Origin of the sequence: Acinetobacter bohemicus ANC 3994 (assembly GCF_000367925.1) — a bacterium.
In the GTDB taxonomy this organism is placed as follows: domain Bacteria; phylum Pseudomonadota; class Gammaproteobacteria; order Pseudomonadales; family Moraxellaceae; genus Acinetobacter; species Acinetobacter bohemicus.
Genome location: NZ_KB849166.1, coordinates 57,672 through 115,342, shown reverse-complemented (window position 1 = coordinate 115,342; position 57,671 = coordinate 57,672). Strand labels below are relative to the sequence as shown.

59 protein-coding genes and 1 riboswitch (2 of these 60 cut by a window edge) are annotated in these 57,671 nt (G+C 37.5%); of the genes, 31 read left to right on the top strand and 28 right to left on the bottom strand.

Features of this window, described 5'->3' with window-relative positions:
- The 3 genes from prmB to F994_RS06715 all read left to right on the top strand — a co-directional run.
- On the top strand, positions 1-188 hold the 3' end of the coding sequence (gene prmB, locus F994_RS06725; protein WP_004649483.1) for a 50S ribosomal protein L3 N(5)-glutamine methyltransferase. It extends 823 nt beyond the left edge of the window; the window shows 188 of its 1,011 coding nt (coding positions 824-1,011); its start codon lies beyond the left edge, outside the window; its stop codon occupies positions 186-188.
- A 12-nt stretch (positions 189-200) separates the two neighbouring features.
- Positions 201-1,295 carry a chorismate synthase gene (gene aroC / locus F994_RS06720; protein ID WP_004649482.1) on the top strand — a complete coding sequence of 365 codons (1,095 nt, stop codon included), beginning with the start codon at positions 201-203 and terminating at the stop codon, positions 1,293-1,295.
- A gap of 159 nt (positions 1,296-1,454) precedes the next feature.
- Positions 1,455-1,991: a GNAT family N-acetyltransferase gene (locus F994_RS06715; RefSeq protein ID WP_004649481.1), complete on the top strand. Its 537-nt coding sequence runs from the start codon at positions 1,455-1,457 to the stop codon at positions 1,989-1,991.
- A 110-nt stretch (positions 1,992-2,101) separates the two neighbouring features.
- On the opposite strand, the gene F994_RS06710 is transcribed toward F994_RS06715, so the two are convergent.
- Both F994_RS06710 and F994_RS17165 read right to left on the bottom strand, forming a co-directional pair.
- Positions 2,102-3,331: a GGDEF domain-containing protein gene (locus tag F994_RS06710; RefSeq protein ID WP_004649480.1), complete on the bottom strand. Its 1,230-nt coding sequence runs from the start codon at positions 3,329-3,331 to the stop codon at positions 2,102-2,104.
- Between the two features lie 102 nt (positions 3,332-3,433).
- A protein-coding gene (locus tag F994_RS17165) for an IS5 family transposase (RefSeq protein WP_407636529.1) occupies positions 3,434-4,185 on the bottom strand; the annotation gives its coding sequence in 2 pieces (ribosomal slippage) (positions 3,434-3,951 and positions 3,951-4,185; 753 coding nt in all).
- Positions 4,186-4,479: 294 nt separating this feature from the next.
- Here F994_RS17165 and F994_RS06700 point away from each other — a divergent pair.
- The 3 genes from F994_RS06700 to F994_RS06690 all read left to right on the top strand — a co-directional run bounded on the left by F994_RS06700 (position 4,480) and on the right by F994_RS06690 (position 7,673).
- Positions 4,480-5,217 (top strand): iron-containing redox enzyme family protein, encoded by a 738-nt coding sequence (locus F994_RS06700; RefSeq protein ID WP_004649478.1) that lies wholly within the window; start codon positions 4,480-4,482, stop codon positions 5,215-5,217.
- Positions 5,218-5,679: 462 nt separating this feature from the next.
- Positions 5,680-5,769, top strand: a riboswitch (glycine riboswitch).
- Between the two features lie 143 nt (positions 5,770-5,912).
- Positions 5,913-7,157 carry a D-amino acid dehydrogenase gene (locus F994_RS06695; RefSeq protein WP_004649477.1) on the top strand — a complete coding sequence of 415 codons (1,245 nt, stop codon included), beginning with the start codon at positions 5,913-5,915 and terminating at the stop codon, positions 7,155-7,157.
- Between the two features lie 99 nt (positions 7,158-7,256).
- Positions 7,257-7,673: an NUDIX domain-containing protein gene (locus F994_RS06690; RefSeq protein WP_004649476.1), complete on the top strand. Its 417-nt coding sequence runs from the start codon at positions 7,257-7,259 to the stop codon at positions 7,671-7,673.
- Positions 7,674-7,758: 85 nt separating this feature from the next.
- Here the strand turns inward: F994_RS06690 and F994_RS06685 are convergent, their stop codons facing one another.
- Positions 7,759-8,409, bottom strand: a complete 651-nt coding sequence (locus tag F994_RS06685; RefSeq protein ID WP_004649475.1) for an A1S_1983 family putative colistin resistance protein — start codon at positions 8,407-8,409, stop codon at positions 7,759-7,761.
- 99 nt (positions 8,410-8,508) lie between these two features.
- Here F994_RS06685 and ispF point away from each other — a divergent pair, with 99 nt between their 5' ends.
- Positions 8,509-9,000 carry a 2-C-methyl-D-erythritol 2,4-cyclodiphosphate synthase gene (ispF, locus tag F994_RS06680; RefSeq protein ID WP_004649474.1) on the top strand — a complete coding sequence of 164 codons (492 nt, stop codon included), beginning with the start codon at positions 8,509-8,511 and terminating at the stop codon, positions 8,998-9,000.
- Here the strand turns inward: ispF and F994_RS06675 are convergent.
- The 7 genes from F994_RS06675 to F994_RS06645 form a co-directional block, all read right to left on the bottom strand.
- A complete protein-coding gene (locus F994_RS06675; RefSeq protein WP_004649473.1) occupies positions 8,988-9,512 on the bottom strand; it encodes a protein tyrosine phosphatase family protein in 525 nt (174 codons plus the stop codon). The two genes, ispF and F994_RS06675, sit on opposite strands and share 13 nt — an antisense overlap.
- Before the next feature lie 64 nt (positions 9,513-9,576).
- Positions 9,577-10,668 (bottom strand): 3-deoxy-7-phosphoheptulonate synthase, encoded by a 1,092-nt coding sequence (locus F994_RS06670; protein ID WP_051061097.1) that lies wholly within the window; start codon positions 10,666-10,668, stop codon positions 9,577-9,579.
- Between the two features lie 126 nt (positions 10,669-10,794).
- Positions 10,795-11,685, bottom strand: coding sequence for a sulfite exporter TauE/SafE family protein (locus F994_RS06665; RefSeq protein WP_034696822.1), 891 nt, complete (start codon positions 11,683-11,685; stop codon positions 10,795-10,797).
- 164 nt (positions 11,686-11,849) lie between these two features.
- Complete coding sequence (locus F994_RS06660; protein ID WP_004649470.1) at positions 11,850-12,134, bottom strand: hypothetical protein; 285 nt, start codon at positions 12,132-12,134, stop codon at positions 11,850-11,852.
- Positions 12,131-13,711: a PepSY-associated TM helix domain-containing protein gene (locus tag F994_RS06655; RefSeq protein ID WP_004649469.1), complete on the bottom strand. Its 1,581-nt coding sequence runs from the start codon at positions 13,709-13,711 to the stop codon at positions 12,131-12,133. The genes F994_RS06660 and F994_RS06655 overlap by 4 nt, the downstream gene beginning before the upstream one ends.
- Positions 13,712-13,714: 3 nt before the next feature.
- A complete protein-coding gene (locus tag F994_RS17835; protein ID WP_034696818.1) occupies positions 13,715-14,008 on the bottom strand; it encodes a hypothetical protein in 294 nt (97 codons plus the stop codon).
- Positions 14,009-14,067: 59 nt separating this feature from the next.
- Positions 14,068-16,251, bottom strand: a complete 2,184-nt coding sequence (locus F994_RS06645; protein WP_004649466.1) for a TonB-dependent siderophore receptor — start codon at positions 16,249-16,251, stop codon at positions 14,068-14,070.
- Positions 16,252-16,473: 222 nt separating this feature from the next.
- Here F994_RS06645 and lpxB point away from each other — a divergent pair, with 222 nt between their 5' ends.
- Complete coding sequence (gene lpxB / locus F994_RS06640; protein ID WP_004649465.1) at positions 16,474-17,652, top strand: lipid-A-disaccharide synthase; 1,179 nt, start codon at positions 16,474-16,476, stop codon at positions 17,650-17,652.
- Between the two features lies 1 nt (position 17,653).
- Here lpxB and F994_RS06635 read toward each other — a convergent pair whose 3' ends face one another.
- Entirely contained in the window at positions 17,654-18,577 is a 924-nt protein-coding gene (locus F994_RS06635; RefSeq protein WP_004649464.1) for an AraC family transcriptional regulator, read from the bottom strand.
- A gap of 190 nt (positions 18,578-18,767) precedes the next feature.
- Between F994_RS06635 and F994_RS06630 the strand changes: the two genes are divergently transcribed.
- Complete coding sequence (locus F994_RS06630) at positions 18,768-19,991, top strand: alkane 1-monooxygenase (protein WP_004649463.1); 1,224 nt, start codon at positions 18,768-18,770, stop codon at positions 19,989-19,991.
- Between the two features lie 651 nt (positions 19,992-20,642).
- Here F994_RS06630 and F994_RS06625 read toward each other — a convergent pair.
- The gene (locus tag F994_RS06625) at positions 20,643-21,983 is read right to left on the bottom strand and encodes a dicarboxylate/amino acid:cation symporter (protein WP_004649462.1); all 1,341 of its coding nucleotides are present in this window, start codon (positions 21,981-21,983) and stop codon (positions 20,643-20,645) included.
- A 632-nt stretch (positions 21,984-22,615) separates the two neighbouring features.
- Between F994_RS06625 and ybaK the strand changes: the two genes are divergently transcribed.
- The 6 genes from ybaK (at position 22,616) to F994_RS06595 (ending at position 27,027) form a co-directional block, all read left to right on the top strand.
- A complete protein-coding gene (ybaK, locus tag F994_RS06620; RefSeq protein WP_004649460.1) occupies positions 22,616-23,086 on the top strand; it encodes a Cys-tRNA(Pro) deacylase in 471 nt (156 codons plus the stop codon).
- Positions 23,087-23,431: 345 nt separating this feature from the next.
- Positions 23,432-24,061: a 2'-5' RNA ligase family protein gene (locus tag F994_RS06615; RefSeq protein WP_004649459.1), complete on the top strand. Its 630-nt coding sequence runs from the start codon at positions 23,432-23,434 to the stop codon at positions 24,059-24,061.
- A complete protein-coding gene (cobU, locus tag F994_RS06610) occupies positions 24,058-24,579 on the top strand; it encodes a bifunctional adenosylcobinamide kinase/adenosylcobinamide-phosphate guanylyltransferase (protein ID WP_004649458.1) in 522 nt (173 codons plus the stop codon). The genes F994_RS06615 and cobU overlap by 4 nt, the downstream gene beginning before the upstream one ends.
- On the top strand, positions 24,576-25,628 hold the full coding sequence (gene cobT / locus F994_RS06605) for a nicotinate-nucleotide--dimethylbenzimidazole phosphoribosyltransferase (RefSeq protein ID WP_004649457.1): 1,053 nt from the start codon (positions 24,576-24,578) through the stop codon (positions 25,626-25,628). The genes cobU and cobT overlap by 4 nt, the downstream gene beginning before the upstream one ends.
- A gap of 29 nt (positions 25,629-25,657) precedes the next feature.
- Positions 25,658-26,269, top strand: coding sequence for a histidine phosphatase family protein (locus F994_RS06600; RefSeq protein ID WP_004649456.1), 612 nt, complete (start codon positions 25,658-25,660; stop codon positions 26,267-26,269).
- Between the two features lie 2 nt (positions 26,270-26,271).
- Entirely contained in the window at positions 26,272-27,027 is a 756-nt protein-coding gene (locus F994_RS06595) for an adenosylcobinamide-GDP ribazoletransferase (protein WP_004649455.1), read from the top strand.
- 62 nt (positions 27,028-27,089) lie between these two features.
- Here the strand turns inward: F994_RS06595 and F994_RS06590 are convergent, their stop codons facing one another.
- Together F994_RS06590 and F994_RS06585 are read right to left on the bottom strand one after the other, a co-directional pair.
- Positions 27,090-27,782 carry an LrgB family protein gene (locus F994_RS06590; protein ID WP_004649453.1) on the bottom strand — a complete coding sequence of 231 codons (693 nt, stop codon included), beginning with the start codon at positions 27,780-27,782 and terminating at the stop codon, positions 27,090-27,092.
- A 1-nt stretch (position 27,783) separates the two neighbouring features.
- The gene (locus F994_RS06585) at positions 27,784-28,218 is read right to left on the bottom strand and encodes a CidA/LrgA family protein (protein WP_004649452.1); all 435 of its coding nucleotides are present in this window, start codon (positions 28,216-28,218) and stop codon (positions 27,784-27,786) included.
- Between the two features lie 96 nt (positions 28,219-28,314).
- Between F994_RS06585 and F994_RS06580 the strand changes: the two genes are divergently transcribed.
- The gene (locus F994_RS06580) at positions 28,315-29,214 is read left to right on the top strand and encodes a LysR family transcriptional regulator (protein ID WP_034696846.1); all 900 of its coding nucleotides are present in this window, start codon (positions 28,315-28,317) and stop codon (positions 29,212-29,214) included.
- Between the two features lie 106 nt (positions 29,215-29,320).
- Here the strand turns inward: F994_RS06580 and F994_RS06575 are convergent, their stop codons facing one another.
- From F994_RS06575 to tusD, 4 genes are read right to left on the bottom strand one after another with little or no spacing between them, the layout of a single operon-like run.
- A complete protein-coding gene (locus tag F994_RS06575) occupies positions 29,321-29,632 on the bottom strand; it encodes a TusE/DsrC/DsvC family sulfur relay protein (protein WP_004649450.1) in 312 nt (103 codons plus the stop codon).
- Positions 29,633-29,645: 13 nt separating this feature from the next.
- Positions 29,646-29,930: a hypothetical protein gene (locus F994_RS06570; RefSeq protein ID WP_004649449.1), complete on the bottom strand. Its 285-nt coding sequence runs from the start codon at positions 29,928-29,930 to the stop codon at positions 29,646-29,648.
- Positions 29,931-29,945: 15 nt separating this feature from the next.
- Positions 29,946-30,296, bottom strand: a complete 351-nt coding sequence (locus tag F994_RS06565) for a hypothetical protein (RefSeq protein ID WP_004649448.1) — start codon at positions 30,294-30,296, stop codon at positions 29,946-29,948.
- A gap of 43 nt (positions 30,297-30,339) precedes the next feature.
- Complete coding sequence (gene tusD, locus F994_RS06560) at positions 30,340-30,708, bottom strand: sulfurtransferase complex subunit TusD (RefSeq protein ID WP_004649446.1); 369 nt, start codon at positions 30,706-30,708, stop codon at positions 30,340-30,342.
- 71 nt (positions 30,709-30,779) lie between these two features.
- On the opposite strand from tusD, the gene F994_RS06555 reads away from it, so the two are divergent.
- The 4 genes from F994_RS06555 (at position 30,780) to F994_RS06540 (ending at position 34,791) form a co-directional block, all read left to right on the top strand.
- On the top strand, positions 30,780-31,787 hold the full coding sequence (locus F994_RS06555; RefSeq protein ID WP_004649445.1) for an NAD-dependent epimerase/dehydratase family protein: 1,008 nt from the start codon (positions 30,780-30,782) through the stop codon (positions 31,785-31,787).
- 133 nt (positions 31,788-31,920) lie between these two features.
- Positions 31,921-33,315, top strand: a complete 1,395-nt coding sequence (fumC, locus tag F994_RS06550; RefSeq protein WP_004649444.1) for a class II fumarate hydratase — start codon at positions 31,921-31,923, stop codon at positions 33,313-33,315.
- 101 nt (positions 33,316-33,416) lie between these two features.
- Positions 33,417-33,908 carry a hypothetical protein gene (locus tag F994_RS06545; protein WP_004649443.1) on the top strand — a complete coding sequence of 164 codons (492 nt, stop codon included), beginning with the start codon at positions 33,417-33,419 and terminating at the stop codon, positions 33,906-33,908.
- A 280-nt stretch (positions 33,909-34,188) separates the two neighbouring features.
- The gene (locus tag F994_RS06540) at positions 34,189-34,791 is read left to right on the top strand and encodes a nitroreductase family protein (RefSeq protein ID WP_004649442.1); all 603 of its coding nucleotides are present in this window, start codon (positions 34,189-34,191) and stop codon (positions 34,789-34,791) included.
- Positions 34,792-34,993: 202 nt separating this feature from the next.
- Here F994_RS06540 and F994_RS06535 read toward each other — a convergent pair whose 3' ends face one another.
- Positions 34,994-35,548, bottom strand: a complete 555-nt coding sequence (locus F994_RS06535; RefSeq protein WP_004649440.1) for a thermonuclease family protein — start codon at positions 35,546-35,548, stop codon at positions 34,994-34,996.
- Between the two features lie 270 nt (positions 35,549-35,818).
- Positions 35,819-36,736, bottom strand: coding sequence for a LysR family transcriptional regulator (locus tag F994_RS06530; RefSeq protein WP_004649439.1), 918 nt, complete (start codon positions 36,734-36,736; stop codon positions 35,819-35,821).
- A gap of 94 nt (positions 36,737-36,830) precedes the next feature.
- Between F994_RS06530 and F994_RS06525 the strand changes: the two genes are divergently transcribed.
- From F994_RS06525 to F994_RS06500, 6 genes are all read left to right on the top strand, one after another.
- A complete protein-coding gene (locus tag F994_RS06525; RefSeq protein ID WP_004649438.1) occupies positions 36,831-38,075 on the top strand; it encodes an acyl-CoA dehydrogenase family protein in 1,245 nt (414 codons plus the stop codon).
- 128 nt (positions 38,076-38,203) lie between these two features.
- A complete protein-coding gene (locus F994_RS06520; protein ID WP_004649437.1) occupies positions 38,204-39,325 on the top strand; it encodes a phosphotransferase family protein in 1,122 nt (373 codons plus the stop codon).
- Positions 39,322-40,020: a histidine phosphatase family protein gene (locus F994_RS06515; RefSeq protein WP_004649436.1), complete on the top strand. Its 699-nt coding sequence runs from the start codon at positions 39,322-39,324 to the stop codon at positions 40,018-40,020. The genes F994_RS06520 and F994_RS06515 overlap by 4 nt, the downstream gene beginning before the upstream one ends.
- A gap of 28 nt (positions 40,021-40,048) precedes the next feature.
- A complete protein-coding gene (locus tag F994_RS06510; protein WP_004649435.1) occupies positions 40,049-40,792 on the top strand; it encodes an SDR family oxidoreductase in 744 nt (247 codons plus the stop codon).
- Between the two features lie 50 nt (positions 40,793-40,842).
- Positions 40,843-41,553 carry an SGNH/GDSL hydrolase family protein gene (locus F994_RS06505; protein ID WP_004649434.1) on the top strand — a complete coding sequence of 237 codons (711 nt, stop codon included), beginning with the start codon at positions 40,843-40,845 and terminating at the stop codon, positions 41,551-41,553.
- Between the two features lie 30 nt (positions 41,554-41,583).
- A complete protein-coding gene (locus F994_RS06500) occupies positions 41,584-42,177 on the top strand; it encodes a uracil-DNA glycosylase family protein (RefSeq protein WP_004649433.1) in 594 nt (197 codons plus the stop codon).
- A 22-nt stretch (positions 42,178-42,199) separates the two neighbouring features.
- On the opposite strand, the gene F994_RS06495 is transcribed toward F994_RS06500, so the two are convergent.
- Entirely contained in the window at positions 42,200-42,637 is a 438-nt protein-coding gene (locus F994_RS06495) for a hypothetical protein (protein ID WP_004649432.1), read from the bottom strand.
- Positions 42,638-42,783: 146 nt separating this feature from the next.
- Here F994_RS06495 and F994_RS06490 point away from each other — a divergent pair, with 146 nt between their 5' ends.
- On the top strand, positions 42,784-43,401 hold the full coding sequence (locus tag F994_RS06490; RefSeq protein ID WP_004649430.1) for a class I SAM-dependent methyltransferase: 618 nt from the start codon (positions 42,784-42,786) through the stop codon (positions 43,399-43,401).
- Between the two features lie 7 nt (positions 43,402-43,408).
- Here F994_RS06490 and F994_RS06485 read toward each other — a convergent pair whose 3' ends face one another.
- On the bottom strand, positions 43,409-44,962 hold the full coding sequence (locus tag F994_RS06485; RefSeq protein WP_004649429.1) for a phospholipase D family protein: 1,554 nt from the start codon (positions 44,960-44,962) through the stop codon (positions 43,409-43,411).
- Positions 44,963-45,084: 122 nt separating this feature from the next.
- On the opposite strand from F994_RS06485, the gene F994_RS06480 reads away from it, so the two are divergent.
- Positions 45,085-46,200 carry an S-(hydroxymethyl)glutathione dehydrogenase/class III alcohol dehydrogenase gene (locus F994_RS06480; RefSeq protein WP_004649428.1) on the top strand — a complete coding sequence of 372 codons (1,116 nt, stop codon included), beginning with the start codon at positions 45,085-45,087 and terminating at the stop codon, positions 46,198-46,200.
- 409 nt (positions 46,201-46,609) lie between these two features.
- On the opposite strand, the gene F994_RS06475 is transcribed toward F994_RS06480, so the two are convergent.
- Positions 46,610-47,815 (bottom strand): amino acid aminotransferase, encoded by a 1,206-nt coding sequence (locus F994_RS06475; protein WP_004649427.1) that lies wholly within the window; start codon positions 47,813-47,815, stop codon positions 46,610-46,612.
- Positions 47,816-48,451: 636 nt separating this feature from the next.
- On the opposite strand from F994_RS06475, the gene F994_RS06470 reads away from it, so the two are divergent.
- The gene (locus F994_RS06470) at positions 48,452-49,513 is read left to right on the top strand and encodes a 3-deoxy-7-phosphoheptulonate synthase (RefSeq protein WP_004649425.1); all 1,062 of its coding nucleotides are present in this window, start codon (positions 48,452-48,454) and stop codon (positions 49,511-49,513) included.
- Between the two features lie 293 nt (positions 49,514-49,806).
- Entirely contained in the window at positions 49,807-51,006 is a 1,200-nt protein-coding gene (locus tag F994_RS06465; RefSeq protein WP_004649424.1) for a PilT/PilU family type 4a pilus ATPase, read from the top strand.
- A gap of 162 nt (positions 51,007-51,168) precedes the next feature.
- Here the strand turns inward: F994_RS06465 and F994_RS06460 are convergent, their stop codons facing one another.
- From F994_RS06460 to F994_RS06440, 5 genes are all read right to left on the bottom strand, one after another.
- The gene (locus F994_RS06460; RefSeq protein WP_004649423.1) at positions 51,169-52,350 is read right to left on the bottom strand and encodes an MFS transporter; all 1,182 of its coding nucleotides are present in this window, start codon (positions 52,348-52,350) and stop codon (positions 51,169-51,171) included.
- Positions 52,351-52,654: 304 nt separating this feature from the next.
- Entirely contained in the window at positions 52,655-53,029 is a 375-nt protein-coding gene (gene gcvH, locus F994_RS06455; protein ID WP_004649422.1) for a glycine cleavage system protein GcvH, read from the bottom strand.
- Between the two features lie 71 nt (positions 53,030-53,100).
- Positions 53,101-54,129, bottom strand: a complete 1,029-nt coding sequence (locus F994_RS06450) for a helix-turn-helix domain-containing protein (protein ID WP_004649421.1) — start codon at positions 54,127-54,129, stop codon at positions 53,101-53,103.
- 110 nt (positions 54,130-54,239) lie between these two features.
- Complete coding sequence (locus tag F994_RS06445) at positions 54,240-54,689, bottom strand: MaoC family dehydratase (protein ID WP_004649420.1); 450 nt, start codon at positions 54,687-54,689, stop codon at positions 54,240-54,242.
- A complete protein-coding gene (locus F994_RS06440; RefSeq protein ID WP_004649418.1) occupies positions 54,689-56,542 on the bottom strand; it encodes an ABC transporter ATP-binding protein in 1,854 nt (617 codons plus the stop codon). The genes F994_RS06445 and F994_RS06440 overlap by 1 nt, the downstream gene beginning before the upstream one ends.
- Before the next feature lie 190 nt (positions 56,543-56,732).
- Here F994_RS06440 and F994_RS06435 point away from each other — a divergent pair, with 190 nt between their 5' ends.
- On the top strand, positions 56,733-57,671 hold the 5' portion of the coding sequence (locus F994_RS06435) for a tyrosine-type recombinase/integrase (RefSeq protein ID WP_004649417.1). The gene runs 216 nt beyond the window's last position; the window shows 939 of its 1,155 coding nt (coding positions 1-939); its start codon is at positions 56,733-56,735; its stop codon lies beyond the right edge, outside the window.

The window sequence follows — 57,671 nt, the reverse complement described above, 5'->3', positions numbered from 1 at the left end:
ATTACTTGACTGAAGATGGCTTAATCGTGATTGAAGTCGGTAATTCTGAATGGGCAATGAAACAGAACTTTAATACTGTGGATTTCCATTGGTTAACTTTCCAAAAAGGTGGTTCGGGTATTTTTGCTTTAACAGCAGAACAATGCCGTAAATACCGTGATTTATTTGTAAAATCGGTTCAAGCATAAGGAGTTGTGAACATGGCAGGTAATAGTATTGGACAGCTGTTTCGTGTAACGACTTGTGGTGAATCTCATGGCGTTGGCCTCATGGCAATTGTCGATGGTGTTCCGCCAGGTTTAGAGCTTTCTGAAGCCGATTTGCAACACGATTTAGACCGTCGTAAGCCGGGAACGTCTAAATTTGCGACTCAACGCAAAGAACCCGATGAAGTTGAAATTATTTCAGGTGTATTTGAAGGTAAAACCACAGGTACATCGATTGGTTTACTGATTCGTAATACGGATCAGAAATCGAAAGATTATGGCAATATTGCACAAACCTTCCGTCCGGGTCATGCAGATTATACTTATACCCAAAAGTATGGCTTTCGTGATTACCGTGGTGGCGGTCGTTCAAGCGCGCGTGAAACCGCGATGCGTGTAGCGGCAGGTGCTATTGCTAAGAAATATCTGGCTGAAAAATTTGCGATTGATATTCGTGGTCATGTAACGCAAATTGGTACAGAAAAAGCAGAAAAATTGGATTGGGCAGAAGTTCCGAACAATCCTTTTTTCTGTGGTGATGTGGATGCCGTGCCTCGTTTTGAAGCTTTAGTGACTTCATTGCGTGAACAAGGTACAAGTTGTGGTGCAAAGCTTGAAATTGTTGCTGAAAAAGTTCCAGTGGGTTGGGGCGAGCCTGTATTTGATCGTTTAGATGCCGACATTGCCCATGCGATGATGAGTATCAATGCGGTTAAAGGGGTTGAAATTGGCGATGGTTTTGCTGTTGCAGAACAGTTTGGTCATGAAACACGTGATGAGTTAACAACTGATGGTTTCTTGGCAAATCATGCGGGCGGTATACTGGGTGGTATTTCATCTGGGCAAACGATTCGTGTGGCAATTGCTTTAAAACCAACCGCAAGTATTACTACACCGGGTAAAACCATTAATATTGATCGTCAAGATACCGATGTGTTGACTAAAGGTCGTCATGATCCTTGCGTGGGTGTACGTGCGACACCGATTGCAGAAGCAATGCTTGCTATAGTATTGATGGATCACTTTATGCGTCATCGTGCGCAAAATGCAGATGTTGTTGCGCCGTTTGCACCGATTGAGCCGAAGTAAAAGAAAATTTTTCTTGGCTTGAATATGGTTAGTGAACAATTCATCTATACGCTTTAATAAAAAACCAGACTTTATGTCTGGTTTTTTATTTTTGAATTCGATCCAAGATCTGCTACATTTTAATTCATATTGTATAAGTCACAGATCAAAAGAATAACAATGAAAAACTTAAGTTTGAGAACAGCAAATTCTTCAGATATTCAAAATTTAGTGATTCTTATCAACCAAGCTTATAGAACGAATAATGCTGCGAGTTGGACCAGTGAACAAAGTATTGTTGCTGGGGCAAGAATCAATGAACAACAACTGCGTCATTTTTTGGCGCAAAAGAATGTGCGGCTATTTGTCGCTGATATTCAGGACAATCCACAACAAGGATTGCTTGGCTGTATCGGTTTAACTTTTCAACAAGATACAGTGGAAATAGGAACGTTTTGTGTTGCAGCTGCTTGGCAGAATCAAGGCATTGGTCGGCAGATGCTTAAATATGCCGAAATGAAGGCACAGGAAATATGTGCAAATTTAAAGTGCTATGAGATGTTTGTACTTGATGCCAGATCTGAATTAATTGAATATTATGAACGATGTGGCTATGTTAAAACTGCTTGCATCGAAAATTATCCAATTCATGCAAATGTAGGCATTCCATTAATTGATTTAAAATTACAGCAAATGAAAAAGTCGATCATGCAATAGATCTAAAAATGCTAGGTGAAAGGTTGTTGGGTAAAACTCAGGATCGATTTCTATTCAAGTGATCAAAGCATTAGTCTAAATAGGATTAGGCTTAGTTAATAGCTGAATCATTACAATGTTTCAGAAATTATATGATCAGACGTTGCAATATGATATTGATTTCGACCATTACTTTTTGCTGTATATAGTGCGTGATCCGCTCGTGAAATAAAATCTGAAAGCTTGTCATTGAGATGAGGAATCATTGTCGCTACACCAACACTAATAGTCACATGTTTGGAAACATTACTTTTAGGGTGGATAATTCCAATATTTCGGACTAATTCCATTAACTGCTGTACCTGAATAAGTGCTTGGTCTTTGTCTGTTACCGAGAACAATAGCAAAAATTCTTCACCCCCATAACGTGCCGCTAGATCACCACTTCGTGAAGAAATTGAACCCAGTAAAATTGCGATACGTCTAAGGCATTGATCTCCTTGAATATGGCCAAGTGCATCGTTATATAGTTTAAAAAAATCTATATCAATCATCATGATTGTTATAGGTAGCTTATGACGAATTGCACTTCTCCATTCATTTTCAAGGACTTCATCTAAGTAGCGTCGATTAGCCAAACCCGTTAAAGCATCTTGTTGTGAAAGGATCGAAAGTTGTTGTGCTTGACGCATCAGTTCTAATCGATTTAGTTCAATCATACAATTTTGTAGATAGTTTTCCCGATGTTGTCGATCGGTAGCATAAGCTAAAGCCATGCCAAGGAAACTACTAAAAGTATAAGTTCTATTTAAAATAGTCCAATCAATTGAACCGTTTAACCATGTGCTTATGCCTATGCCAATCAGACCACCACACCAACCTGCAATAATTGCAGTATAAAATCTCATGCCAACAAAGCCATAAATAATCACCACCGCATACATCATTGCAGCGTGAAAGAGCACGTTATTTTGACCTTGTTCTAATACGTTAATCAGGGTGAACGTCAGTGCAACTGCACCTGTAGACCCAAGACAAACATAGTGATCAAACCACTTGTTCATAGAGGGAATGAAGGCAAGTAACCATGCAAAAACAATGATCATGCCAACCCAACCATAATATACGATCCATTCAAAACGCATTTCAGCGGGTAACGCTTGATAAGTACCAAAACTTAAATATAGATATAATCCTAAAATGATAGGCGCACGAAAACGAAATTCATATGCAGCTTCATTTTTATACTGGTTTTTATAAACAACTTCTAATTCTTTAGGAAACCAAACTAAATTTAGCCCGCGAGAAATTAACAAGTCGATTTGTTCTTGCCCCAGTAGATTGGATGCTTTCAACTTCATTTTATCTCTCACCACTCCCAATATTTTTATAAATTTAAAAGAGAGATTGTTTTTTTGACTACGTTACACTGAATTAAATAAAATGTGTATTAGGGCGTGTCCTCATTTGGCTTTACACCAAATAAACATGCAAGCAATGTAAATCATAGACTGATAATTTCGTGCAAGCTTATCAAATCGGGTTGCAATCGCTCGAAAATGTTTTAACCTCGCAAACGCATTCTCAACTAAATGCCTTAATCGATATAGATATTTATCAAATTCTTTATTTAATCTTTTACTATTTGATCTCATTGGAATAATTGGAATCATATTTTTATTTTTAATCAATATTCTGATGGTCTCAGCATCATATCCCTTATCTGCAATTAAATAATCTGCTTTTTCTACAGTCTCTATCAATTGCTCTGCAACTTGGCTATCGTGGACTTGACCCCCAGTGATTTTAAAATCAATCGGTAATCCATTCGCGTCGGTTGCAAGATGTATTTTTGTTGTTCGCCCACCACGTGATTGTCCAATTGCTCTTTCGAAACCATTCCGAGCTCCACTTGCATGCTGATGCACGCGTATGTAGCTTCCGTCAATGAATACCCATTCTTGATCCAAGACGCCACGTAATCTAAAAAAAATTTATTCCACAACCCCTTACTTGCCCAACGATTAAAACGATTATAAGCAGTTTGCCAAGGACAAAATTCTTGAGGAATATCACGCCATGTCGCACCTGTACGTAGTTTCCATAAGATAGCTTCCATGATATTTCTACTATTCTTTGAACAGTAGCAACCGTGTAATCGCATTGTATCTTGGATTTGCTGCCAAATATTATCTGTTAAAAGAGTACGTGCCATTGAATAATATTGAAATACAACTAATTTGGAATATTATTTTAAGTCTTTAACATCCATTCTTCAAATGAGGACACGCCCTAGATTATAAAAGATTAATATAATTCTATTATTCAGAATTTTTCTGTATTCAATATTTAACTAATATAATCATTAAGCTTAATAAAATGTTATATAAATAGAAATAGTTACAATTTAAACAACAATGATTGTGTATTTATTGTATTTAGATAAAATCTAAAAATTAGCAATCATAGAATATGGTTGAATTAAGTCATACGAATAGGATGCATCGCAATGACTGCTATGAATCAATATGGAACAAAATTAGAAATTACAGCTCATTCGGAGTGGTCTCAAAAGTTTTGGGATGAACTTTTTCCTGCGAAAGAGCGAGTGAGTAAACACCCTTTATTTTTAGATATGGCGAATGGATCATTGAGTCTAGAGTGTTTTCGTTCAACATTACTCAATTTTTATCCTTTAGTTGCTCATTTTCCATCTTATATGGCTGGTGCGCTTGCTAAAGCAACCTCATTTTCTTCAGATGGGGTCATAGATACGAGAAATTGGTTAATTCAAAATATTAAAGTTGAAGAACGTCATCTGTATTGGTATCAAGATTGGGCTAGAGGTTTTGGTGTAACAGCTGAAATGTTGAATGAAGTTAGACCACCTGCTGCAATGAATGCAGTGAATCATTTTTTATGGGATATTAATTTTAGAGGTACTTTAGCGGAAAGTATTGCTGCAACAAATTTAGCAATTGAATGGGCAACAGGGGACTGGACAATACAAGTTTATAAAGGAATACAAACATATACAGAACATCCTGAAGTCACTATTAATAAGCGATCTTTGGCTTGGTTAAGAGCACATGCTCATTATGATGATTTACATCCGTATGAAGCAATGGAGCTGATAAAACGGTTGTGTGATAAAGACCCTGCATTGCAGAAGAAAGCATTTTTAGCTGCACAAGAAGGCTTGGCGTATTATGAATTAGCGTTAGATGCATGCTATAAATTACGCTAGAAAGATTTAAAACGGTCATTTAGAAGAAAACTGTGCCAATCGTTAGCTTTGAGAGAAAAGCGTTATTTAATACTAGATAATACTGGATTTTACTCAGGTGGAAATATAAGACAGATTGTAGAAGTATAAGGTTGTTTTTTAATTGATTGATCACCTTATTCTTCTGAGTTTAATGCAATAGAAAAATATTGGGCACTGCTCAAACAAAAAACAAGATTGCTATTATTTCAGCAAATTGCTCTTTTTGGATGCTTTGCAAATCATTTGTGGCTCTTAACATGTTTTTAGCCCTATTAAACTTCAATATAAGTGCTGGAATGTAATTTTTACAGAGCTATCAAAAGTTAAAAAGTTTTTTAAGTATCTGATATTTATATATATATTGAATAAGATCAAGTTGATTAACAAATATAATTAATTTAGTGTTCGCAAATGGTATAAAAATTGCTCATATTAGAGTAAGCAATTATTGCAGGAGAGATGTTCTTCTGTGAACACGCCGAAGGAGCAACGACCCCGGAAACTCTCAGGCAAAAGGACTGTAATAATTTTAAAAATCTGGAGAGAAGCATATAAAATATGCTCACCGAAGGGGATGGTCGGCGTTGAAAATTTTGGCGTCAAGATCGAAGCTCTCAGGTACCAATGACAGATGGGGCTCATAGAAATGCCAGTACATTTCAAGGGAGTGTCGTATGTGTCATATTGTCGTGATTGGATCGGGAATTACCGGTGTTACTTCTGCCTATGAGTTGGCAAAACTGGGTTATAAAGTTACCGTGATTGATAAACATTTATATGCTGCTATGGAAACATCGTTTGCCAATGGTGGGCAACTTTCAGCGTGTAATGCAGAGGTTTGGAATCAAAAATCTACCGTGCTAAAAGGCATGAAGTGGATGTTTAATAAGAATGCACCTCTGTTGCTGAATCCTTCATTTGACCTACATAAATATGGTTGGTTAATCGAATTCCTCGGTAATATTAAACACTATGAAGCCAATACGCGTGATACCGTAAAAATGGCCTTATTGGCACGTGAACGCTTATTTACCGTAGCGAAAGAAGAGGATATTCAGTTCAATTTAGAGAAACGGGGCATCCTGCATTTTTATCACAATAAACTGGATTATGACGTCGCAACCAAGACAAATGCTTTACTGCGTGAAGGAGGACTAGAACGAAATCCAGTTACGCCAGAAGAAATTAAAAGTATAGAGCCGAGTTTAACGGGCGAATATTATGGTGGTTTTTATTGCCCAGGGGATGCAACAGGAGATATTCATAAATTTACAACAGGTTTAGCCAAAGCTTCTGAAAAATATGGCGTGAAGTATTTGTTTGGTATGGAAGTGAGCGATGTGCAGCATCATGCCAAAGGTGTTACGGTGCTTTATCATGCGAGTCATGAAAATGTGTTGTTGAATACTGCCACAGTGGAATCACTAGAGGCAGATGCTATTGTGGTTTGTGCGGGGGTTGGAAGTTACCATTTGGCAAATTTATTAGGTGATCGAGTCAATATCTATCCAGTGAAGGGGTATTCGATTACGCTTAATTTAAATGATCAGGATAGTGTGAAGCATGCGCCGTGGGTAAGTTTGCTTGATGAAAGTGCAAAAATTGTGACTTCGCGTTTAGGTGCAGACCGTTTAAGAGTCGCCGGAACAGCGGAATTTAATGGTTATAACCTTGATATTCGAGCAGACCGTATTCAACCACTGACAGATTGGGTAAATAAAAACTTTAGTATTAGCACTGAAAACGTCGTGCCGTGGGCCGGTTTACGCCCGATGATGCCAAATATGATGCCAACTGTCCGACGGGGTAAACGTGAACGCGTGTTTTATAATACAGGGCATGGGCATTTAGGTTGGACGTTATCTGCTGCAACAGCAGTGATGATCAGTCAGCAAGTGGCATCGCAGCATCCTATTTAATTGCATAGAAACTAAAAAGTGCAACGTGATGTGTTGCACTTTTTTTTCCAGCTCAATTCAAGATATGATTGTCTAGGAATTTTCGTGAGATGCAAAATAATGAATAAAGTCTGTCCAGTGATTCTAAGGAAAAACAATAATATATTGGAAATTTTGCTTTTTAAACATCCGACAGCAGGTATTCAACTGGTAAAAGGTACGATTGAAAAGTCAGAACCAATGTTTCAAGCAGCTATACGTGAATTGTATGAAGAATCGGGCATCGTTGTGGGAGAACAGCAATGTTATGATTGGGGATCACATCAAATAAGCAACCAAACATGGCACTTTGTTTTTTGTGATACTGCAAATCAAGGTTTAGAGGATCAATGGTGTTATGACACGCTAGATGATTATGGGCATTGTTTTGAGTTTTTTTTGGTAAATATGAATACATATCGTGTGCTAGATTTACATTGCAAGTATGTACAAGCTCTAGATTTGATTAGGCAAAAAATGAAGCTTTATTTGCTTTAAGCAATAATAATATCGCTCATATTCAAGATAAATTTTTTGAATGTTGTGCAATTTCCAAGGAAAATAATGAGTTTATTCAACAAAATTAGTCATACACTCGATACACACCGACAAAACGTTCACAGCCTTTTTGCTTAGTTTTGACCGATAAAATTGCTTTATTGAAATTGAACTGATATTTGCAATCATGTTCGTTATCTATAATTTCATCTTTCTTTCCTGTGGTTGTATAAGCCAAGAATGGAATGGTTTGAGTTTCTAATTTATTGTTCGGGTTTCGGTAGGCAATACCTTCAATTTTAATTTTATCTTTGGTGAGTTGGTGGACTTGTAAATGCACAGGTTGACTGGCAATTTTTCCATTTTCAAATTTTAAATAGTGATTGGTTAAACTCTGATTCAGTGATGTATAAAAATTAAGATCTTCAATGCGTAATTCAAATTGTTGTTTATAACAATCTAGGCTTTTACATTGCTGCAAACGCTTAAACCATAAGGTATGCGTATCTTCTAATAAATGAACAGGGGCATCACTGACTAAAAAAGCAGTTATATAATGATTGCTTAATTTCTCTCGAGATTCTAAAAAATCTTCAGCGCAAATATTTTTCATTGACGATGTATTTGGGCGAGAGCAGTCAATTTCTTGAGCATAAGTCATGGTTGAGCACAAACAGCCAATACTGAATAATGTGCTTAATGTTTTAATGAGATTAATATCGGTATTCACCAGCATGATCGCTTATAATTTCACTATGTTGCGCTGATGTAACTATAGCGAAATAGAAAGCGTGAATACAACATTTCAATCATTTATTTCTTAAGGATGCTAAAAGTGGTCGCACAAATTCGAATTGGTCAGGGAATGGATGTACACGCCTTTGAAGAAGGTGATTTTGTAACTTTAGCAGGCATTAAAATTCCCCATACACATGGCTTAAAAGCCCATTCAGATGGTGATGTTGTGCTGCATGCTTTATGTGATGCGTTATTGGGCGCGTTGGCTTTGGGGGATATCGGGCAGCATTTTCCCGATACGAATGCAAAATTTAAAGGTGTCGATAGCCGAGTCTTACTTAAGCATGTCTATCAACTTATTTTAGATCGGGGTTATGTGCTAAATAATGCGGATATTACGGTCGCGTGCGAACGTCCAAAATTAGCCAAACATAATTTAGAAATGCGTCAAAGTATTGCTGATGTCTTAAACGCGCATGTCACGCAAATTAGTATTAAAGCGACAACTACAGAGCAATTAGGTTTTACAGGACGTCAGGAAGGCATTTTGGCAACGGCAACAGTCTTGATTTCACATCAAGCAAAATGATTGGGATGAATGAGCGCCTGTTGTAATTCTTTGGTGGCTTTACGACCTTGCAGTTGTAAAGCGACCGCATGGATTAAGCCTGTCCATGTGTCATTTGGTTCCCAAATGCTATGCATTAACTCTTGCGCCGTAGGCATGTCTATATCCATATAATATTGACGATATAAATACATCAAACAACTGACATGATAATTTTTACTACAGTGCACCCAAACCATTTGTTTTTGTACTAAATGAGTAAGCATATCTAATATCAGTAAACATTGGTCATCAGATGGGGTTTCAGCAGAAATAGGCAATTGAATATAGTTTAAGCCTAAATCTAAACAAATTTTATCTTCATGAGTTAAATGCTGCTTTGCATCAGATAATCCCAAATTCACAATGGTCGTGACACCGTATTCTTTAATCAGCTTTAACTGTTCAGCAGATGGCTGAGCCGATGTGAATAGGTGTTCGTGAATAAACTGGAAATTTTCAATATGGCTCAATGCATTTTCAATTTCATTCATAAGATAAAACTTTTCCTAAGGTTAAAGTAGAAACGCCATCAATCAAGATGGCGTTTTAAATCTCTTAGCGATTTGGTAAAACGTCTTTGAGTGCTTCATGCATATCAAGTAGGGCTTTTTCAGTGGTTTCCCAATCAATACAGCCATCCGTCACTGATTGACCATACTCAAGATCATCCAGATTTTCAGGAATATCTTGACGGCCACCTTTGAGATGACTTTCAATCATAAGACCAACAATCGACTTGTTACCATCTAGAATTTGTTCTGTGATGTTTTTTAATACAAGCGGTTGTAAATACGGGTCTTTGTTTGAGTTGGCATGACTGGTATCAATCATGATTTTGTTGCTTACTTTCGCTTTGGCTAAAGCATTTTCAGCTTCTGCAACAGAACCTGCGTCATAGTTTGGTTTGCCATTACCACCACGAAGTACGACGTGTGCATATGGGTTACCACTGGTACGAATGACAGAAACTTGACCTTGGTCATTTAAACCGAGGAAGCTGTGACCATGTTTAACGGATTGCATTGCATTGGTTGCAACGGTTAAGCCGCCATCTGTACCATTTTTAAAACCAACAGGAGAAGATAAACCTGAAGACATTTCACGGTGAGTTTGGCTTTCAGTGGTACGCGCACCAATCGCTGACCATGAAATAAGGTCTTGATAATATTGTGGTGAGTTTGGATCGAGTGCTTCAGTGGCACATGGCAAACCTTTATTATTGAGTTCAACTAAAAGTTGACGACCAATACGAAGACCTTTTTCAATGTTAAAAGAATCATTCATGTCAGGGTCATTAATTAAACCTTTCCAGCCCACAGTGGTTCGTGGTTTTTCAAAGTAAACACGCATCACGATATAAAGCGTATCTTTAATTTTTTCGCTTAAAACTTTTAAACGATCTGCATACTCATGTGCAGCAACCGTGTCATGAATTGAGCAAGGACCAATGACCACAAATAGACGGTTGTCTTTACCATCAAGAATATTGCGAATGGTTTCTCGACCTTTTAAGACAGTTTGATAGGCATGTTCAGTCAGAGGTAACTCTTTTTTTAATTCAGCAGGAGTTACAAGAGGCTGAATGCTTTGTACATTCACGTCATCGATGTCAGATTGTGTAATAGGATTTGACTGTAGTGTATTCATTGCCGTCACTGGTTTGATCATACAAGAGTTTTTTTAGTAGCCTGAATATAACACGATTTAAGCGGTGAGTTGCTATACAAAACACCAATAAATCCGTGAAAAAAACCAATTAATCGCATAGATAGTTTAACCGTTGTTCGATTTTTCAACAGTTAAAATCATAGCAGTTGTTGGTTTTTCAACAGGTTTTACTTTTACTGGATGAAGGATGAAGTTAATACCTAATGCGAATAAGGTAATGCCTAAAATTTTACGGATAATTTTTTCAGGTAAGCGTGAACTGATTAAAGTGCCCACCACAATGGCAGGGATTGAACCCACTAATAACCAACCGAGTAAGTGTAAATCTACATTACCCGAACTCATATGTCCTAAGCCTGCAACTAAAGTTAAAAGTACGGCGTGTACCACGTCAGATCCAATAATACGAATCATGGGTAAATTTGGAAACATAAGCACCAATGCCATAATACCAAATGCACCCGCACCGACTGATGATAAAGTGACAAATACACCCAACACGATGCCCATAATCACGATATAGGCACGTTTATCTTTGGCACTAAAGTTAACTTTTTCTAAATCTTGTGTCATATCCAGTGTTTCATTCTTACGAAACTTGTTAAAGAAGCGTTCGATATGCCCACGGAAAACGATAGAAATACCTGTTAAAGTCAACATAAAACCTAAAACAGTGGTCAGCACAGCTTTATAGCTTGTAGACTGACTTAAATAGTTTTCTAAAACCCAATGAGTACCCAATGATGCAGGAATACTGCCGACAGCCAGCCAAATCACAATAGGCCAGACAATATTCATTTTTTTAGCATGTACCATTGAACCGCAAAATTTAGAGATTGCGGCATAAAGCAAGTCAGTACCAATGGCAATGTGTGGCTCAATTCGAAACAAACTAATTAGAATGGGCGTCATGAGTGAACCACCGCCAACACCTGTAATGCCGACGCAGAAGCCGACGAGAACACCCGCTAAAATAAATTCAATTGGACCAAACATGGTTATATGCCAAATATCAAAAAACATGCATATGTTATGACTATTTAAGATAAGTCGTTGTCTTGATTATTGATTTACTTATTCCAAAAAAAGCTAAAGTAAACTCAATGGGCTTAAACTTGCTAACACTTATTTTAAACAGTGAATGACCGTTATCTATAGCGCTACTTTTGTTTAGTGCTAAGCTGATTGATATACAGAATAAAGATAAAAATCAGAGGACTGGAAAAGACCCAGAAGCTGACGAAACCAATGGAATAACCGTCTTCTTGGATAATTAATACAGTGGCAATTATCAGCAGTAAAAGGGAAATAACGCGCACAATTCGCGGATGGTGCGCTAACAATGCCCATTTAGACTGCAAAGTTTTTTTCATTTGTTTTTCACTGACCTGATATAAGCCATAAACAGCACATAGAATAAAAACGAAGCTGAGAAAAATATTCATGAGCGACTTTCCCTATGGTTCAGCTGTGCATTTCTTTCAAGCTTATTCCTTATTTTTGTTTGGGTCTTCAGTTGAATGGGTTGAATATTTTTATAGAGAAATATCGCCAATAAGCCAAAAATGAGCATAAATAAGTCGATTCTAAAGAAAGTCCAAAATTGAGCAAAATTTTGAATCTGATTTTGAATATGGTTTTGTTGTAGAAGGAAAAACAGATTAAAAATAGGTAAGCCAAAAGCTAACGCAATAAATATTGCCAGTTGTTTTTTCCAAAGATATTGTTTTTTAAGACATAAGCTTATGGCAAAGATGAATAGCCACACGGCAAAAAAAGTGGTCACTTCATAATTTTGTGTGCTTTGGAGCATCAGTCCAATTCGATTTGCATAAAAGTAACTAAGCACCGCAATAGGTAAGCCAATAATCGCTGTGACATTCAGTCGTTGTACCAAATAATATCCAAAATGGAACTTTTCCGTTTTTGTTTGTAGTTGTCGCTTTAGACTCCAAAGCAATAGTCCTGAAGCAATCATCGCGCAGCCCAGTAAGCCTGAAAAAAATAGGGCCAAACGCAGTAGAGGTTGAGCGAAAGTCGCCATATGTAATCCGTACACACCTGCATTCAGCGTGGCAATAGCGCTGTCATTTTTGGTGCTGTGTAATTTTTCTCCCGTGACTGCATTCAAAGTAATTTGTGCTGGATTACGAGTAATTGAGTGATCTTGAGCTTCGATAAAAGTAATTTGTGCTTGTTGTGTATTGGGATTTTTTATATTGATGGTGCTGTATTTTGTTGCGCCCCATTCTTGATGAACGGACTGCATTAGGTTGTCAATAGATAACATCTTGGCGTGGTTGTTATTTTCAATTTTCGGGATGGTTTTAGAATTAATTTCTGCAAAATATTGGTAATTATTTTCAGGATAGAGTTTTTGCATGCCCCAAGGTAAATATAAATAAAAGAAAATAGCCAAGCCTGTAAAAGTAATGGTGAGAAAAAAAGGTAAAGCAATAACAGAGCTAACATTGTGAAAATCTAAATACGAGCGTTGTCCTTTAAGGGCGCGTAAAGTAAAGAAATCGGTCAGAATTTTTTTATGCGTAATAATGCCTGAAACCAATGCAATCAGCATAATAAATGCTGCGAGCGAAACAATTAATCTGCCGATTAAATAGGGCATACCAAACAATTGAAAGTGAAATAGATAGAAAAAATCGCCCCCTTGTGTTTGTGTCAGCGTTAACACTTTTCCTGTATTGGGGTTTAAGCTTTTACTTTCATAAGCATCATCTGCCTTTTGCCAATAGAGTTGGTTGACTGGTTTTTGCTCATTTGCGAGATTGATCATCCATGTTTTAGCATCTGGCGCATTTTGTTGTAAATATTGGTACGCCGTATGTATCGCGGTATCTTGCTTGACTTGTATCTGAGCAAGCGGTGGTTGCATCCATAGACTGATTTCATGTCGATAATAAGACAGTGCACCCATCAGAAAGATTGCGAACAATAACCAGCCGAAAAGTAACCCTGTCCAAGCGTGCAGCCATGCCATAGATTGACGTATTGATTTTTGCATGACTTAACCTAATACCCAGTAGATTGCATAAAAACAAGCCATCAAACTTATACTCATCAAGCTTAGTTTAGGTAAAGAGTAGACACAAAAACTGCTAATCACAAAACCTAAGAAAAATAAAATACTTATAAATGCAGCTAAATAAATAGATTCTGCTTTGGGAAGTGAATAATGAAAAAGGACTGTCAGATTACTCACCAGTAAAGACGTGCAAGCGTAACCAAATACAAAGGCAATGATAAAGCGGTAGAGCACCGTCATTCGATAAGAGAAAGATAGGGAAGAGGTTTTACTCATAGGGAAGATCACTGTGCTCATAAAAAACCAAGCCTGAGTATTCAGACTTGGTGGGTGAATTAGTATTTGAATTTAACTGCAAGTGTATAGTTAGCAGGCTCTCCATAAAAAGCTTGCCCATCAGGGAAGCTATTGAGATACTTTTTATCTGTAATATTTTTACCATTCGCTTGTAGCATAATATGGTCGTTGACCTCATAACTGGCCATTAAGTTGACGAGTGCATAGGCATCTTGAGAGATGGTGCTCTTTAAAGTCGAGTCATACAGCTTGATCTGATCTTGCCATTGTAGTCCAGCACCAATTTTAAGTTTGGGTAATGCAGGAACTGTATAAGTTGCTAACAAATTAATGGTTTGGTTTGGATTATAAGTACGTGCAGCACCGCCATTTTTCATATCTTTCAGGCTAAATTGGGTGTAACCAAAAGCTAAGTTGACGTCATCTGTTAGTTGACCTGATAGACCAACTTCTACACCTTGTGAAAGTAAATCACTGGTCTGAACAGTGCGATTTAATGGGTTACCGTCCGAATTACGTAATGGATAATTATTTTGTTCGGTTCTAAACACGGAGAGCGTACCTGTCAACTGATCGTTTAACCATGCACTTTTAATACCGACTTCATAGCTTTCACCTTCAACAGGTTTTAAAGCTTGGCGCGTTGTTGCTTCAATGCCTGTTTGTGGGCGGAAAATAGAGGTATAGCTCATATAGCCTGTGTATTTGGGCGTAAAGTTATAGGTTAAGCCCGCATATGGCGATAATTTACTTTCATCGTATGCCATTGGAGAGCCATAACTTACGCCACGACTGCTTGCCTGAACGTAATTTCCGCCTAAGATGAATTTTAAATCATCCGTTAAATGAAGACGTGTTGCGGCATAGTATGAGTTAATTTTTTGTCTATAGTCCGCTGCATCACTAAAGTCAGACCATGTTACGGACTGAGGTGTCCAGCTCGCCCAGTCGGTTGTGTATTGGGTAAGATAAGGCGTGCCATCATTAGTAAGTCTGGTAACGTTGTTAATATTACTGTCATTAATAAAACCACTCGATTGTTGATCGTACTGATGCATTTGAATACGACTGTATCCTAGAGTTGCTTCATGCTCTTGATTGAATAAGTTATAAGTGCCTTGGAAATTTAAATCAGCAAAATGTTTACGTAGTTGTTCTTTACCACCCCAAGCGGTGAGTGAAACGCCAGAACCATCTGCTTGAGGATTATCATAGTAATAAAGCAAGCGGCTATTGTGTTCAGTATCGCTATAGTTATAAGTGAGTTTTGCAGTCCATTTTTTACCCAGTTTTTGTTGTAACTCTAGGAAAGCATCTTGGGTTTCATTGTCCCAATGTGCCCAATCTGGATTTGGATTGTAATTTCGGTCATAAGACAGTTGTTTTCCATTTGCATCAAGTAGCGGTAAAGCGCCCCAGTTATTGGCATTTGGCTTATTCTGGTTTTGACTGTAACCGACAGTTAATAATGTTGAGTCAGTAATATCGGCTTCTAAGATGCCTGCAAAGCCATTTTTTTCAGAAGAATATCGGTCAAGATGCGAATCTCCTGTTTGCTCATACCCCATAAGGCGACCACGTACACGTCCATCTGGAGAAAGTGAACCAGAAACATCTGCTTCATAGCGCTGGGTATCCCAAGAACCATAACTTAGTCCAGCACTTGCCTGTAATTCTTTGGTCGGACGTTTACGAATATTATTAATGGTTGCACTTGGGTCACCAAAGGCATTCGATAGGGCATCGGCTCCTTTTACCACTTCGACACGGTCATAAAAGTAAGTGTCTGGATTGGTATTGTTATAGTTATAGCTGCTTAAAGGAAAGCCTACACCGTCAGTGAGAATATTTGAAATTTCAAAACCTCGTGCCATGTAAGAGGTACGTTCTGTTTCTTGATTTTGAACAGTGACTCCGGGCGTATTTTTGAGGACTTCACGTGTTGAATTTAACCCAAAATCCTCAATCTGTTGACGCGTTACGACATTGACGGTTTGAGGTGTTTCTTTCACTGCAATATTGAGTTTTGATGCGCTGCTACTATTTTTAACGGTATACGCTTTGGTCTTTTCAGAGCTTTGATCAGCACTTTCTGATTGGGCTTGTAGCTGAATGGTCGATAACGTTTGCACCTGATGGTCTACAGTATCTGCTGCGTAACTATATTGAATATTGAGTATGGATAAGCTTAGGAACGACAATTTAAAGCATTTGGAAAGCATAGGGGAGATGGATTTCATTATAAAATCTAAGTGAAAATAATTATCATTTATATTATTATTTAATAAATCTAAACACAATGGGAGGATTACTGATATTTTGAATTAATTTTTTTTAAATACAAAATAGAGGCAAAATCTTATTTGTCCTGTTGAAATATGTAGATAAGATTTCAAATATATGAGTATGCTAAAATACCCCTACTTTGAAATAGGATAAAAGTTTTGCAAAATCGGAAACTTAAAATAGGAATTGTAGTCGGTGAAGTATCGGGTGATACACTTGGTGCTAAACTCATTCGTAGCTTCCGTGAGCAGGGAATTGATGCAGAGTTTGAAGGGATTGGTGGACCTCAAATGATTGCTGAAGGTTTCAGCAGTGATTATCCGATGGATATTTTATCGGTTATGGGTATTGTTGAAGTTTTAAAAGATATTAAAAAACTGTTTACTGTGCGTGATGGTTTAGTCGACAAGTGGACTCAAGATCCCGTCGATATATTTATTGGTATTGATGCGCCAGACTTTAATTTACGTTTATCGAAAAGCTTAAAACAAAAAAATCTACCGATTAAAACGGTGCAATATGTCAGCCCTTCGGTATGGGCGTGGCGACAGGGACGGGTTCATGGTATTAAGGCCAGTATTGATTTAGTCTTGTGTTTATTTCCGTTTGAAAAAGCTTTTTATCAGAAATTTGATGTGCCTGCTGCATTTGTTGGGCATCCATTGGCAAGTCAATTGCCATTGAAAAATCCTCTTATTGAAGCGAAACAAGAGCTGGGCTTAAATGTAGAGCAGAAGCATATTGCGCTTTTACCGGGTAGCCGCCGTGGTGAAATTGAACGACTTGGTCCATTGGTGCTTGATGCAGCGAAAATCATCAGTCAAAAGCATCCTGACTATATATTTTTAATTCCTGCGATTAATGATGCGCGTCAGCAGCAGATTGAAGAATTATTAAAGCATTATCCAAGTGATCTGGTTGCTAAAGTTAAATTGATGGAAAACACGGATACTGAATCTAAAATTGGCCGTCAAGTGATGAATGCTTCAAATATTGTCGCGTTGGCTTCAGGAACGGCAACTTTAGAAGCGATGCTGTTACATCGTCCGATGGTGACTTTTTATAAGTTGAATTGGCTGACTTATGTTGTGGTTAAATTTTTGATCAAAATTCCGTATTACTCATTGCCGAATATTATTGCGGGTAAAAAAGTCATTCAAGAACTGATTCAGCATGATGCAACGCCAGAAAATTTAGCTGCTGAAATTGAAAAACTGATGAACATTGAAACTGCGCAAATACAAGCGATGCAGCACGTTACGATGCATAAGCAATTGCTTTCAGGAAATAGTGAGGACCCAGTTCAGACTATTCTTAGTACCTTAAATGCAGAATGACTTACTGAAATTGTTGACGATACTGACTTGGCGTTAAATCAAACAGTCGTTTAAACGTTTGGCTAAAGGCAGTTTCAGAAGAATAACCGACCCGATGGGCAATTTGTTGAATAGACCATTGTCCTTCGCGTAAGTATTGAGATGCCAAACGGAAGCGATACTGCTGTAAATAAGCCAATGGTGTTTCGCCAACAATCGTGCTAAATAGCGGCGCAAATTTGGAGCGCGACATACAGCATTGTTCAGCCAGTGTTTCAACGGTCCACGCCAGTTCAGGTTTGCCGTGAATGGCGGCTAAAGCATTGGCCAGTTCGGTATGTACCAGTGCGCGAAGCCAATTATTGGAATCACTTAATTGGGTAATATAGTCACGCACACACTCAATAAAAAGAATACTGACCAAATGATCGAGAATTTTGTCCCGACCGGGGCGAATTTGGTAGGCTTCAACCGCTAGAAAATGCAAACCTATTTGCAGCCATTCCGGCGCATTACTACCCGTAATATGGTGAATATGAATATAGTTGGGTAGGGCGTTAAGTAAAGGACGTGCCATGATGGTATCAATATGACAGCGTATGGCTAAAATGAGAGCAGGTTCGCCACTTGCACTTCCAAACTCGATTGTCTCTTGTCTTTTTTGATCAAAAAGTGCGGTGATGTTTAAGGCTTCAACTAAATTATTTTTGTTATTGTTATGACAAGAATGATTTTGCCCAGACGGAATCAGGACTAAATCACCCGCTTCAACATGAAGTTGGCTTTGTGAGTCAAATTGAATGGTGAGATTACCAACCAGTACCACATAGCCAATCATGGCACCTTGTTCTTGATAGGCATATGCCCAGTCCCCTTGAGGTTTTAAATAAATATATTCAGATTTATTAAGATGAATATCATCAAAAATTTTACTTAAAGCATCCATATCTTATCATTCTGTCATTATCGAATAAAATTATAAAAAGCTTAGAGTCATTCAAGCATGTGTTTTTAGGTCAAATATTGCCTCTTGATGCCAAAGACGTTTGCATAGGTTTTTTGGACGTTTACAACTGTTCTTGATGGCCCATTTCTAGAAATATAACGGTAGAACAAAAAATAGGGAAGTCGCCAGCATGAATGCACCAGTAAATTTAAATCAAACAACAACTCAAACCTTACCCATTGCTTCAGGCCTAGCACTGGATAAAAAACGCTATTGGTGGTTATTAAGCCCCGGTTTACCTGTCATAGGAATGGGGATTTTGGCAGGCTATCAGTTTGGTCCTAAAGCGACGAAAAAAATCTTTGCTTTAGGTGGGCCATTATTACTGCATGTGATTATTCCAAGTATTGATGCCATTGTTGGCACAGACAACAACAATCCGAGTGATGAGCAAATTTCATCTTTGGTTGCCGATCCTTATTATGACCGCATTGTAAAACTATTTATTCCTTTGCAAATGGCAGCAAATGTATTTGCAGGTTATGTAGTCAGTCGTAAAACAACCTCGTTACTTGACCAAATCCTGCTGGGGGTTTCGATGGGGGCAATTAATGGTATTGGGGTGAATACTGCACATGAGTTGTCACATAGACCCAATAAAAAAGATCATTATCTTTCACATGCGACGCTCATGCCGCTGTTTTATAACCATTTCCGTGTAGAACATCCATATGGGCATCATAAACGTGCTGCAACACCTGAAGATCCAGCATCTTCGAAAATGGGTGAAACCTTCTATGAGTTTTGGCCAAGAACAGTATTCGGTGGTCTTAAATCTGCCGTTGAAATTGAAAAAAATCGTCTAAAACGCAAAGGCTTATCTTTTTTCAGTCCTCAAAATGAGCTGTTCCAAGGTTGGGCGATGAGTGCGGGTTTTCATGCCACCATGTTGAAATTGTTTGGTAAAGATATTGTTCCATATTTAGCGACACAGGCTTTTTATGGTGTGAGCTTATTTGAAATTATTAACTATATTGAACATTACGGTTTAATGCGTGATCAAAAAGAAGATGGCTCTTATGCACGGACGATGCCAGAACATAGTTGGAATAATAATAACATTACCACCAATTTATTTTTGTATCAGTTACAGCGCCATTCGGATCATCATGCTTATCCGACACGTCCATTTCAAGCGTTACGTAATTTTGAGCAAGCGCCTGAATTGCCAAGCGGTTATGCCACCATGTTGTTGCCCGCTTTAGTTCCATCGTTATGGTTTAAAATGATGGATAAGCGGGTTTTTGATCATTATGAAGGTGATTTAAATAAAGCCAATATTCATCCGAAACGCCGTGCAAAAATCTTTAAAAAATTTGGTGTGATTGATCGATTATTAAATAAAGAAGAATAGATGCGGTTTGCTGAACAGTGAATTAAATTCACTTATTCTAAGCAATGATGTGAAACATGAATTGAATAATACTCGTAGAACGTCATCAATGATTACAAAAGCCCAATCGGTTAGGGTAATGCTGATCAGTTAAGGGGTTTTGTAATAAACTCCTTAGCTTTTTAGCTATTCACGACGGAGTCTTGTGTTTTTAAATCAGACCTTTGGAGCTCGTTAGTTCTTTTGTTATGCCAAAAGAACCAAAAGCATTTGTCATCCGCAAAACTCGTGAAATACCTTTTATTGATCAATTAATCGCAGAAACCTTACTTTTTTAAAATAGTTTTGCCTCGAACAGTTGCGGATGACGTTTCCGTGTATCGAATAACATCATGAATTAAAAAAATAAAATGCCAGTCAATTGCTTAACTGACTGGCATTAATGGGTTAGGGGGCTTTTGTTATTAAGTTTTGATTTATATGAGAATAAAATAATGTTGTATTGTGTAGATAGCAATAAAGCTTTAGAAATTCACTTCGTCAATTATCCGAAGCAATCGAGTGAAGTGCTATCCCGCGCAAATTTTTTATCTAATCATTAATTTTGATCACTTTAATGATTAGATAAAAAAAGAGCCTGAGTAGGCTCTTTTTGTTTTAAACAACAGAAACTTATGACTGTTCTGATTTGTTTAATACTTCATCTAAAACTTCTTTTGATTGTTTTGGTTTGTTTAATACTCCATCTAAAACTTCTTTATCTAAAGCATTATCCCAACGCGCAACGACAATGGTCGCACAGGCATTACCAACAAGGTTGGTCAATGCACGACACTCCGACATAAAACGGTCAATGCCTAAAATGAGTGCCATACCTGCAACTGGTACAGCAGGTACAACTGAGAGTGTCGCAGCTAGAGTAATAAAACCTGCACCTGTTACGCCTGCCGCACCTTTAGAGCTGACCATTGCAACAAGTAATAAGGCGAATTGTTCACCAATGGATAAATCGACATTACAGGCTTGGGCAATAAATAGCGCTGCCATAGTCATATAAATATTAGTGCCATCAAGGTTAAATGAATAACCTGTTGGTATTACTAGACCGACTACAGATTTTTCACAGCCTGCTTTTTCCATTTTATGCATAAGAGAGGGTAAAGCCGCTTCTGAAGAACTCGTTCCCAAGACGAGCCATAATTCATCTTTAATATAACGGATAAGCGCTAAAATTGAGAAACCATTATAGCGAGCAACAGCACCTAAAATAATAAGGATGAATAACAGCGCAGTGATATAGAATGTCATAATAAGTAATAATAAATTACCAATAGATTCAATACCATAAGCACCAATTGTAAATGCCATTGCACCAAATGCACCAATAGGAGCTAATTTCATTAGCATACCGACTAGGTAAAATACGGGTGCTGTCAGGTTGTTTAAAATATCGACAATAGGACGACCACGATCACCAATTGCAGCTAGAGAAATACCAAATAAAACGGCGACGAATAGAACTTGTAGAATACTTCCTTCCGCTAAGGGACTAATTAAAGTCTTTGGAATAATATTCATGAAAAAGTCGACTAATGTCGCATCGTGCGCTTTTTCTATATAACCCGCGACTTTATCATTTGCTAGAGTGGTTGGATCAATATTCAAGCCTTTACCCGGTTGAATAATGTTTGCCACAATCATGCCTATAACAAGCGCAAGTGAAGAAAAAGTAAAGAAGTACAACATTGCCTTACCAGTTACACGACCAACACGACTCATATTGGTCATACTGGCGATACCAGTCACAACTGTTAAAAAGATTACAGGCGCAATAATCATTTTAACGATCTTAATAAAAGCATCACCCAAAGGTTTTAAGCTTTCACCAAATTCTGGATAAAAATGTCCTAAAAGGATACCTAAGATAATTGCAAAGATGACCTGTACATATAAGATCTGATGAAACTTTTGTTTCTTCTTTATAACTTCTGGTTCAAGGGTACTGAAATCCATTATCTGCATACCTTTTACGATGGAAAGATTTTTAAATTGCTAAAGTACTGAATCGCTCAGCAATATCGGTACTTCAGAAAGGAGGAAAAAGAAGCATTGTAAAGAAGAAAAAGCCAACTCCATCATAAATTTCAGAAATACCAATTTTGGAAATTATATCTTTAAGATATAAAAGTATATTTTAAAATGTTATAGTAGGCACTAATATGGTGCGTATAAATCTATGTTTTATATGATATATTCAATAAATAACTGTTTTTTAAAAATTAAAGTTAAAAAACTGATCTAAATTATAAAAGCATATAAGGTATATTGGTATTTTTTGTATGAATGATCTAGAGGGCAAAATTTAAGTCAATAATGAACTCACAATATTCATGTTTTTTATTAGAATGGATTTATCACGGCTAAATAAAAGATTAGATTTTTATTGATGAAGTCTTTAAAGCAACTAAAATTGTATGAGCATAATGACATTTATACGAAACTCGGTTCTAAATCCCAAGTAAAAATATTCGCTTTTAGCAGACTTGATGAGAGATTAATTTAAGCGTAAATAGCCTAAGCAAGCTAAACATTCACTTTAAAAAAAGCATATAATTTCGCAAACCAACTATTTACATCATTAAAAAATGACACCAGCTTGCAAAGTTTTAAAATCAAATAAAATTGAATTTTCTATCCATGAATATGAGCATGATGTAAATGCTAAAAGTTTTGGATTTGAAGCTGCCGAAAAGCTCAATTTAGCAGTGCATGAAGTCTTTAAAACTTTATTGGTAACAGACAGCAAGAATTACTATGTAGCAGTTTTACCTGTTGCACATCAGTTAAGTTTAAAGAAAATTGCTGCGGCAGTTGGTGCTAAAAAATTACAGATGGCAGACCCTAAAGATGCCGAGCGCTTAACAGGCTATTTGGTGGGTGGTATTAGTCCAGTAGGGCAGAAAAAGCGTTTAAAAACGGTTGTTGACCGTTCAGCAGAACGATTAAATAAAATTTACGTCAGTGGTGGAAAACGAGGTCTAGATATTGGAGTCAAACCGCAAGATTTAGTCCACGTTCTAGGTGCGCAGTTTGCAGATGTTTTAGATCAAGATTAGGACGGGTCATAAAACGAGTCAAAAAAGATAGCTTTATAGGTGTCATCAGGTTGCCATTTTTATCCTCAATTTTGATAAAAATATAAACCATAAATTATATGTAATAGATGTTCACATGCCATGATGTCACGACATTCTTTAAATATTTTTTGCAACGCATGATCTCCGTTTTAATGACTGGCTCACGATGAGGAAGTTATTGAGGCGTTATATGTTACTGACACGCTTTAATACGATAAAAACTGAATATAATTCACTTTTTTCTGAATGTTACTAAATCAACAGATTAAGAAAGTCAGCATTTCCATGCTTTAATAACAAGGTTGACTTTAAAGTGATTTACGCGTGTTTTTAAAACCTTCTACGTCAGTTGTTCCTACCCTTGCAGGGGATTATCCCGAATGGCACCGTGGTCGTGAGCATTTTTCATTGTGGTACATTGAAATTGAGCATCCAGAATTATTAGATTATTTAAATCAACTACGTGCAGATTTTTCCAAATTTTTATATACGCCAAATAACCGCCAATTTCATATTACTTTATTTGTCTGTGGCTTTATAACTGAACAAAACCCAATTCTGGATGATGATTTTGGCATTGAAAAACTGCATCAACACATTCAAGATTTAACCCATATTTTTCCCAAGAAAATTCAATTAAAAACGGGCCGTATCAATAGCTTTGAAAGTGCATTATTTGTCGAAATTATTGATGAAAATAATGTACTTTTAAAATTTCGAAATATACTTGGACAAAGTTGCCAAGAAATAGCACCGCTCGACTATTGTCCACATCTAACTTTAGGTTTGTATCATCAAGATTTTAATAGTGATTTAGTTTTTAATCATATTAAAAGCATAGAACAAAAAAGCTTTGAATTTTCAGTAGATCAACTGACATTTGGCACATATCAGGCAAAAATATTACAAGGTCAGCTCTATCCTTTTCAGCAATTTAAATTGGAAAATGCATGATGCAACTTATTTTAGGTGGTGCGCGTTCGGGTAAAAGTCGCCTTGCGGAACAAATAGCGAAAGATTCAAATCTCAACGTGACTTATATTGCAACGGCACAGGCATTCGATCGTGAAATGCAGGCGCGTATTGAACACCATCAAGCGCAACGGCCACAACATTGGACTGTGATTGAAGAGCCTCTATATCTAGCCGATTGTCTAATCGAGTTAGATCAACCTAATCAACTGATTCTTGTCGATTGCCTAACTTTGTGGATGAGCAATTTGTTGATGCATGAAAATGCTGAATTACAGATGCAGCAATGCCAAAAGCTGTTGGATATTTTACCGATCTTGCAAGCAGAAGTTGTTTTAGTCAGTAATGAAACCGGTTTAGGTGTCATCCCGATGGGTGAAATTAGCCGTAAGTTTGTTGATGAATCTGGGCGTTTGCATCAACAGTTAGGGCAAATTGCCGAAAAAGTTATATTTTGTGTTGCGGGTTTTCCCATGATGTTAAAAGGAGAGAAAGAATGAACTGGTGGTTGGATGCATGTAAAACGCCAAGTGCGGAAGCAAAACAATTGGCGGAAGAACGCCAATTACAATTGACCAAACCAACAGGTTCATTATCTGAACTTGAAAATACCGCGGTGCTATTGGCAAGTTTACAAGACAATCCACGTCCAAATGTAGATCGACCTTGGATTACCATTTTTGCTGGCGATCATGGGGTGATGGAAGAAAATATTTCTGCCTATCCACAAGCGGTAACCCGTCAAATGCTACAAAATTTCACCACTGGCGGTGCGTGTATTAGTGTGATTGCCAAAGAATATCATGCAAAGCTGCAAGTGATTGACTGTGGTTCAGTGGGTGAAGCCTATGAATATGCAGGTGTAGAGCGTCATTGTATTATTTCGGGCACAGCGAACTTTGCTAAACAGGTGGCTATGACAGAAGCGCAATGTATAGCAGCGATGGATCTGGGTCGTAAAAGTGTTGAAGACGCGGTTGCTTATGGCGCATCTATTTATGTCGCAGGTGAAATGGGCATTGGCAATACTTGTTCAGCTTCAGCGGTTGCATGCTTTTTATTGAATGAACCCGCAGAACAGTTAACTGGTGTGGGAACGGGTATTCGTGAAGAACAGCTTATTCATAAGAAAAATGTCATTAATCAGGCTTTGGCTTTGCATCAAGATTATGTCACGCAAGATGCCTTTAAAGCATTGTGCGCAGTTGGTGGTTTGGAAATAGCAGCCATAACAGGTGCTTATATCCGCTGTGCCCAACTTGGACTTCCTATAGTGGTTGATGGTTTTATTACGACGGTTTCAGCACTGGTGGCAGTCCGTTTAAATTCAGCAGTGCGTGAGTGGATGTTGTTTGGACACCAGTCAGCAGAATATGGTCATCGTCGATTATTAGAAGAACTTCAGGCAAATCCTTTGCTCAAACTAAACTTACGTTTGGGAGAAGGCAGTGGTGCAGGGGCTTCTTTAGGGCTGATTAAACTGGCATGTAGTCTTCATAATCATATGGCAACTTTTGCAGAAGCTGCGGTGATTGGTGAAAAAGTTTAATTCCAGAATGATTGCATAGGGTATTGCAGATGTTAAAGATTGATCTATTACGGCATGGTGAAACGACTTTAAGTCATACCTTACGGGGTTCTACAGATGATGATTTAACCGAGTTGGGTTGGTCGCAGATGCAGCAAACCATAGATCAGTCTTTACAGGCTTCCATACAACAACAGGCAGCATGGGATGTGATTTTTAGTTCACCATTAAAACGCTGCCGCTTATTTGCCGAAACTGTCGCAGCACAACAGCACAAACCGATTTTTTATGATGCAGATTTACAAGAAATGCATTTTGGGGATTGGGAAGCACTGCCGACTCAAGTCATTTATGAAAATGAACCTGAATTACTGGCAAATTTTTGGCAACAACCAACTGTATTTACGCCGCCCAATGCAGAAAATATGCAAAATTTTCATCAGCGAATCACTAAAAGCATGATCAATATGCAACAACAGATGTTAGAAAATGGTTGGCAACACGCTTTGGTGGTGACACATGGAGGCGTGATTAAGTTGCTTAAATGCATCGCTTTGAATCATAGATTGGATGATATTCTCAAAATGACAGCAGAATTGGGACAACTCAATTCCTTTGTCATTCAAGATAATGCTTCGGTACATTTGCTGAAGGAGGAATAATCATGACGCCATTTTTGATTGCTTTACAGTTTCTGACGACATTTCCGATTCATTTGAAAGAAATGCCAAGCAAACAGCAAAATGGTCAATCTTTACTGTTTTACCCACTGATTGGTTTGATTATTGGTGCAATCTTATTTGTCATAGCTTCATTATTGCATGCACTACCGATTATTTTACTCAGCAGTTTACTTTTAGTGGTTTGGATTTGGCTAACAGGCGGCTTACATCTAGATGGACTAGCGGATACAGCAGATGCTTGGGTCGGTGGTTTTGGCGATAAAGAACGTACTTTAGCAATTATGAAGGACCCAAGTTGCGGGCCAATTGGGGTGCTCAGCTTAATTATTTTATGTTTAATTAAGTGGTCAGCACTATATGTATTATTAGAAAAACAACTTTATTCAGCTCTGTTTTTATTTCCGGTATTGGGGCGTTTAGCACCACTATTTTTATTTTTAACCACGCAATATGTACGTGAAAAAGGCTTAGGTTCTTCGGTTGCAGAATTTATTCCTAAAACTATAGCAGTCATGGTTTTTACACTGTGTTTATTGGCATCTGTCTATTTTTCTTTAGCAGGTATTTTTACGGCAATGGTTTTTATGATGACCTTGGTTTATTTACGGCGTAAATTTATGCAGCGGATTGGTGGTATTACGGGAGATACAGTAGGCGCAAGTATTGAAATTTGTGAAACAGTGAGTGTCTTTAGTTTTGTATTATTAAGTTTTTATTTGCCTATAAATTGGATATAAATTTTCACTCAATTAGGCGTAATTTACATAAAATTACGCCTATATTTAAACTTGAAAATTAATTATAAGTAAGTCACAGTAAATTGAATCATCATGGGTCCAAACAAAACCATAAAAATACCCGCAAGTACCATGGTTAAACAAGCCACTACGCCTTCTTCACGATGCCGCATAAAGGCTTTACTGGTTCCAAAACCGTGTGCAGAATTCCCCAATGAAGCCCCTTGGGCAAATTGTGAATTAAGCTTTAAGCCAAGTAAAATAAGATCACCTATAGCAACACCAACGATGCCCGTAATCATGGTGAATAAAATCACCAGTTCAACCGATCCACCAATATTTGAAGTCAGTTCCATGGCAAAAGGTGTGGAAATAGAACGTGCCATTAAACTGTAGGATGTTTCTGAGTTAAAACTAAATAACTTTGCCAAATAAAATGAACTCACCACACCAGCAAACATGCCAATGATAATGCCCAAACTGATTGCAAGCGCATGCTCTTTAATCACTTGTCGATATTCATAAATAGGAATAGCAAACGCAATTGTTGCAGGACCAAGCATCCAGATGATCCATTGGCTTTCAATCATGTAAGTCTCGTAGGACACATGAAATATCAGCATAAATACAATGATAATAAAGGGTACCAAAATTCCAGGCGCTAAAAGCATATAGGGGTATTTTTTATGGAGCTTTTTAACCAATACATAGCAGATGAATGTGCCAACAAAGCATAGCATTGCAATTAAATTCATCTTATTTTTCCTGCTTTATTGGTGGGTTAGAATAAAATTTCTGCTTTAACAAAGCTTCTAATTTAAAGCCGAAATACACGCTATATGCTGTTGTAAGCATCACGCAGATTGTGCCTATAGATACAGCCAGAACCAGTTGCCAACCTTGAGTTAAAAAAAGATCTTTATATTTAATAATGCCAACCACACATGGAACAAATAATAAAACCAACTCGCCCAAAATAAAATCTGATCCTGTTTTAATCCATTGCAACTTAAATATGCCACTTAACAACGCCAATAAAACCAGCAAAAGTCCTATTACACCGGCAGAGATCGGTAAATTAAGTTGCTGTTGAATTATGGATGCGATCCACCAAATCACGATAAGTAAACTCAGTTGTAGAACCACTTGAACCAGATGGTGCAACTTGGGAGGAAGTGCGGAAGTAGACATATTAAGTTGATCTAAAAGCTTGGGATTATTTTAGGTTTGACCAGATCACTATATTATGAATAATAAAAAAAAGATTATGCCTAAATGGAATGTTTTGTGGATATTAAAAGTCTGACTATGTTTGTAAAAATTGTGCAGCTACAAAGTTTTACACGGACAGCAGAGGAAATGTGTGTCACTCAACCTACAATCAGCAAAGCCATCCATCATTTAGAACAAGAAATGGGCGTACCGCTATTTCATAAAGGTCAGGCAGGGCGAAAAAGAGATGTGGCCTTGACTTATATGGGTGAGCAAATTTATCAACATGCTTTGGTGATACTTGAACAACAACAACGCATATTTGAAACCGTGGCTCAAGTTCGTCATCTTAAACAAGGAAAATTAATATTAGGCTTACCACCTTTAGGTTCGGTATTGCTAAGTACCTTAATTGCTAAATTTCATAAGCAATATCCAAATATAGAGCTGAGTTTTTTAGAAGTGGGCGCAACGGGTATTGAAGATGCTATTTTGGCGAAAACCATTGATGTCGGTATTTTATTGGGTCACTTAAAGCCAATCTTAAGCGGCATTCCTATTATGGATTCGCCCTTATGTTTACTTTCACGTAAAGAAAGCCACTGGAAAGACCGAAAAAGTATTTCTTTGATTGAATTAAAAGAAGAATCTTTTTTACTGTATGCGGATACTTTTAGCTTAAATCATATGATTATACGCGCTGCAAACGATGTCGGTTTTGAACCAAAGGTGGTGTGTAAAAGCAGTCAATGGGACTTTATTGCAAAAATGGTTGAATCTGATGTTGGAATAGCATTATTACCGAAAATTTATTGTGAACAATTAGATCAGGAAAAATATAATATTAGTGTTCTGCAAAACCCAAATTTAAACTGGACCTTAAGCATGGCATGGAATACCACAGTTGCAATGAGTCCTGCGACACGAGCATGGTTAAAAATAATTGAAGAAAATCAGGATCAGATTCACTTCTAATCATGCTTTATAAAATAAATAAAGTGTGCTGATATGTTGAATTGTAAGGGCTTTATTGGTCATTGTTGCACACTATTTACCACAGCCCCAAAATCTAAAATAAAATTTATAAACAATTTGGGGGTTTAGGAATACCTGCCAAACGGCTTAAATGACGCGCTACCAAGCCAGTATTAAATTGCTCTTGCAACACAGCATTATTAATGTCCGCACTGACCGTTTTCATCAGGAATTTAATTAGTGGGCGAGTCGCAGGTGAATGACCAAACTGGGCGTAAAATTGGCGTACTGCATGTAAGATTTCAAAATGCCATGCGGTTAGTTTTAAATTCAGGCTACTGGCTAATTCTTGCGCCACAGCTTCATTCCAAATCGTATAATCGATTAAGTGACCATCTTGATCGAGTTCTAAATTCATCATTAATCTCAAATTAGTTCAAACGAATACAACGGGTATGAGTTAAGCAAATATCTGCAAATTCAGCATAAGAAATAATCTGCATATTCTTTACGTCTTGACCCGCTAAAATTTCTGCATCGGTATCAAGTACATAAATACAATTTAATTGTTGCAAAAAAGGCAGCTCAAGCTGTAAAACAGATTCACCCATTAAAATTACGCTATCTTCAGGGCTATACATTTTTTCTAATTTTGCCACTACAGCGGGAGTCGCTGAAAAATTACTTTGCAGCAAATATAAGCTTTTATTTGACATGATTATTTTACTCTTCTACCAATACAGTACAAAATCAAAACTTTGAATGAACTCGTGATTAAGCTCAATAAACTCGATATCCTGTTGCGCTTGAGTCACAAAGTAAGCATCTTTATGCTGATTTTCAACCAAAACTGGGGTGAGATCGTAAAATTCAAAGCTATCGACCATATTCGACGCTATTTTAAATGCATATTTCATTTGTTCAAATTGTAATTCTGAATTTAATAAACTCAAAGCCCCATCTTGCAGTAAGACTTTGACTTCACAGCCAAAAGTCGCCAGAACCATGGTTGCCGATAGACTTTCATGCACGTGTAAGTTAACAAGATTGGCTTGAGTTAGAATGACGAGTACAGATTTCACACAATTAACCTTTTAAAAGCAACAAATTCAAAAAAATAACATCTTAGAATTGAATAAGACGTTGTGTTGACTGCACTGCATCGGCAAGTTCGCCCAACCCAACCAATTCAAAACCCTGAGCAAGGTTGTGTTGGCTAATCTGATGTCGTTTTGCATTTTCTTGATCGGTAATACCGCGAGCCAATGCAGCACTGACACAAACGGGTAAGCGAATGGCTAACTTTTGCCATTCTTGGGTCAAATTACGTTGGTCATCAGGAACCCACTGTAAAGCATTCGCTACGGAAACCCCGTCTTGATAGAAAAAAACGCGAAATGCTTGGTTTTTAGTGTATAAGGCTTGTGCTAAGCCAAGCGCATGCCAAGCATAGATCGAGGTTGGTGCGGAGGTAATTAGTAATAAGGTACTCATCGAAATTCACTTTAGGAATGCCCAATCCAATGTTGATGCATCCAAACTTCATAAGAAAAAGGTAGTATACAATGATTTTAGTCACTGGTGGTTTAGGCTTTATAGGTTCGCATATTGCTTTAAGCCTAATGGCTCAAGGGCAAGAAGTCATTATTGTGGATAATTTATCCAATGCAAATTTACAAACATTAGAACGACTCGAATATATTTCAGGCCGATATGTGCCATTTGTCAAAATTGATATTAGAAATACGCCTGCTTTAAATAAAGTTTTTGAACAATATTCGATAGAAGCTGTCATTCATACGGCTGGTTTTAAATCGATAGAAGAATCTGCGCTTAAGCCACTGGAATATTATAACGATAATGTCAGTTGTATTATGAGCTTACTGCGTGCTATGCAGCGTACAGGCATCCGAACATTCATCCATTTGTCCAGTTTGGCGGTCTATGGACAGTCAAGTTTAACTCTGTCGGAAGATACACCATTTAAATATGCTTATCCCAATCCGTATATCAAGTCACAACAAATGATTGAAGAAATTATACGAGATACAGCGCTGACCGATAGTGAATGGAAAATTGCAATTTTAAGACTAAGTAATATTGCGGGTGCATTTGAACATGCTGTGTTAGGTGAGTTTGTTGCGCCATTGCCTAAAAATATTATTCCTTTGGCGTTACAAGTTGCAGCAGGGCAACGCGAATATATTGAACTGCGTCAGCAAGCCCAAACCATCGATCATACGGCTGAACGGGGTTTTTTACATGTGTTAGATAGTTGTGATGCCATTATTGCAGCTTTAGAGTGGTTAAGAGGTCAACAATATGTCTGCGAAGCCTTTAATATTTCAGGGCAAAGTATTTCGATTGCTGCTCTGCTAAAGGAAATCTCCAAAGTCACTCAAGTCGAAATTAAAACCATTGAGGCGCAATTTTATCCCGCTGCTGAACTGGATCAGATTGGTGCAAGCTCAGAAAAAGCACATCAAATTTTAAAATGGCAACCTAAACGCAACATCAGCAAAATTATAGAAGATGCTTGGCGCTTTTATCAACAAACATTAATAGGACGTTAGAACGCTTTGGATGTTAGAATGTTATGTAAATAATAATCATTTACAATTATAATTTGTTTGATTAAGATAATTAAATGTGTCAAAACATAATGAAAGAGCAAAGTTATAAAATTACAGGGAAATGAGGTTAATCATGCAAACACGTATTGAACATGACACGATGGGCGAGGTTGAAGTTCCGAGTGAGGCAATGTGGGGCGCGCAAACACAGCGTAGTTTGCAAAACTTTAAAATTGGCCAAGAGCGTTTACCACGACCGATGATTCGGGCGATGGGTTTAGTCAAAAAAGCGGCTGCTATGACCAATGCCGAATTGGATCAAATCCCTCATGAATTGTCACATTATATTGTGGATGCGGCAGAAGAAGTGATCTCGGGTGATTGGGATGCACAGTTCCCATTGGTGGTATGGCAAACAGGTTCTGGTACGCAAAGTAATATGAACTGTAATGAAGTGATTGCCAACATTGCCAATCAAAAACTGGGGAATCCTTTGGGTTCGCAAAAACCAGTACATCCCAATGACCATGTGAACCGTGCGCAATCAACCAATGACTCATTTCCAACTGCCATTCATGTGGCAGCCAGTTTACAAATCAATGAATTACTAATTCCTGCCGTCACACATTTACGCGATACTTTGGCGGCTAAAGCTCAAGAATTTTCTGATATTGTGAAAATAGGTCGTACCCATTTACAAGATGCAACGCCATTAACACTGGGTCAGGAATTTAGTGGCTATGTTTCTCAGCTTGATCATGGTTTAAAACGTTTAGATTATGCCTTATTGGGTTTATATGAGTTACCTTTAGGTGGTACGGCAGTTGGAACTGGGTTAAATGCTCATCCTGATTATGCGGTAAAAGCAGCAGCACAATTGGCAACATTAACAGATTTACCTTTTGTGACTGCACCCAATAAATTTGAAGCTTTAGCAGGGCGTGATGCCGCAGTTTTTGCGTCAGGTGCTTTAAAAACTTTAGCTGCTAGCTTAAATAAAATTGCCAATGATATTCGTTGGTTAGCCAGTGGTCCTCGTTGTGGTTTTGGTGAGATTCGGATTCCTGAAAATGAACCGGGTTCAAGCATTATGCCGGGTAAAGTGAATCCAACTCAAAGTGAAGCCATGACTATGGTGGTTGCCCAAGTGCTGGGGAATGATACGACCATTAATGTCGCTGGTGCTTCTGGTAACTTCGAGCTAAATGTCTTTATGCCAGTCATTGCATTTAACTTATTACAATCCATTCAGTTGCTGGGTGATGCATGTAATAGTTTCAATGATCATTGTGCTGAAGGGATTGAACCTAACCGTGAAAAAATTGATTATTTCCTACATAACTCACTCATGCTGGTTACTGCTTTAAACCCTGTAATTGGTTATGAAAATGCCGCGAAAGTAGCAAAAACAGCCTATAAAGAAGGTAAGACTTTGAAACAAGTGGCTGTTGAATTGAACTTAGTGACCGCAGAACAGTTTGATGCCGTGGTGATTCCTGAAAATATGGTTTCACCTAACAGCAAATAATCATTTGATGGCTTGAAGTTTTATCAATTGATCATCAGTGGTTTTTATCTCATACATAAGTGCGTACAATATACGTTGAAATTAACTGCTGATGATTGATTATGCTTGATGTTTATTTAACGGATGTTCAGAAAAAGGTGCAATTTAAGGATTATCCGGGTGAGCATCCTGTTAAATTTATTTTGAATTTTAAAAAGATTTTTCCGAGTATTATGGAACTTCTTCTTCCTGTTCTTCCAGATGATGAAAATTTGGATGAAATGACTTGGGAATCAACCACAGAAGATTTTGAGTTGTTCAAATTATTATTAACCGGTTGGGGCGTAATTGAATTACGTTTAAATGCTATTTCTCAATTTAAAAATAAGAATTATGCAGATCAATTGGTTAAAACTGCGCAACAAAAGCGTAAGGCATTTGCTAAAACCAATAAAAAATTGAAAGCAGTCGAATTGGATTATTTATTTATGCACGAAATTCATGCATTGATTGATGCCGAATTGGTTGAAATTGGTGAAAAATTCTATTTACCGACTTTACGTGATCTTTGGAAGAATAAAGTATCGCAAAGCATTTTGAATGCAAAATTCTAAAATTCAATAAAATGTTGTAAAAATCCTCCAAAATTGGAGGATTTTTTAATATTATTTTGCGGTTAATCAAGATGTTAAAATTAAATAGAATATTTTATATAAAAAATTAAAGATTTAATTATCAATAAAATGTACTAGATATTGGAATTATTATTGCATATGGTATGACGACAACACCTTTGCATGTGTACTGTTATGAAAGTTGATATTTCACATTTTCTTAATAGTGTTTGCTGGTTGTTTAAAATCTTCCCGAGGAAATATCACAGGATTTCATTAAATGTCGAATCAATTTTTAGATTTAATTAATAAACGCCGTACAATTTATGCAGTGGGTAAAAATGTAGAGCAAAGCCCAGAACATTTAACTGATTTGATTCAACATGCGATTAAGCAAAGTCCATCATCGTTTAACTCACAATCATCACGTGCCGTCATTTTATTTAATGCTGAGCATGAAAAATTTTGGGGCTTTGTGAAAGAAAAATTGAAATCTTATGCAAAAGATGCCGACGCTGCGGCAAAAACCGATGCCAAAATGGATAGCTTTGCAGCAGGTGTGGGTACGGTTTTATTTTTTGAAGATCTAGATGTGATTAAAGGCTTGCAAGAGCAGTTTCCATCTTATGCAGATAATTTTCCAGTGTGGGCAGAACATTCAACGGCAATTGCACAGTTTGCCACTTGGACTGCATTACATACGGACGGCTTAGGTGCTTCACTTCAGCATTACAACCCAATTGTCGATGAACAAGTACATGCAGAATGGGATATTCCTGCAAGCTGGAAACTTCGTGCCCAGTTGGTTTTTGGTTCTGTTGAAGGTGAAGCGAAAGACAAATCTTATATAGATGATGCTGTGCGTTTTAAAGTCTTCAAATAATTTGAGTCTTTAACCCTACAATAAGAATTAAGCTATTTAAATCAAACGCCTGATGTCTTTCATCGGGTGTTTGATATTTTAAGGCGAGGTACAGTGTTCATCGATTGCAAATTGCTATTCAGTCAGATGAAGGCATTACACCAAATCATTTATAGTGAATTGGCGCATCTGACCTGTTTAAACTTTGATTATGGATAAAAGTCTATTTGCTTTGTTTACGATAGACACTTGGACGTATAGGACGGCTACTTTTCCATAAGCCTTTTTTCTGCTTTTTGGCTTTGTCTTGCAGTGACATCATATAGTGCAGGTGTTTTTTATCTTTGATGTATTCTTCATACACCCAAGCTGCACCACGTTTGACCATCTCTTCATTCATACTTTTACGATAGCGGTAAATGACCCCCACGCAGCGCCCATAACGGTCAATATCGGTAATTTTTACCCGAACCCATTTTTGGTGCACCATGCTTTTAATCAGACGTGCTGACTCTTTGCCATAAGCTTGACTTGATTCAGGGGCATCGACGTAGGCAAAACGTAATTTGGTTTCTGAACGTCGGAAGTTTAAGCGATGGCAGGTAAGGGTATCGCCATCACTAATGGCAGTGACGCGGCAATAATAGCTTTTTCCCTTTTTAAAAGGCTTAAAAAAAATACTTAAAAAAGTATAAATTTTGCGGAAAATAAATAAAAAAATTAGACAACAGATGAAGCCTAAAACCATAAGCCAAACAGGGGAGAGATTTGCCAACATAAAAGAAAACTTTGTTGAAATTAGTTTGAAAAATTCAGTCTAAATTCAGCAATAAACAGAGAGAAATGAAGTATTAGTTTAATTGAAATCGTAAAAAATAAGAGCTGAATAAATAGGCAAATGATGCTGCAAGTATTGTTAATTCAGCATTTCGACTATTTAAACAACAAGTTCAATGTGAAATAAAAGCTCAAGGTAAAATAAACAAAAGAAAGCAAGAATTGTCATTTAAAATAATCGAAGTAAATTGAGCAATCACACACAAATAGCCTAAGCAAAAATTTTTAAAATTTCATTTCTTAAAAACGTATGCCTTGCATTTTCCTGCAAATCTTTATGCCAATACATGCCTATATTAATATTCGGCAGTTCTACAGGTACCTCAAAAATATTTAAACCTTCTGCCGTGTGTAAATGAGCCAGCATATTTTTAGGGATGGTCAAAAGAATAGCGGCTTGTTGCGCTAAAATTTGTAAAGCTGTTGAATAATGTTGGCAGCGTAAAAAAATCTGACGAGAGAATTGTTTACGATTTAAATAAATATCCTCAACCAGTACACCTGTACGTCGTGAAGAAACACCGATATGTGGCAAGGCAAAATAAATTTCAGCCGTCATACTTTGCTGCTGAGTACAGACGACAAATTGGTCTTGTACCAATGTTTTAAATTGAATTTTATCAGTAAAATTTTGTTCTAAATCAATGACAAAATCGATTTGTTGCGTGGCCAGATCGGTTAGCACATTTTTACGGTCTAATTTAATACTGGAAAATTGCACCTCTAAATTGAGTTGATGAAAATGCTCAACCAGTTTCGGCAAAATAATCGGTTCAATTTCATCATGAATGGCTATTTTGAGTGTTTGTACCATGCTTGGGTCAAAACTTTGCTTTTGTAGAGAAATACTTTGAATCGCAAACAAGGCATTTTTAATGACAGGATAAATCCGTTCAGCAAATGGTGTAGGCAACATTTGACTGCCAGCACGGACAAATAAATCATCCTGCAAATGTTGTCGTAGTCGTTGCAGGGCATGACTGGCTGCGGACTGACCAATACAGAGTAACTGGGCAGATTTAGAAATACTTTTTTGTTCAAAAATGGCAATAAATAATGGATATAAATTGATGTCAATTTTATGAAAGACAGCCATGTCTAAAATGTCTTTATGATGAATATTATTCATAGTGGAGTATGGAATTAAATCATTTTATTCATAATAGTTTTCAGGTTATGTTGTTGTAAAGCGAAGTTAGCATAATATTTTAAGGGATCATAAGATGTTTGAATTGTCAGCACGTGCGCAAGATTATATTGAACGGACGAAAGCCTTTATAAAAAATGAAATTGAACCGATTGAGACTGACTTTTGGAATGAAGTTCATGAGCTAAATCAAGGTGGGGATTGGACTAAATGGCAATGGCCCACACAAATAGAAGCCCTAAAAAGTAAAGCCAAAGTAGCAGGGCTTTGGAATATGTTTTTGCCTGATGCTGAATTAGGTCAGGGCTTATCTGTTCAAGAATACGCACATATTGCTGAACTTACAGGCCGCAGTTTAATTGCTCCAACCGTGTTTAATTGCAATGCACCTGACAGTGGTAATATGGAAGTATTGTGGCGTTACGGCAGTGAAGCACAAAAACAACAATGGTTAATGCCACTATTAGATGGAAAAATCCGTTCAGTATTTTGTATGACTGAACCTGAGGTTGCTTCAAGTGATGCAACCAATATGCAAGCTACAGCAGTCGTCGTTGGTGATGAAATTGTTTTAAATGGTCGTAAATGGTGGTCGTCAGGTTTAGGTGACCCAAACGCAAAAATCATTATTTTTATGGCTCATACACCAGATGAAACCAAAGATCGTCATCATCAACATTCCATGGTTTTAGTTCCTGTTGAAACGGCAGGCGTTAAAATTGAACGTATGTTGCCTGTATTTGGTGATTATGATGCACCACATGGTCACGGCGAAATTAGTTTCGATAATGTTCGTGTCCCTGTGACCAATTTTATTGGTGGCGCAGGTCAAGGTTTTGAAATTGCCCAAGGACGTTTAGGGCCTGGACGTATTCACCATTGCATGCGTTGTATTGGTGCTGCGGAAAAATCGTTAGAGTTGATGATTGACCGTGGGATGAGCCGCACTGCTTTTGGTCAAGAAATTCTTAAATTGGGTGGCAATTTAGAACGTGTTGCAGAAGCACGAGTTGCGATTGATCAAGCACGTTTATTGACTTTGTATGCTGCTTATAAAATGGATACTTTAGGCAACATGGCCGCTTTAACTGAAATTTCTGCCATTAAAGTGGTTGCGCCTAGTGTGCTGGAAAAAGTGGTTGATATGGCCATTCAGATTCATGGTGGTGCAGGGGTTTCACGTGATACACCTTTAACCGGTTTCTTTGCTCAAGCACGTAGCCTACGTTTAGCCGATGGCCCAGATGAAGTACATAAAGGCATGATTGCTAAACTTGAATTGGCAAAACGTGGTTACAGTTCACGTCGTAAGTCAGATTAAAAAATATAAATGATGCTAGATAAGACCTCTTACAATTTTGCTTAAATTTTTCTGTTTATGCAGGAAAATTAACAAGGTATAAATGAAGTAAGAAGTCTTTTTTAAATTGAAGATTTAGGGAAATAAGAATGTCAGTGATTGATGTTGGCGGAAATGTTCGTGAAGGCGAAGAACTTGATATCGTTGCGGTAGAAAATTGGCTTAAAACACAAGGTGTTGATCTACAAGGTCAAGTTGAAGTGACTCAATACTCAGGTGGTGCTTCCAATTGGACCTACCGTTTAAAATATGACAATACTGATTTAATTCTACGTCGCCCCCCAAAAGGCACTAAAGCTAAATCTGCCCATGATATGGCACGTGAATATCATGTACAAAAAAATCTGGCGCCTTTTTATTCAGCATTGCCTGAAATGGTTGCACTGTGTCAGGACGAGTCCGTTATTGGCTGCGACTTCTATGTGATGAAACGCATCAAAGGGATTATTCCTCGTGCAAAACTACCCCCTGAATTGCAATTTGATGAAGCCGATGTACATCAACTTTGTACCAATGTTATTGATAAACTGATTGAATTACACCAAGTACCCTATCAAGGGACTGAACTTGAACAATTAGGCAAAGGCGACGGTTATTGTCGTCGTCAGGTTGAAGGGTGGGATGCTCGCTATGCAAAAGCCCATACGCTTAATGTGCCTTCATTTAAGTTCGTGCGCAAATGGCTACATGACAATATTCCTCCAGACTCTAAAACCTGCATTATTCATAATGATTGGCGTTTTGATAATGTGATTTTAGATCCCAAAAATCCAACTGAAGTGATTGGTGTTTTGGATTGGGAAATGGCGACTTTGGGTGATCCATTGATGGATTTAGGTTCTGCTTTGGCTTATTGGGTAGAAGAAACAGACCATCACATTTTTAAGTCTACACGCCGTCAACCCACAAATTTAAAAGGCATGTTTACACGTAAAGAAGTGGTTAAATATTATTTAGATAAAACAGGTTTACACACTGATAATTGGACTTTTTATGAAGTGTTCGGTATTTTCCGTTTAGCGGTCATTGCGCAGCAAATTTACTATCGTTACTATCATAAGCAAACCAATAATCCTGCATTTAAGGACTTTTGGATCGTGATTCATGCCTTACATATTCGTGCCTTAAAACTTATTGGCAAACAAAAATTCGAAGCCAATGAAATTGCACAAAAATATATATCCAAACTACAGGAAATTTTAGCGAAATGACCACAATTTATCTGATTCGTCACGGGCAAGCTTCTTTTGGTGCAGAAAGTTATGACAAACTTTCTCCGAATGGTGAATTACAGGCAAAATTATTAGGTCAGTATTTTAATAAGATTCTAAAAGAAGAACCCTATGTTGTGGCAGGTTCGATGCAACGACATCAACAAACGGCAAATCTAGCTTTGGCTGAATGTTTCCCAGAAGCCAGTATCGTGACTGACCATGCTTGGAATGAGTTTAATCATCAACAAGTTTTTGCCCAGTATGAACCGCGTTTTAATGAACCACATTTACTTAAAGCAGATGTGGAAAATGAAACCAATCCACGTGCTTATTTAGCCAAAATTTTTGAAGGTGCGATTGAACGCTGGACGGGGGGTGACTATCACCATGAATATGATGAGTCTTGGCCCGATTTTAAAAATCGTGTGGAAACAGCACTGCAAAATTTAAGTGATGAACTTGCAAAAACCAAACCTCGTTATGCGGTGGTCTTTACATCGGGTGGTGTGATTTCAGTAGCGGCAGGTAAATTACTTGAGTTAAGTGCAAATCGTACTTTTGCTTTAAATTGGGCGATTACCAATACCAGTATGACCACATTACGTTTGGTTGGAAATGAACCTCAACTCCTGAGCTTAAATGAACATCATTTTATAAAAGTTGAAGACTCTCAATTGCTTACATGGATTTGATTGTAGAAAAATAGGAAAAATAAACCACATGGCAAAAACGATTTTAATTACTGGTGCAAGTTCTGGTATCGGTGCAGGTATGGCACGTGAATTTGCACAAAAAGGTTATAACCTTGCAATTTGTGCACGCCGTTTAGAGCGTCTTGAGACATTAAAGCAAGAGCTGGAAAGCAAATACGGCATTAAAGTCATCGCAAAAACTTTAGATGTAACTCATTACGATCAAGTATTTGAGGTATTTAAAGTATTTCAAGCAGAATTTGGCACGATTGACCGAATTATTGTCAATGCCGGTGTGGGAGATGGTCGTCGTATTGGGAAAGGTAACTTTGCCATTAATAAAGCCACGGTTGAAACCAATTTTATTTCTGCACTTGCGCAATGTGAAGCTGCTGTTGAAATTTTCCGTGCACAAAATTCAGGTCATTTGGTGATGATTTCATCGATGAGCGCAATGCGTGGCATGCCAAAACATTTAACTGCTTATGGCGCAAGTAAAGCAGCCGTAGCACATTTAGCAGAAGGTATTCGTGCAGAATTGATTGATACCCCCATTAAAGTTAGTACAATTTTCCCTGGTTATATTCGAACTGAACTCAATGAAGGTGCGAAAAAATTACCTTTTGAAGTGGATGAGAAAACAGGGTCACATTTACTTGCCAAAGCCATTGAGAAAGAACCTGTTAAAGCCTATGTTCCACAATGGCCGTGGTTACCACTTGGTTTGGCAATGAAAATATTGCCATTAAAGTTGGTGAATAAATTGGGTTGATCTAAAAAGGCTCATACCGAGCCTTTGTTATTTTCAAATGAATCTTAAATATGTTTTTAAAAATCTCGACACTCGTGTTAATTCCAGCACTGCTGATACAAGGCTATGCAGTCAAAAAAAATACACTACGTTTGCCTGAACCCGATGGCAATCGTCAGGGAACGATTGGGGCAGGAAACCCATTGTCAATTTTGATTCTAGGCGATTCAGCTGCGGCAGGCGTAGGCGTACAAATACAGGAAGATGCTTTGCTGGGTTCAGTATTGAAGCAGTTAAAAAACCAGTATGAAGTTCGTTATATGTTAGAGGCTACAACGGGCTATAGCAGTGCACAAATTATAGAAACAGCTCAAAATATGCCTCATCAGCATTTTGATGTGGTTATTACCTCTGTCGGGGTAAATGATATTACTCAACTCACACAGCCAAAAAACTGGATTAAAAAACAACAGCAGCTTTACAGCGAAATTAATCAAAAATTCACCCCTCATATTATTATTGCATCGGGTGTGCCACCTATGGATTTATTTCCTGCCTTGCCGAATCCCTTAGCGTGGTTATTTGGTCAATATGCCAAGAAAATGAATCAAGCACTTGGGCAATTTGTGCAAAAACAACAGAATATGCAGTGGATTGAATACGATTTACTTCGTTTTAAAACATTAAATTTAGAAATGGCCGCAGATGGTTTTCATCCGAGTAAGGAAATATATGCACTTTGGGCTGAGCAAGTCGCAGAAAAAATTCGCAAAATGTTTTAAATTAATCAGAATCCTTTGAAATAGCTTGTTATGTCGACTGAACCAGAAATTGAAACGCATCCACTTCAGCCATTCCTTCCTGAAAATGCTAAATTGTTAATGCTGGGAAGTTTTCCACCGCCTAAAACACGTTGGAAAATGGATTTTTATTATCCCAATTATCAAAATGATATGTGGAAAATTTTTGGTTTAGTATTCTTTCAAAATAAAGAACACTTTCTTGATCTAGCAAATAAAAATTTTAAAGAACAACTTATTCGTGATTTTCTAATGGAAAAGGGCATTGCTATTTTTGATACGGCTTATCAGATCATTCGTTTAAAAGGCAATGCGTCTGATAAATTTCTACAAATAGCAAAGCCAACTGATTTAGCACAACTTTTACAAGATATACCTCAGTGCCATAATGTGATGACGACTGGAGATAAAGCCACAGATACTTTAATGCTTTCTATGCCAGAAGGGACTGAAAAACCTCAAATTGGACAGTCTTCAAAAACATATTTCGCTGAACGTGACATGACTTTATACCGTATGCCTTCATCTTCACGTGCGTATCCTTTGCCAGTGGAAAAGAAAGCTGAAGCCTATGCTCAATTATTTAATGAAATAGGCTTACTTTAAGTAGGTTTTTTTCCAATAAAATTTAATTGTCATACTCGACATAATCCCACAGATTTAAACGTGCTTTAATTTCTGTACGGATTTTTGGCAACATTGGGAGGAGCGTGCTATCTAGCCACAAACTTAAAGCTTGTGCAGAAATTTTCTTCTTTTCTATATCAATGATTTGCGCACCTTTGACCAAGAGTAGCGTTTCTTCATTGGTTTCAGTTTCAATACCTTTGAATAAAACCTGAAGTTCAAATCCTGTATCTAAAATAAGCCACTCGAGTTCAATTTGAATATTTTCATTCGACTTTAAAACGACTTGACCTTCTAAAAGATCACTTTCAGATAAACAGTTATGTTCTACTCGAACTTTAGACAAAAACCATTCTTGGCGACCTAAATCATCGAGGGTTTTATAAGGCAATAAAATATCATTTAAATTAAATTGACGGCTTAAATCAAAAAACTGCATGGGAGAGAGTCACAATCAGGAGAAAAAGAGTTTAATACTCGAAAAGTGAAATGTTAAAGCAAAGGGGCAGATGAGTAAAACCTTTGCAAAGCTGGATTGAATTTATGTATAAATATAAATCAAAACCTTATACGTTCTAACAAACAATGTTAATAAAAGAAGTTGCTAGCCCCATTGATTTAAGAAAACCTGAAGATGCAGCGCAATGGGCAAATGAAGTGAATGTCAAAAGGCCATGGCGATATGCATTTTTTGATTATTATGCCGAGCTGATACAACAGTCAAATGCTAGAAATGTTTTAGAAATTGGCGCTGGCCCCGGATATTTGGCTAAACACCTCTTAGAAAGATGTCCGAATATTCACTATACTGCTTTTGACTTTTCTGAAGCGATGCATGATCTTTCAAGAAATAGACTGCTTGCAAATGAGTTACAAAGAACCCGTTATGTGGTTGGAGATTTTAAACAACCCGATTGGGTCGATCCACTCACTACATATGATGTCATCATTATGCATCAAGCTTTGCACGAGCTACGCCATAAAGCATATGCAATGGATTTTCATCATATTGTAAAAACAACACTGCTTAACCCGAATGCAACTTATTTGCTATGTGATCATTTATTTGCTGAAAGTGCCATGACCAATAATGAACTTTATATGTCAAAACAAGAGCATTTAGTCAGTTTGCAGCAGGCAGGGTTTACACAGATTGAAATTTCACTCGAAATAAAAGGCTTATGTGTATTTAAATGTCATTAATTTGTCATTACATCATCCATTCAATCGGCAAGTAGGATACCGCTTGCATAGCAAAGCGTTGAAATTTCGTCGTTTCTGGGTCATGTTTATATTCTACAATTGAGCCATCTTTATGCTGATCAAGCCAAATGATTTCGCCTTGTTTATTTAATTTTAATTCGTAGGCAATTTGTGGTAAATATTGATCCAGTGATTTGGAAATATACTTTTGTAGAACATCAGATTCGACCACAAGTCCGACTTCGCTGTTTAAATTGGCTGAACGAGGGTCGAAATTAAATGAACCAATAAAGACCATGCCATCTATATCAAAAAATTTGGCATGTAAGCTAGATGTATTTTTACCTTTGGCAGGAATGACATTTCCTGTGACCACTTCATACCAAGTCCGTTTATTACGTTCAATATAGGGTTTAAATTCATATAGTTTAATGCCATTTTGCAGTAAATCATGACGATATTTTTGATAAAAGGCATGCACCACGGCGACATCATTGGCAAGAAATGAGTTGGTTAAAATTCTAATCCGGACATCATTTTTGCTTAGATTAACTAAATAGTCTGTACCTTTACGTGTAGGTACAAAATAGGCTGAAACTAATTCCAGATGCTGCTTCGGTTCTCCCATAATATTGAGCATTTGGCGATAAATAAGCTGATCCTTGGTCGCCTCGCCACGAATTTTATTTGGTGAGTCTGCAATAAAATGAGCTTTTGCCCAATTAATAGGACGATCTTTTAAGTGTTTATTGATTTGTTTTTCGGCTAATTCAATGCGTTTTTTTAACTGATCTTTTTGTAAAGCAGTAAGTTCATAATACTGACGCAATTTAGCAAGCTGTTCTTGATTGCCATTGCCCAAAAGTTGTGGCACTGAATAACTTAAGTTGTCATTCCAAAACTCATGGAAAACGTCATTGGCATGCTGAACAGCAGTGCCATAGAACAAAATATCCATATCGGTAAATTGGAAATTATCACTCGCATCAAAATATTCACGGCTAATATTACGACCACCAGTAACCGCAATTGCGCCATCGGCAATAATGAGTTTATTGTGCATACGATGATTAATATGTTTTAAACGAAATGCGTAATCAATGACGCGTAGTTTTCTGAATTTATAAGGATTAAATAATTTAATTTCAAAATTTGGATGTGCTGCAAGTTGTTTTAAGGTGGCATCAAGTTTGGTTCCGTTCTGATCATCAATCAACAGCCGAACCTTGACCCCACGATCTGCTGCTTTTAAAAGTTCAGCCAGCATGAGATGCCCAATCGAATCATCTTCCCAAATGTAATACTGTAAATCGATATTATATTTTGCTTTATTAATCAGATGTAGTCTTGAGGCAATGCTGCTAAAGGCATCATCTAAAGCCAAATAAGCCGTTAAGCCTTGCGACATTTGCGTGTCGACATTTGAACCGTTTAACCAGTGTTCCGCATGAATTTGAATAGGCGGTTGTTTATTTGATTGATTCATAGGCAAACTACACCCCGTCAACGTAATGAGTGCTAAAGAAAACATGACAGCATGAGTGAATGGTTTAATTAGCATAATTATTATGGTGTCATTAAGTTATAAGTACATATTATCATCATGTTAAAGGTTGAATCTGATAATAAAAAGCGGTTACTGTAGCTCATCTGTTAAAGAACTAAATAAAGGATAGCTCTGTTATGAAATCACGTGCAGCAGTCGCATTTGGTCCAGGTGAACCGCTTCAAATTGTCGAGCTGGATGTCGCTCCACCCAAGGCGGGCGAAGTTCTTGTTAAAATTACCCATACAGGTGTCTGCCATACCGATGCATTTACTTTGTCGGGTGATGATCCTGAAGGTGTATTTCCAGCGGTACTGGGTCATGAAGGTGCCGGTATTGTGGTTGAAGTGGGTGAAGGCGTAACCAGTGTCAAACCGGGTGATCATGTCATTCCACTGTATACGGCTGAATGTGGCGAGTGTTTATTCTGTAAATCTGGAAAAACCAATCTTTGCGTGGCTGTTCGTGCGACTCAAGGTAAAGGTGTGATGCCTGATGGTACGACACGTTTTTCTTATAATGGTCAGCCAATTTATCATTACATGGGCTGTTCAACCTTTAGTGAATATACCGTGGTTGCTGAAGTATCTTTGGCGAAAATTCATCCTGATGCAAATCCTGAACATGTCTGTTTGTTGGGCTGTGGTGTAACAACAGGGATTGGCGCTGTACATAATACGGCTAAAGTGCAAGAGGGTGATTCAGTCGCAGTCTTCGGCTTAGGTGGTATTGGTCTTGCTGTGGTACAAGGCGCGCGTCAAGCCAAAGCAGGTCGTATTATTGTGGTTGATATGAACCCAGAAAAATTCAAACTGGCTGAAGAGTTTGGTGCGACTGACTTCTTAAATCCAAAAGACTATGACAAGCCGATTCAACAAGTGATTGTGGAAATGACAGACTGGGGCGTAGACCATTCATTTGAATGTATTGGTAATGTCAATGTTATGCGTTCAGCGCTTGAATGTGCGCACCGTGGCTGGGGACAATCTGTGATTATTGGTGTGGCAGGTGCAGGTCAGGAAATTTCGACTCGCCCATTCCAACTGGTCACTGGCCGTACTTGGAAAGGCACTGCATTTGGTGGCGTAAAAGGGCGCTCTCAACTGCCTAAAATGGTTGAAGATGCAATGAAAGGTGACATTCAGCTTGAACCTTTTGTCACGCATACCATGGGGCTAGATCAAATTAATGAAGCTTTTGATTTGATGCATGAAGGTAAATCTATTCGTTCCGTGGTGCATTTTCAAGATTAATTCATTTTGCGCAATATAAAAAACGGGCAGATTGCCTAATGCTGATTAGTTAAGGGGGTTACAATTAACTCCTTAGCTTTTTAGTTATTCACGACGGAGTCTTATATTTTTAAATCAAATACTTGGAGCTAATTTATTACTTTGGATAAGCCCAAATGAGAAACTCAAAATATATTTTGAGTTCGCAAGAAAGGCATCTTGCGGCGCAGTGCGCCTCACCGCAAAACTCGTCAAATACCTTTTGTTGATTAATTGATCACAGAAAACTTACTTTTCTAAAATAGTTTTGCCTCGAACAGTTGCGGATGACGTTTTCGCGTATCGAATATTATTTTGAATTCAAAAAATGCCAATCAATTTCTTAACTGACTGGCATTAGGCAATTTGCCCGTTTTTTTAGCAGCGTATTTTAAGCAGTTGCTTTAATCACTTCAGCAATAGATTCAGCAACATAATCAATATTATTTAAGTTCAAACCCGCCGCACACATACGTCCACTACGCACTAAATAAATGCCGTATTTGTCTTTTAAAATATCGACTTGTTCAGCCGTTAAACCGGTGTAGCTAAACATACCTTGTTGTTTAACCAAATAGCTAAAGTCATGTGCAGGCAATGCTTGGCTTAATTTTTCATTTAAAATTTGACGCATTTTAATAATACGTTCGCGCATTTCTTTCAGCTCTGCTTCCCACTGTGCAGTGAGATTCGCATCATTCAGCACGTTATCGACCAATAAGGCACCCGTCGTGGCTGGGCTTGAATAGATACGACGTACGGTGGCTTTAAGCTGACCCAATACTTTTTGTGCCGTGGCTTGATCATCACAGACAAATGTTAAACCACCCACACGCTCACCATAAAGCGAGAAAATTTTAGAGAATGAATTACTGACAATAAAATTCATGCCTGATTGATCTAAAGCGCGAATCGCATAGGCATCTTCTTCTAAACCCTGACCAAAACCTTGATAGGCAATATCTAAAAATGGAATTAGGTCTTGTTTTTTTAAGACGTCAATCACTTGATCCCATTCCGCAGGCGTTAAATCTGCACCTGTCGGGTTATGACAACAAGGGTGTAATAATACAATGCTTTTAGCCGGAAGTTTGCTTAATTTTTCCAGCATTTCAGCAACATTGACACCGTTGGTTGCAGCATCAAAGTAAGGATAAAAGTGCGAGTGAATCCCTGCACCATTAAAGATCGCAATATGGTTTTCCCAAGTCGGTTGGCTGACCCAAACATCGGATTCAGGAAAATATTTTTTTAAGAAATCTGCACCCACTTTAAGTGCACCAGAACCTCCTAAAGTTTGAATGGTCACCGCACGACCATCTAAGCGAGCTTGACTATTTTTACCCAAAACAAGGGCTTGAGTTGCCGCGTTATACGACTTCAACCCATCCATCGGTAAATATAGTTTGACCTTGTCATTGCTTGGTTCAATGTTTTTATATGCAGCTTTAATGGCATTTAATTGCGGAACAATATTGTCCTCATTGTAATAAAGCCCAATGCTTAAATTAACTTTTTCTGTTCGTTCATCTTTACCAAATTCTTCCATCAAAGAAAGAATCGGATCACCTGCATAAGTATCAACATGTTGGAACATGAATACATCCTTCATTATATGTAGTAAACAAATTAAGCTTTTGCTATAGATCGTATTTTATCTTTTAATGCCAATGGATTGTCCGTTATTTTCTTATTTTTAAACTTTCTTATTTTTTTAGAAAGAACTGATTCAAAATAGGATATGTTGAATCAAGCATTTGCTGTGTTTAGGGCGAAATACATTTGATGGCTTTGACCTGAATGAAAAATGTTTGATAGATCTAAGTAAAGATTAACTGATTTATGTCATTTTTTTTGTATAAAACTATTGTCAAATGGATAAATACAGCGTATTTTTATCTCAAGACACATACTTTTTTGAAGAAATAAAGATGTTAAAGCAACCAGTAATCTCAAACGCGACTTATTATTTTTGGCAATTTAGATAATTGCCTGAATGCGTTCGGGCAAGAAATGGTTGCCCACCAAGTTAACACCTGATCGGCAACCCTGATCAGGTTTTTTTATGCTTTATTTTTTTACACTTTTTGGAGTTACCCCATGAAAACATTAAATTATTCATATTTTAGCAACTTTTATTGGTTTTACTTTAATCAAATGATGACGCAATCCATTAGACCCATAACGCTCAAATAAAAGATTGGACTGAAAAAACAGTCCCTAGGAAAGTTCCATGAATGCTTTAAATACTGCTTTACAACAAACTCAAACGACTACAAAAGAAACCATCTTAAGCTTGCCTCATCAATTGAAGGCGCAATTGCCTTTGTCTACAAAATTGGCGCAACAAATTGCTGATCAGCGTCAGACCATTCAAAATATTTTAGAAGGCAAAGATCATCGTTTGATGATTGTTACAGGTCCATGTTCAATTCATGACCCCATTTCTGCACTTGAATATGCTCAAAAATTACAACAATTACAAAGCCAAGTCTCAGATCAAATTTTCCTTGTCATGCGTGCATATATTGAAAAACCACGTACTACGATTGGTTGGAAAGGTTTTCTATATGACCCAAATTTAGATAATTCATCGAATATGCAATTGGGCTTAGAAAAATCACGTGAGTTATATTTACAAATTATCGATATGGGCTTGCCGATTGCAGCTGAAATTTTAAGCCCTATGGCAACGGCTTATTTCGATGACTTACTGGCTTGGGGTGCAATTGGTGCACGTACAAGTGAATCACAAATTCATCGTGAAATTTCAAGCCACATGCCGTACAGCATTGGTTTCAAAAATGGCACGGATGGCTCAATTCAAATTGCACTTGATGCGATTCAATCTGCTTCTCATTCACACCAGTTCATGGGCATGAGCCAGTCTGGCTTACCTTGTATTTTGGAATCACAAGGCAATAGAGCAGCGCATTTGATTTTACGTGGTGCAAACTCAGGTCCTAATTATCAATTGGCTGAAATTGAAAAAATTAAAGCAAAAAGCAAAGCTGAATTACCTGCGTTAGTGATTGATTGTAGTCATGGAAACAGTCATAAAAACCCATTAGTACAAGCTGAAGTTTTACGTACTATTGTGGCTGAACGTGTACACAGCAATGTGCGTGGTGTGATGTTAGAAAGCCATTTGGTTGATGGTCAGCAAAAAATTTCATGTGATATGACTTATGGTCAATCTGTAACAGATGGTTGTTTAGGTTGGGATAAAACACATCAACTTTTATTGGACGTTGCAGATTCACTACGTATTTCTCAATTGAAACGTAGTGCTTAATACGACTCAAAACATGGTTATGTTGCAATGAAGCTCTTTTAAAAGGGCTTCATTCTTTTAAATCTGTCCATTTATGTTAGATGTTTAAATTTAGATCATGGCTTTGTTGATGCGATATACAGTTTTTTAAAATTCTTTTAACCAATTAAAATTAACAAATTTGAGTCATCGCACTTCTTTATGCACAATATTAAAAATTGATACTAAGTAATAACTAATTGTTTAATAAATACATAACTAACGATATGCAATTGTTATTTAGTACATTTAAATAATGTTTAATGGGGAAGAGTATGTACAGTGCGGAATTATTGGAAGAAGCGCGTAAAATAATATTTCATATGCTGACCAAAGTTGTGGAATATGGCGGGTCTGACTTATTTATTTCAGCAGATTTCCCACCAAGTATTAAGCATCAAGGATTGATGAAACCTATTGGGCAACAGGCTTTAACTGCCGATAAAACTAAATTATTTGCCTATAGTTTAATGAATGAGACTCAACGACAGGAATTTGAAAAAGAACTTGAGTGTAATTTTGCCATTAGTGTTCCCAATGTTTCGCGTTTTCGTATTAATGTGTTTCAGCAACAATTACAAGTGGGTATGGTGATTCGTACCATTACCGCAGAAATTCCAAATTTTGCGCAGTTAAAATTACCTGAATCGTTAAAAGATGTCATGATGGCAAAAAGGGGCCTAGTGCTCGTTGTGGGTGCAACAGGTTCGGGTAAATCGACGTCTTTAGCTGCCATGATTGATCATCGTAATGAAAATTCGGCAGGGCATATTATTACGGTTGAAGATCCGGTTGAATATGTACATAAACATAAGAAGTCGATGATTACCCACCGCGAAGTGGGCGTCGATAGTCATTCATGGCACAATGCTTTGAAAAACACTTTACGCCAAGCACCTGATGTAATTTTGATTGGTGAAATCCGTGATACGGAAACCATGGAACACGCCATTGCCTTTGCTGAAACAGGGCATTTATGTTTAGGCACTTTGCACGCCAATAATGCCAATCAAGCGCTAGATCGAATCATTAACTTTTTCCCTGAAGAACGAAAAAATCAATTGTTGATGGATTTATCTTCAAATATGAAAGCGATTATTTCTCAGCGTTTAGTCCGTACTCAAGATGGTCGTGGACGTCGTGCGGCCATTGAAATTTTGCTTAATACACCCTTGATTGGCGATAACATTCTTAAAGGTCAGCTTCATGAACTTAAAGAAATCATGAAAAAGTCACGCGAACTGGGCATGCAAACTTTCGATCAGGCTTTATTTGATCTTTATAATGAGGGTTCAATTAGTTATGAAGAAGCCTTGCGTAATGCTGACTCGATGAATGAATTACGTTTACAGATTAAATTAAAAAGTACCCGAGCAGATCAAGCCGCTGCAACTCCAGCTTCATCATTTAGCATGAAACCAGAAGGTGATGCCGATGAAAGCGATACGAAACAGGAATCTGTGACTTCCAGTTGAAAAAAATAGATTTCTAGTGCGGTCATTGATTAAATGGGCATGATTCAAATTTTGGATCATGCCCATTTTATTGAGACTTAGAAATGAGGCGATTTATAGCGCTTAAAATGTTCAATTTTTTGCAATACGCCTATCTTTTACTCATGCAATCATGACTTTGAATTATTGAGCTTCTTTGGGATGGTCTACATATAATTTATAAAATACTAAGCTTAATGCGGTAATGCATGCACAAAGTAAATAGGCAAAGCTATAACCTTGCTGAGCAATCACAAGACCCAATAAAATTGATCCAAGTGCAATACCTAAGTCATAACAGGTAAAAAAGGTAGATGTTGCATGTCCAATTCGATCTTTCGCTGAACGCTGAATAGAAAGGGTTTGTAAACAAGGCTGAGCTGAACCAAAACCTATTCCGATAAATATCGCAGCAATCATTAAACCCGCGACGGAATTGATTTGACTTAAAATGATTAGCCCAATTGAGAACAGGGCAATGGCAGGATAAACCACATAATTTGCCCCTTTTCGATCATAAATTTTCCCTGTAATGGGTCGTAAACTCATCATTGAAATGGCAAAGACCACAAAAAATAAACTGGCGTAGGGCAGTAAATTTTTTGATTCCGCAAAGGTTGAAATAAACGACATAATACTGGCATAAGAAAAGGAAACGAGCATTGCCATAATGGAAACAGGTAGCGCTTTTTTCTCGACAAAATCTTGCAGCGTTAAACGGCGCTTTACTTGAGTGATTACTGATTTAGTTTCTGCTTGAATTGGAATCATGAAGCAAAAAATAAAACCGAGGCAAATAATTGCAGCAAGAATTCCTGCAACTGTGGTGTATGCAAAGGGTTGAATCAAAGTAAGGCCGATGAGTGGCCCAAGGACAACACCTAAATTAATCGACATGACAAAATATCCCATGCCTTCGCCTTTACGTTTTGCAGGAATAAAGTCATTGGCAATCGGGACGGTCACAGTGGTTAAAATACTAAACCAAATTCCATGTAAGAATCGAATGACCAAGAGAATAGTCAGATTATCTGCGAATAAATAGGCAAAAGAGAATAGACAAAATAAGGCTTCGGAAATATAGAGTGTTTTTTTACGTCCAAATTTCTCAATGATTAATCCGCTAAAGGGACGAACTGCAATGGATGATGCCATGAATAAGGTCATGGCTAGCCCAGCTTGTGCTAACGTGCCATGTAATTCATTTAAAATATAAATCGGCAAGATAGTCGTCTGTGCAAAATAAAACACAAACAAAAAAAGGTTATTGGCTAGACATAGAATAAAAGATTTATTCCACAGTTGTTCGGCATTCTCTGAAGACATAATTTACCTAGATAATCATAAGTGATATACGGCTGATGAGGCTTATCAAACAATTATTTTTAAGCTAGGAAGATCATTGTTGTCATGATTAGAGATAAGTCAAATCGTCGTTAGACGCTATAGATCTTAAATTATTTTTGTTGAAAAGTATATCTTTTTAAGAATTGTTAATTAAAATAGTAAAAAATTAATAATTATTTTTAATAAAAAATCATATTATGATTTTTAGTTGATAGTTATTATAAATCCACATAAATAAAAAAAATCAGCCATAAAGGCTGATTTTTGATGCTGAAGACGAGGTTTATAAGCCTGCTTCATATTCACTGCTTGAGAGTAGTTTTTCTATATCTGCTATGTTGTTTGGCTTAATTTTATAAATCCAGCCCTTACCATAAGGGTCATCATTAACAAAGTCTGGATCATCTTCAAGGCTTGAATTTACTTCAACCACTTCACCTGAAATCGGCGCATGAATATCGGACGCTGTTTTCACCGATTCGACCACACCTGTTTGCTGACCTGCGGTAATTTGCTGACCGAGTTCAGGTGTTTCTACATACACTAAATCGCCTAATGCATCCTGTGCATGGTCAGAAATACCGGTAATGACCAGATCACCTTCAATTTTGACCCATTCGTGAGTGCTTGCATACTTCAATTCTGAAGGATGATTCATTGATGACTCCTTTAAAATATTCAAATCATTTTTTCCATGTTTTATACATGTTTTTTGATCAAAACGAAAGTTTATAAATAAGGATCTTTACGCCAATTGCTTGGGCTACGACCACTCCAACGCTTAAATGCCCGACTAAAATTGGCAACATCGCTGTAGCCAAGTTCATCTGCAATGAGTTCTAAGGTGTAATCTGTTCGTGAAAGGAGCGATGTTGCATGACGATAGCGAACTTCATCAACTAAGGTTGAAAAAGAAGTTCCTTCGGCAGCCAACTGACGTTTTAAAGTCCGATCAGACATATGTAAACGGTCTGCGACATTTTCAATACTTAAATAATGTTGTTCTGAATTGGTCAAAATGTCACGTACACGCATAGCTAGACGGCGGCGTTCACCTAATGCAGACAATTCAGCTTCACATTGATTAATCGCAATTTGGCTGGCAATTGGGTCAGCATTCACCATTTTGAAACTGAGGTATTTTTTATCAAAACTTGACAATAAATGCGGTTGTTCAAAACGGAAGTTATGTGATGGAAACTTATTGATATAGCGTTCAAAACCAGAGGGTTGAGCAAAATCAAAATCTATATCACCCGATAAATCATCACAACTTGTTAAAGCCTTTGCCATAGTGATGATGCCAAACGTCAGAGCAATGGTAATTTCCGTCCGTAAAGGCTCAATATCAAAATCACATTGTAATTGCAGCGTTGCTTTCTCGCCAAAGGTGGAAAAGTAAAGCTGTAAAAAGGGCATACGCAGCTGAATAAAGCGGTTGGCTAACACCAAAGCATCGGTAATATCATGTGCAGTCATAATGGCATAGCCAATAAAACCATGAATCGAGATGCGCATTTGCGTACCCAAATGAAAACCTAAAGTTGGTTCTCCTGTTAAGCGTAATGCATGTTTCACCAGCTCATTTGCAACCGATGTCGGAATGCGAAAATTTGGATCTGCCAATAACTCACTGTTTAAATGAAAGGGTGTAAACAATGCTTCTGCATTGTAGCCCCAACGAGACACCACATCTAAGAGGAGCAGACCGTAAACACCGGGGATTCCTTGATCTTGTTTTGGAGAAATCGTTTTCATGCGCTATCCATTGCACTTTCGTTGTTTTTCTATTTGTTGGTTTTCATATTGGCATGAAAAGAAACAGTATTCTATTAAAATTGTTCGACAATTATTTTAAAGTCTTCAAATTAAGCCGCTTTAAATTCTTTTTTAAAGACCACAATTTTTGTTGTAGAAATTAATAAAACATCATCATTTTGATTCAATGTTTGCGTTACATAGGTCACGATAGCACGGTCAGTTTTGGTTTTTGATGGCGTAATCGCAACAATTTCAACTTCAACACGAATTTTATCGTTAGGACGAGTCGGTCTTGGCCAGCGAATACTAGATTCTGAACCAATCAGTCCGTAAGCGACAGGAAAACATTCTGTCCATAAGCGCATCGTTACCGCAGAAGTATGCCACCCACTTGCGGCAATACCTTGGAAAATAGGATGATCTTTGGCTTGATCTTCATCGGTATGAAAAACTTGTGGATCATAAGCATGGGCAAATTGTTTAATTTCTTCTAATGTCATTTCATATTCACGACTCATGAAACAATCACCCAGTTTTATATCTTCTAAATACAACATTAATCCAATTCCTTTTTCTTCAAAGCTTGTTGCTCAATTAAAAAACTGCCAGTTTGTCTTTGCCATAAATGTGCATAAATCCCACCTAGCGCGACCAGTTCATCATGCGTACCTTGTTCTGCAATATGTCCTTGATCTAATACAATCAAACGATCCATTTGTGCAATGGTTGAAAGTCGATGCGCAATTGCGATGACAGTTTTTCCTTTCATTAATTCATCCAAACTGGATTGAATTGCAGCTTCAACTTCAGAGTCTAAAGCACTGGTGGCTTCATCTAAAATTAAAATAGGCGCATCTTTTAAAAATACGCGTGCGATGGCAATGCGTTGACGTTGTCCACCAGAGAGTTTTACACCGCGCTCACCGACATAAGCTTCATAGCCCGATTTACCCCGTAAGTCGGTGAGTTGAGGAATAAAATCTTCTGCTTTGGCTTTGCGAACAGCTTCAAACATTTGTTCATCTGTTGCATTGGGACGACCATATTTAATGTTTTCAGCCACAGTGCGGTGTAATAAAGAGGTGTCTTGGGTCACCAAGGCAATACTTTTACGCAAACTGTCTTGGGTTACATCTTGAATGTCCTGACCATCAATCGAAATACGACCTTGGTTGATCTCATAAAAATGCAATAACAATTGAATTAAAGTCGATTTTCCAGCGCCAGAACGACCGACAATACCAATTTTTTCACCCGGTTTGATGGTTAAATTTAAATGATCAATCACATTTTTATTGCTATAAGCAAAGCTGACATCTTCAAATTTAATTTCACCCTGCGGCACTTGTAATGGGGAAGCATCTTTTTTGTCTTGAATGTTAATAGGGCGCCCCAGTGTTTTCATGCCATCTTGAATAGTTCCGACATTTTCAAAGAGTGCAGAGGTTTGCCACATCATAAATTCAGCAATGCTATTGAGTTTTAAAATCATGGCGGTCGTTGCCGCAATAATCCCCAATTCCGCTTGCCCGTTGATCCAAAGCCAAATGGCTGTGCCTAAAACTCCAACGTATAAAACCACACTCAATAAGTTAATGCTAACTTCATACTGCACCCCTAAACGCATTTGCTGATAAACCGTAGTCATAAAGCCTTGCATAGACTCTTTGGCATATTGGCTTTCATGACCCGCATGGGCAAATAATTTAACGGTTTGAATGTTTGTGTAAGCATCGGTTACGCGCCCTGTCATGACTGCACGAGCATCGGCTTGTTTATTGGAGATTCGGCTTAAACGAGGAATGAAAAAGCAAGCTGCCGCAATAAACAACACTAACCAAAGCATTAGAGGCAAAATTAACATTGGGGAAATTGCGCCCAAAACAAAGCTAATGGTCACAAAATAGATCACGACATAAGCTAGCATGTCACCTAAAATCACCCAAAATTCACGTACTGCGAGCGAAGTTTGCATAACTTTAGCCGATAAGCGACCAGCAAAATCATTATGAAAAAAATCCAAACTTTGCTGTAGTAATAAATTATGAAAGCGCCAACGTAGGCGCATTGGAAAGGTGCTGTAAAGAATCTGATGTTTAATAATGGATTGAAAACTTGCAAAGAAAATATTGGCAAAAAGAATACAGGTCAAAAAGGTCAAATTTTGGGTATGTTCAGCTAAGAAAGTTTCAGGTTGGCTTTTGCTTAACCAATTTACTAAATCGCCAATTTTTGCATAAAGTACTGCTTCAAAGCTTGCAGCTCCGGCAGTACATAAGACCAACAATAATAAATAGGGGCGAACACCTGTTGCCGCTTGCCAAACGAAAGGAAAGAAACGGGTTGGAAGGGGTTCGGTTAAACCTTTAGATGGATAAGGATCGACAAGTTTTTCAAACCACTTCAACATAAGTTACACCTTTAAACCTTAATAATATTAAATTTCAGTAATTTACAATTTTCATATTAAAAACAATAATTTGATTGATAGCTTACTACACGTTTGAACCTGTGTGAACACCGATTTTGCTGCGCGAACGTGTTTATATTTACGCCCTGATTTACGCCATAATGAAAAAAATGCTCAAGGCGTAAATTTTATGGGAACAATAGTTCAAAGATCACTCTCAGACGGGACTTTACGATACAGAGCCGAAATACGCATAAACCGCAAAGACTTTCCTGCATATAAAGAAAGTAAAACTTTCAGTACAAAACGCATTGCTGAAAAGTGGGTCAAAAAGCGTGAGGTTGAAATCGAGAATAATCCTAATATTCTGTACGGTAATCAACATGAGAAAAGCATAAAGCTTTCTGATGCCATAGATTTATATCTAAATGAAACGGAAGGGGTCTATAGCAAAACAAAAGTAAATGCCTTAAAGCTGATCAAGAAATTCCCAATCGCTAAAAAGTCTATCATGAAATTGAACAGTATGGACTTATCTGACCATGTTGCTTTAAGGAAAACATATTGTCCAAGAGTAAAGGTTGGCCCTGTAGTACCTAGTACTATTCTTCATGAATTATTGCAGATACGTAGTGTCCTGACACATGCATCAGTCATGTGGGAAACACCTGTAGATTTAAATGCATTTGACCGTACAACAGCACAGCTACGCAAAACTAGACAGATATCAGCAAGTAGAATAAGAGATAGACTTCCGACAAATGCTGAACTACAACAGCTGATAGTCCATTTTCATGAAAAATGGGAAAACAGAGGGTTCAAACGTTATCCAATGCATTTAATTATTATGTTTGCTGTGTTTTCATGCCGTAGACAAGCTGAGCTCACAAGAATGGAGCTAAAAGATTACGATCAGGAACTACATGCTTGGAAAATTAAGAATGTTAAAACACCTAAAGGTTCTTTGGGGAATAATAAAGAATTCTCTGTATCTGAAGAATGCCAAAAAATTATTGAGATTTTGATGCGACCAGAAATAAGGAAGCGATTTAAATCGAAAAATTCTGATAAATACTTACTTCCTTTTAGTTCAGCAACGATTAGTACTGAGTTTCATATGGCATGTAAA

What these genes read in the sequence shown, in the direction of transcription:
- aroC (WP_004649482.1), top strand. Translation starts at nt 201, where the DNA reads ATGGCAGGTAATAGTATTGGACAGCTGTTTCGTGTAACGACTTGTGGT.
- F994_RS06715 (WP_004649481.1), top strand. Translation starts at nt 1,455, where the DNA reads ATGAAAAACTTAAGTTTGAGAACAGCAAATTCTTCAGATATTCAAAAT.
- F994_RS06710 (WP_004649480.1), bottom strand. Translation starts at nt 3,331, where the DNA reads ATGAAGTTGAAAGCATCCAATCTACTGGGGCAAGAACAAATCGACTTG.
- F994_RS06700 (WP_004649478.1), top strand. Translation starts at nt 4,480, where the DNA reads ATGACTGCTATGAATCAATATGGAACAAAATTAGAAATTACAGCTCAT.
- F994_RS06695 (WP_004649477.1), top strand. Translation starts at nt 5,913, where the DNA reads ATGTGTCATATTGTCGTGATTGGATCGGGAATTACCGGTGTTACTTCT.
- F994_RS06690 (WP_004649476.1), top strand. Translation starts at nt 7,257, where the DNA reads ATGAATAAAGTCTGTCCAGTGATTCTAAGGAAAAACAATAATATATTG.
- F994_RS06685 (WP_004649475.1), bottom strand. Translation starts at nt 8,409, where the DNA reads ATGCTGGTGAATACCGATATTAATCTCATTAAAACATTAAGCACATTA.
- F994_RS06675 (WP_004649473.1), bottom strand. Translation starts at nt 9,512, where the DNA reads ATGAATGAAATTGAAAATGCATTGAGCCATATTGAAAATTTCCAGTTT.
- F994_RS06670 (WP_051061097.1), bottom strand. Translation starts at nt 10,668, where the DNA reads ATGAATACACTACAGTCAAATCCTATTACACAATCTGACATCGATGAC.
- F994_RS06665 (WP_034696822.1), bottom strand. Translation starts at nt 11,685, where the DNA reads ATGTTTGGTCCAATTGAATTTATTTTAGCGGGTGTTCTCGTCGGCTTC.
- F994_RS06660 (WP_004649470.1), bottom strand. Translation starts at nt 12,134, where the DNA reads ATGAATATTTTTCTCAGCTTCGTTTTTATTCTATGTGCTGTTTATGGC.
- F994_RS06655 (WP_004649469.1), bottom strand. Translation starts at nt 13,711, where the DNA reads ATGCAAAAATCAATACGTCAATCTATGGCATGGCTGCACGCTTGGACA.
- F994_RS17835 (WP_034696818.1), bottom strand. Translation starts at nt 14,008, where the DNA reads ATGAGTAAAACCTCTTCCCTATCTTTCTCTTATCGAATGACGGTGCTC.
- F994_RS06645 (WP_004649466.1), bottom strand. Translation starts at nt 16,251, where the DNA reads ATGCTTTCCAAATGCTTTAAATTGTCGTTCCTAAGCTTATCCATACTC.
- F994_RS06635 (WP_004649464.1), bottom strand. Translation starts at nt 18,577, where the DNA reads ATGGATGCTTTAAGTAAAATTTTTGATGATATTCATCTTAATAAATCT.
- F994_RS06630 (WP_004649463.1), top strand. Translation starts at nt 18,768, where the DNA reads ATGAATGCACCAGTAAATTTAAATCAAACAACAACTCAAACCTTACCC.
- F994_RS06625 (WP_004649462.1), bottom strand. Translation starts at nt 21,983, where the DNA reads ATGGATTTCAGTACCCTTGAACCAGAAGTTATAAAGAAGAAACAAAAG.
- ybaK (WP_004649460.1), top strand. Translation starts at nt 22,616, where the DNA reads ATGACACCAGCTTGCAAAGTTTTAAAATCAAATAAAATTGAATTTTCT.
- cobU (WP_004649458.1), top strand. Translation starts at nt 24,058, where the DNA reads ATGATGCAACTTATTTTAGGTGGTGCGCGTTCGGGTAAAAGTCGCCTT.
- cobT (WP_004649457.1), top strand. Translation starts at nt 24,576, where the DNA reads ATGAACTGGTGGTTGGATGCATGTAAAACGCCAAGTGCGGAAGCAAAA.
- F994_RS06600 (WP_004649456.1), top strand. Translation starts at nt 25,658, where the DNA reads ATGTTAAAGATTGATCTATTACGGCATGGTGAAACGACTTTAAGTCAT.
- F994_RS06595 (WP_004649455.1), top strand. Translation starts at nt 26,272, where the DNA reads ATGACGCCATTTTTGATTGCTTTACAGTTTCTGACGACATTTCCGATT.
- F994_RS06590 (WP_004649453.1), bottom strand. Translation starts at nt 27,782, where the DNA reads ATGAATTTAATTGCAATGCTATGCTTTGTTGGCACATTCATCTGCTAT.
- F994_RS06585 (WP_004649452.1), bottom strand. Translation starts at nt 28,218, where the DNA reads ATGTCTACTTCCGCACTTCCTCCCAAGTTGCACCATCTGGTTCAAGTG.
- F994_RS06575 (WP_004649450.1), bottom strand. Translation starts at nt 29,632, where the DNA reads ATGAATTTAGAACTCGATCAAGATGGTCACTTAATCGATTATACGATT.
- F994_RS06570 (WP_004649449.1), bottom strand. Translation starts at nt 29,930, where the DNA reads ATGTCAAATAAAAGCTTATATTTGCTGCAAAGTAATTTTTCAGCGACT.
- tusD (WP_004649446.1), bottom strand. Translation starts at nt 30,708, where the DNA reads ATGAGTACCTTATTACTAATTACCTCCGCACCAACCTCGATCTATGCT.
- F994_RS06555 (WP_004649445.1), top strand. Translation starts at nt 30,780, where the DNA reads ATGATTTTAGTCACTGGTGGTTTAGGCTTTATAGGTTCGCATATTGCT.
- fumC (WP_004649444.1), top strand. Translation starts at nt 31,921, where the DNA reads ATGCAAACACGTATTGAACATGACACGATGGGCGAGGTTGAAGTTCCG.
- F994_RS06545 (WP_004649443.1), top strand. Translation starts at nt 33,417, where the DNA reads ATGCTTGATGTTTATTTAACGGATGTTCAGAAAAAGGTGCAATTTAAG.
- F994_RS06540 (WP_004649442.1), top strand. Translation starts at nt 34,189, where the DNA reads ATGTCGAATCAATTTTTAGATTTAATTAATAAACGCCGTACAATTTAT.
- F994_RS06535 (WP_004649440.1), bottom strand. Translation starts at nt 35,548, where the DNA reads ATGTTGGCAAATCTCTCCCCTGTTTGGCTTATGGTTTTAGGCTTCATC.
- F994_RS06530 (WP_004649439.1), bottom strand. Translation starts at nt 36,736, where the DNA reads ATGAATAATATTCATCATAAAGACATTTTAGACATGGCTGTCTTTCAT.
- F994_RS06525 (WP_004649438.1), top strand. Translation starts at nt 36,831, where the DNA reads ATGTTTGAATTGTCAGCACGTGCGCAAGATTATATTGAACGGACGAAA.
- F994_RS06520 (WP_004649437.1), top strand. Translation starts at nt 38,204, where the DNA reads ATGTCAGTGATTGATGTTGGCGGAAATGTTCGTGAAGGCGAAGAACTT.
- F994_RS06515 (WP_004649436.1), top strand. Translation starts at nt 39,322, where the DNA reads ATGACCACAATTTATCTGATTCGTCACGGGCAAGCTTCTTTTGGTGCA.
- F994_RS06510 (WP_004649435.1), top strand. Translation starts at nt 40,049, where the DNA reads ATGGCAAAAACGATTTTAATTACTGGTGCAAGTTCTGGTATCGGTGCA.
- F994_RS06505 (WP_004649434.1), top strand. Translation starts at nt 40,843, where the DNA reads ATGTTTTTAAAAATCTCGACACTCGTGTTAATTCCAGCACTGCTGATA.
- F994_RS06500 (WP_004649433.1), top strand. Translation starts at nt 41,584, where the DNA reads ATGTCGACTGAACCAGAAATTGAAACGCATCCACTTCAGCCATTCCTT.
- F994_RS06495 (WP_004649432.1), bottom strand. Translation starts at nt 42,637, where the DNA reads ATGCAGTTTTTTGATTTAAGCCGTCAATTTAATTTAAATGATATTTTA.
- F994_RS06490 (WP_004649430.1), top strand. Translation starts at nt 42,784, where the DNA reads ATGTTAATAAAAGAAGTTGCTAGCCCCATTGATTTAAGAAAACCTGAA.
- F994_RS06485 (WP_004649429.1), bottom strand. Translation starts at nt 44,962, where the DNA reads ATGCTAATTAAACCATTCACTCATGCTGTCATGTTTTCTTTAGCACTC.
- F994_RS06480 (WP_004649428.1), top strand. Translation starts at nt 45,085, where the DNA reads ATGAAATCACGTGCAGCAGTCGCATTTGGTCCAGGTGAACCGCTTCAA.
- F994_RS06475 (WP_004649427.1), bottom strand. Translation starts at nt 47,815, where the DNA reads ATGTTCCAACATGTTGATACTTATGCAGGTGATCCGATTCTTTCTTTG.
- F994_RS06470 (WP_004649425.1), top strand. Translation starts at nt 48,452, where the DNA reads ATGAATGCTTTAAATACTGCTTTACAACAAACTCAAACGACTACAAAA.
- F994_RS06465 (WP_004649424.1), top strand. Translation starts at nt 49,807, where the DNA reads ATGTACAGTGCGGAATTATTGGAAGAAGCGCGTAAAATAATATTTCAT.
- F994_RS06460 (WP_004649423.1), bottom strand. Translation starts at nt 52,350, where the DNA reads ATGTCTTCAGAGAATGCCGAACAACTGTGGAATAAATCTTTTATTCTA.
- gcvH (WP_004649422.1), bottom strand. Translation starts at nt 53,029, where the DNA reads ATGAATCATCCTTCAGAATTGAAGTATGCAAGCACTCACGAATGGGTC.
- F994_RS06450 (WP_004649421.1), bottom strand. Translation starts at nt 54,129, where the DNA reads ATGAAAACGATTTCTCCAAAACAAGATCAAGGAATCCCCGGTGTTTAC.
- F994_RS06445 (WP_004649420.1), bottom strand. Translation starts at nt 54,689, where the DNA reads ATGTTGTATTTAGAAGATATAAAACTGGGTGATTGTTTCATGAGTCGT.
- F994_RS06440 (WP_004649418.1), bottom strand. Translation starts at nt 56,542, where the DNA reads ATGTTGAAGTGGTTTGAAAAACTTGTCGATCCTTATCCATCTAAAGGT.